This is a genomic window from Methanobacterium sp. (assembly GCA_030017655.1).
Taxonomy (GTDB): Archaea; Methanobacteriota; Methanobacteria; order Methanobacteriales; family Methanobacteriaceae; genus Methanobacterium_D.
In genome coordinates, this window is sequence record JASEIM010000009.1 from 1 (window position 1) to 57,671 (window position 57,671).

The following is a 57,671-nucleotide window of genomic DNA, read 5'->3' on the forward strand; positions in this document are numbered from 1 at the left end:
ATGGATACAAAAGACATGACTAATTTATTAAAGGATGTTACTTCTATAAAATTAATAGAATTACTTTCTTCTGGAAAAGTAGGGATTTATGCACTAATAAGCCAACCACAACTTATGAATAAAGGATATACACCATTTTTAGGTAGATTAGGATTCAGATTAGGCAGTGGGAGTGGCTGTTGTGGCTAAAACTTCTTATTTATTTATAAAAACTAACATTGGGTGGGGTAATCAAATTGACAAAAATAGGAAAAAACACAGTAATGCTAAATAGGAGTAGTACAGGGGCATGTTCAAGTTGTTCTTGTGTAAAACCACAAAAACCAGGTTTTAAAGACGTTATATGCGAAATTTGTGATAGAGTATTCACAACAGATAAAGATGTTTATATCTGTCCGGAGTGCCAGAATAAATATGGGAAATCAGGGTGATTTTATGAAAACATGTGAGATTACGGGTGAAGGAAAACCCTGTAGTAACCAGATAAAATTAAAAGAAACTCTGGATAAAATACCGGGTGATGAAGAATTACAACATAGATCAGAATTATTTAAAGCGATTTCTGATCCAACAAGGCTTAAAATATTATATTTACTTCAAGACGGCGAACTATGTGTTTGTGAAATAATCAATGTACTTGAAAAACCCCAATCTACCATATCTCATCATTTAAATGTTTTGAAAAATGCAGAATTTATAAAAGGAAGGAAAGAAGGAGTCTGGATACATTATAAACTTGTTAACCCAGAAATTGTTGATTTAATTCAAAATTTAGTAATATGATTTATATGGAGGAATTACAATGGCAAAAGAGAAAATAGCTGTTTCACCTTGTACAGGAATGAGTCCTTATGGATTAGTTGCAAGAGCAGCATGTTCAGACACTGTTAATGAAAATGAAGATGTTATATCCATATGTATAACTGCCACATCTGCAGAAAGCGGAGGATATAAAAATTTAATAAAAAAATATCCAATTATTGCAATAAACGGATGCGAAAATGCATGTGTTGGTAAAATACTCTCCCAAAAGGGTGTTAAAACTTCTAAAGACTTAAACATAATGAAATTATTAAATGAAGAGGGTTTGAAACCTACTGATGTTGCAAGACTTGACGAAGAAGGAGAAAAATGCGTTGAAGCAGTTAAAAAGAAAATTAAAGAGCTTTTAGAAGACAGCGAGTGATTTTATTGACAAACCATAATTCCAAAAAGAGCGTTTTATTTATTTGCAGAAATAACTCTGGTAGATCTCAAATGGCAGAAGGGCTATTAAAACACATATGCGGAGATAAATATGATGTATATAGTGCTGGAATTGATCCTAAGGGCGTAAGTCCGATAGCCATCGAAGTCATGGCCGAAATTGGGATTGATATCTCTGATCAATCCTCTACAAATCTCGAGGAATACAATGGGCAAAAATTTGACTATGTGGTAACGCTCTGCGATGATGGAAACTGTCCAGTGTTTTTAAGTGGTAAAAAATACATTCACCATGGATTTAAGGATCCAGCCACTTACTTTGAAAATAATCTGGAAAAAATAGATGTTTTTAGAATTATTAGAGATGAAATTAAAGATTGGATAGAAAATTCGTTAATAAATGATATTAATTAAGTAAAGATATAATTTCAGGAGCTTAAAAAGATGTTAAAAGTCGCAATAGCTACAGATGGCCCTTATGGGGAACGTGCATATGAATATATAAGTAAAGAATTTGATACTGAGTTTATAGAACTTGAACAACCAGCCTCCATGTTTATGGATGAAATTGAAATTCCGGAAGACGCTTTAAAGAAATTTGAAGCTGCAGATATACTCATAACCTACACCATTCATCCTGATCTTACCCTCGACCTCGTAGAAATGCTTCATGACAAGGTAGAATGGGTGATAGTGGCTGCATGGAGGGGTGAAGGATTTAAAAACCAGCTTGAAAGATTAGGAAATGTTACATGCCCTGAAAACATGTGCGATCTTCAGGAAAATGGAAATCCTGTATTCGATGAGTTTGTAGCCAAATTTGGAAGGCCCATTGTTAGAATAAACTGTCAGGGCGATAAAGTTGTTGATATAGAAGTTTTAAGGTCATCTCCCTGTGGATCAACATTTTTTGTGGCTGAAGAAATGATTGGACAGAATTTAGAGGATTTACCAATAAAAGCTGGTTTAAAAATACAGCATTATCCATGCAGGGCTCCAAAAATGAGATTATTCAGCGATGATGAGTGTAAAAAAGAGATGGCAGCGAATTTCCATAAGGAAGCATTTGAGGAAGCTCTCAAACGCGTAGCGTTTGGAGCGTAAAAATCCTAGATTTTTTACAGCACTTCAAAGCGTTAAAGAAGAAAAAGAATAAATTTAAAATAAGTCTTTAATTTTATTTTCTATTTTAGGTGTATTATTTATCATATTGTTCTATCAGTTGAAATTAAAATTTTAATAACCATTTTAAATGAATTTTAATATTCTAAAAAGATATTTTACAGAATTAATTGATTAAATTTTTTTAATATTATTTTTATTATTGTTCATTATTATTCATGAAAATTATTTATTCTAATAAAAAATATATTAAATTATGGAAAGTTCACCACCTAAAAAGACCCTGACCCTGATATTAACAGAAGGCCCATATCGATCTCAATATGCAGATATGGCCTATGAAATCGCTAAAAGCGCTTTAAATAATGAATATAATGTTAATATATTTCTTTACATGGACGCCACCCACATCCCTCGTAAAGGGCAGAATCCACACTCATTTCCCAATATTTTAGAAAAAATAAAGAAACTTGTCAGTAGAGGTGCCGATATAAGGGCATGTGTAAGGTGTGCAACAGCAAGAGGATATGCATGTGACGCTAAATTCCCATATATTAATGGAATAACAATTACAAATGTTTACGACATTCCAGAATGGATTAAAAAGAGTGATAAAGTTTTAAGTTTAGGTTAAACGGTTGATAATATGGATTCAGTTTTAGTGATAATTGATAAAGCCCCTTACGGCTGGGAAGATGTATTCAGCGGATTTTTTGTGGAAATAGCCTGTTTGAACAGACAGCTGGATGCAGATGTTGTGTTAATTGAAGATGGAGTATATGCCGCTATACACGGTCAGAACTCCGATGATATTAAATTTCCATGTGTTGGAGAATTAACATATCTAATATTCCCTGAAGGGAATTTATACGTTTATGAAGATTCTCTTAAAAAAAGAGGCATTAGTGAAGATGATTTGATGGAAACCATTGAAGTGGTTAATTCAAAAGAGCTCTATGAAATTACCAGAGCCAAAGAAGCAGTTATTAAGATCTAGAAAATCCAATTTACGAGGATATAATAATTCAGGTATCAAAATGAAAATGGAAGAAATAGAATACGAACTTTTTAAAAACGGATCGCTGATTAAAAAGGTTGTAATAAAAAATATTAAGCCATGCATAATTGCTGAAGGACAAATCAGTGTTCTATTACAGCTTGATAATGAGCTTCACCACGTCTTACCTCATCTGGCTGTTAAATTTCCCCCAGGAAATGTAAATTATCTTGAAAAAAAGAATATTTTAACCCTTTCCATTTATGAACGACTTATCACGGTTTATCCCTCTGGAAAAGTGAGCATGAATAAAACCAACACTAAGGAAGAATCCATTGAGATAATCAGAGAAATAAGTACTTTAATAAATAAAACCCACCAGGAAGTTCAGGAAGGGAAAACTGCCAGTTCTATGGCTTTAAAAGAGAAATTATCTAAAATCGGACCTTTAACAATATACAAGTGCTTGCCTCAGACAGACTGTGCTGAATGTGGACAAACCACATGTATGGCGTTTGCAATGAAAGTGCTTTCAGGAGAATCTAAACTTTATGAATGCATGCTTTTACACGAAATGGGATATGCAAACAACGTGAAATGCCTTAAATCAAGTTTAGGAAATAAGATAATGGAAATACTCGGATGGAAAATATAATTAAAACAGAAAAAAGTATTCAGGAGAGAATAATGCATATAGGACTTATATTAACAAAAACCCCTGCAGAAGAAGGTTTCCAGACATTTATACAATTTGCAAATTTGTATCAGGGAAAGGACGAAGTCACAATTTACATGATAGGTAATGGAGTTTTCTGTGCAAGGAAAGGGCATCTGAATGAAGACAAAATATTAAATTTACTTGAAAATTCGCTTATATATGCAAATTCAAATGATTTAAATGCCAGAGGAATTAAAGAGAATGATTTAATAGATGGAATAAAAATTATCCGGGGATATGATGACCTTGTGGTTGATATCATGGAAGAATTTGACCAGATTTTAAGTTTTTAAGGGTAAATTATGGCTAAAAGGAAGAAAGATAAAGAATCGAAGGTCATGGTTGGAATCAAGTGCCAGTGCAAGGACAGAGCAGTAAAACGGCCGGAACCACTAATCAGAAAGACAGTCTGTAAAAAATGTGGTAAAGTTTATAAAACTAATCGGGAAGTTGATATTTGTTTTGATTGTGAAAAAAGTAAATAGGGTGTTAGATTAACTAAGAGACAATAATATGCCTCTTCCCACCCCATATATCAGGCTAACTACTAAAAATGCAATTAAAACAAAGGAAACCCCATTTACTATTGGTTTCACAGTTTCTTTAGATAGTTTATAGCTTAATATCTCTTCAAAAATATGTCCTCCGTCTAATGGTTTCATTGGAAGCAAATTGAAGGTTCCAACTACAAAGTTTAAAAGAAATATCCAATTAAACAGATCTTTAAGATAAAATAGTATCCATGGGAGGGTATTTCCATATTTTACAGCAATATCCTGGTTGATTACCTGATGTTCCGTACTTCGTATTCCTATATATGAACGGGTGGAATTATTTGGATTAGATCCTGTTTTAACCTTAAATATTCCCTGATTAGTTTGGAATGTTAATTCATCACCAATTTTTGTTTTATTTAAGGTGTTTGCATATTCAGTAATGTTATTTGTAGATTTTCCATTAATACTGTAGATGATCATTCCTTCTTTTAAAATACCTTCGGCCGGGCTATTTGGAACTACACTGGTAATTTCTATTCCATCTGAATGGAAGGAAGGTGCAATTGCAAAATTTGACACTAAAAATACAATTAGTAGGGCAATAAATGCAAGACTAAGATTGAATATAGACCCTGCTGCGTAGATTCGGAGCTTTGCAAGTCTTGAAGCTTTTTTAACTCCTTCTTCATCAGGTTCAACAAATGCACCTGGAAGGACTCCAAGCAATAATACGCCTATTGATTTTATTTTAATTCCTTCAACCCTTGCCAGAATTCCATGAGCGAATTCATGGACAACAATTACTGTTGCAAGCCCAATTAAACCATAACCTAATGGTAAATATATTGGATTTCCTGGATAATCAACACCGGGCAGAATTGGAGATGCTGGTGGGGCTGTCGTGAATGTTTTAAGTGATAATATTATAAAATAAATCATCAAACCCATAAAAAATACAGATACAGGGATTCCGATATTCATAAATAGTTTCCAGAATCTTGGGCTTTTTCGAGCGATAGAATCAATTAAATCCCTCATACGCAATGTTCTTCTCATTAAAAGAGGGCCATTTACATCAATTTTTAGTTTATCTTTAAATAAAAGGGCTAAAACCCATATGATTACAAATCCAATGGCATAATACCATAAAACGTTCACTAAATCACCTTTATATTAAATATTCTTTAATAAATTTGAATTAAACCTTTAGGGAGTCATAGAGCAAAACATTGCACTCTTCTCCTTCTGCTATTCCTTCATTATTTTCATCTATTAAAATATAGGAGTCAGATTCAACCATAGATCTTATAACTCCAGAACCTCTAATTTTTAAGGGAGATACCATATTTCCATCTGTTTTTGCCCTTATATACTCTGTTCTTCCCAGTGTTGAAGGGATCTTTCGTGATGCAATTTTTTTGATGAGTGGAGGTTTTCTATGGATATTCTGCATTTTCAGAATAAAATTCCGTGCAAAAATGTCAAACTGCACCATGGAAGCCACAGGATAACCAGAAAGCATAAATATTGGAGTACTATCAATTATTCCAAATCCAAATGGTTTACCAGGCTTAATGGCGACCCCATGAATCAAAACTTCACCTAATTTGCCAATGACATCCACCACAACATCCCCCTTGCTGATTGCAGTGCCCCCTGTTGTTATTATGGCATCACAGGACTTTAAAAATTCTTTAATCTGACCGGATACCTTTTCTGCTTCATCTGTGCAGTGTGTAACTTCTGGAACTGCAAGAATGCTTTCTACAAGGGCCTTTAAAGTATAATAGTTAGAATTTATAATCTTTGCTTCTTTTATTTCAGATAGGGACATTACAAGCTCATTTCCGGTAGTTATTACTCCTATTTTAGGTTTTTTAAACACTTTTATTTTTTCATGACCTGAAGAGGATATTATACCAATATCCTGGGGTCTTAGAAGATTTCCAGACTTTAAAATAAGGTCTCCCATTTTAAAATCTTCAGCTTTAGGTGAAACGTTTTCAGAAGGTGTTAATGAATATTCAACTTCTAAATCATCGCCATTTTCTAGTGTATATTCTTCCATGACCACGGCATTCGCCCCTTCAGGTATAGGGGCGCCGGTAGCTATTTTTACAGCTTCACCATTTTTTAATGAAACATATGATGCCTTTCCTGCGCCTATTCTATCTACAATTTTTAAATGTGCAGGATTTGCCTGTGATGCACCGAAAGTATCTTCTGCCTTTACAGCATAGCCGTCCATGGCCGAATTATCAAATGCAGGAGAATTTAAAAGCGAAGTTATATCTTCTGCAAGCACACGATTATATGCATCCCCAATAGAAACTTCCTCAATACTGGTTACAATTTCCTTAGCTTCAATGATATTTAGCGCTTTTTCTAAAGGCATTAAACTTGATAAAAACATTTTGATGTAGTCCACCTAAAATTTAATAATCAGTATTTTGTTGTATTCGTATATATGACTTTTATTTAAATTATATTTTGGGTGATTTGATATCTCAAACTTAATCAGTAATAAATTTTGATTTTTCTATGAAAAAATCCATATTTTATATTATTTCTAATTAAACTATTTTAAAGGATTTTATAATTAAATTATAACTACATACTAACTTTTTTAGATGAAAAATGTCCATTAATTGATATTTATTAAAAAAGGTAAGGCATCTATCATCATATATGATTTGAAGTGATAATATGGAGGTATAAAAGTTTCTATACGTGACGATTTTTTGAAAATAGCTCTTATTTGGGTTAATTTAGTAAAAATTCAATTGGAGAGTGTTCATCTATAATTCAACAGTTAAATAACCTCTAAGGCAGTCTTAAATCAAAAAAAGAGAGTTATGCTGGCGTTTTTTGGAGAAAAAAATCAAAACATTTATATGTGATGTTGAGTTATTTTGTTATGTCCAAAACGTCCTATGTAGGTGTATTAATACGTTAGGACTCGGAGGCGGTACAATTAAGCGACAATCGGCATGTGCATTGTTATTAGTGGTAACAATGGCAATGTGCATTTTTCCCTCAGTAGGGGGGGTAGAAGACCAAAATGCATCGGACAATAGTGCAAAAATTGGTTTAAACAAAGATATACAACCTTTAGAAGTAAATGCAGCTTCTAAATATAAAAAATACAAAAAAACTAAGAAATACAAGAAAGTCAAGAAGTACAAAAAAGCCAAAACTTACAAGAATGCCAAAAAGTACAAATATAAGCGAGTGAAGGTTAGATACAAGTCCAGGGGCAAATGGAAAACTAAGTGGGTTTACAAAAAAGTAAACGCTGCTTCAAGTTATGAAACTAGTTATTATCGCACAAGCAGTGCAGGATGGACAAGCAATCCTCAATTAGACACAATAATGAGATCTGGAGCTAAATATGGTTACAGGCGCGGTATCAGTACTGCTGCTGCTATGCAAAGGGCAGGGGCAGGAGATTGCTGGGCTATGAGCGAATACTTAAACGGTAAACTTAAAAGTGCAGGATACAACTCAAGAATAGTTCAATACGCAACAAGCTATTCAAGTAAGCATAGATCAGTTCAAGTATATCAAAATGGAAAATGGGTCACTGTTCCTTACAGAGCTTATGGTTACAATTCTATGTTCGTATAAAAGATGAATTTCCATGGCAGGAATGGCCCATTATTGGGTGCAGTTGTAAATTTACAACTGTTAACCTTTTATTTTTGATTTTAGAGGATATCTAAATCTATTTTTATTAATCATTATTTCCTTAAGTATTATAAGTAGATTCAAGACTAACTATTAATGAATTATAATTAGGGGATAAAAAAGTGTTTGAACTGGAATCAAAAAAATACAATATATTTATAAGCCACACTGGCAGAAAAGAAGAAGAATATTCCAGATTTGAAGAAAAACTAATATCAGCACATGATTTTGAATTTGATAACTACAGCACGCCCGAAGAAGATAAAACTACTGATGAATCACTTGAAAAACAAATAAACCCTGTAGGCGTAGTTATAATCTTGTCTGGGTTATATAATAAATATAAAAACATTATCCAGAGGCAAATAGACATTGCAGTTAAGACGAATAAACCTATAATCCTTATAAGGCCCTTTGGAATGGAAAACGTACCTTCAGAGCTTGAAGAAATCGCAGAAGATGTTGTGGGCTGGAATGCTCCATGTATAGTTGATGCAATAGAAGAAAATTATCAGGAATAATAAAAAAGAAATTTATTTGAGATTAATTATTCCTTCTAATCCTGGATAGTTTTTACAAAAATTTCAGAGGGTATTTCAGAATCTGCAGCTGCGCATTCCTCTCTTTTTAAGATATTGCTGATGATATTCCTCAGCCCTGTAAAATTTATATTTATCTGCAGGAACAATTTCTGTCACTATATCTCGATTAAATGTCCCTGATTTTTGTAGTTTTCCTTTTGAAGCATTAGCAGACTTTTTCTGTTCTTCATCGTAATAGAAGATGACTGATCTGTACTGTTCGCCTATATCTGGCCCCTGTCTATTTAGTGTTGTTGGATCATGAATTTTCCAGAAGACGTTAAGTAATTCCTCATAAGTTACTTCTGAAGGGTCGTAAGTTACTTCTACTGTTTCTGCATGGCCTGTTTTACCTGAACATACATCTTCATAGGTTGGATTTTCGGTATGGCCCCCCATATACCCAACAGCAGTAGATACAACTCCTTTAGTGTTTCTGAATTCTTCTTCAATCCCCCAGAAGCAGCCTGCAGCAAAAGCAGCTTTTTTAAGTTTATTTTCATCAGTCATTTTTACACCTTTCTAGTTATAATAAAAAGTTTTAATTTTTTATTATTATATTTTGTGAATTTGATGTTTTTATCAGTTAACATTCATAATTTTACATTTAAATTAATACATTTTATCTCTAAAATTACTATAGAGTTCTAATAAGAAAAAAGGGGGATAAATTGATAATAAAAATTTATATGTTTTAAAATCAATCCTAAATAGATGATAAGCATAAGCTCCCTGTCCAAATATTTCGGCAAAATACATGCTTTAGACAATTTAAACCTTGACATCAAAAAAGGAGAGCTTTTGGGGATAATAGGACCTAATGGAGCTGGAAAAACCACTGCAATAAGGATAATATGTGGTATATTAAAACCTGACTCTGGTGATGTTACTGTTGGGGGGTATAGCGTTTTAAGCGACCCGATAAAAGTCAAATCCATGATAGGATACCTTCCAGAAGAGCCTAACCTATATGAGAGATTTAAAGCACGCGATTTATTGAAATACTTTGGAGAACTTTACGGAGTTCCAAAAGATAAACTTAATGAACGGATCAGTGAACTCTTAGAACTTGTTGGAATGGAAAAACGAGCGGATCACCGTATAAACACATTTTCAAAGGGATTACGCCAGAGAATTGGCATTGCAAGGGCGCTGATACATGATCCTCAGATTATTATATTTGATGAACCCACAATGGGGCTTGATCCAGCAACATCTCTTGCAATAAGGGGATTTATTGAGGACCTTAAAGGTGAAAAAACAATTGTTTTGTGCACTCATTACATGGATGAAGCTGATGCTCTCTGCGACCGGGTGGCAATTCTAAATAGTGGTAAGATCAGGGATATGGGAACTCCAGAATATTTAAAAGCTAAAATACATGGCGACATAATACTAAAAATAAAAATTAAACATCCAGACATTGATTTTAATAAAATTCATTCAGTAAGTTCCGTTGAAAATGTGAATTTAAAGGGTGAAACTCTCTCCATATCTCTAAATTCTAAAGATGAAATTTCGGATATAGCAGCATTGATTGGAAATAATCTGATATCTATTAACACCAAAGAACCATCATTAGAGGATGTATTTATCCATTCAATAAAATAATGTTTAAGGGTTTATCTATGAGATTCTCTAAAATAACAAAGTGGGAACTTAAAAACACTTTATCAAGTAAAAAATTCCTCATGATTTTTATTTTACAATTTGGAGTTCTCATATTAATGATGAGTTTTTTCAACGTGTTTATCACAACTTTAGACTCTGAAGAGGGTATTTCATTATCTCCTTCTCTATCCGGGTTTGCATCTGTTCATGTTTTAGATAATGAGGGATTTTTTGTAGATAAACTTAATAAAGAAGTTCTAAATATTGAAAATTTGAATCATAATGAATCATTAGCACGTTTAAAAGAAGGGAAAGTTACTGGAGTTTTAATTCTTCCTGAAGACTCCAGAGAAAGAATAGAAAAAATTCAAACAGTTAATGTAGACCTTTATGTGAATTCAGAAGATCCAAAGCAGGCAGTAGTTCTAAAGGAGGTAAATTCTACACTGGAGGCATTTTCAACTTCTATTTCTGATCAATGGGCCGATTCACTGATATCTCAAGAAAAAGTAGTGGATATCGAAGTTAAAGAAGAAAAAAAGGGCGAATCATTACCTTTACAGATTATAAAAAAAATGATGATAGCAGTGCTGCTGTTTTTGCCTCTTTTTCTTTTTGGAAATATGGTTATTGACAGTATTGTGGGTGAAAAAGAGAGAAAAACTGGGGAAATATTAATTGCAATGCCGTTGAGCCATAGTGATATCATAATAGGTAAAAATCTGGCAATAATTTTAACAATAGCCCTGCAGGTAGGTATCTGGATTTTAATACTGTTAATTGCAGGATTTAGCATTAAAAACCCTCTAATGGTTTATTTAGGAGTAGTATTGACTTCTGTCCCGATAATTGGTGTAACAAGTGTCGTAGCAGCATATTCAAAGAATTATAAAGAAGCAGGAATTGGATTAAGCTTTATTTATATATTTATTGTTGGGTTTCTAATTATTCCGGCACTTGCATATATTTCAAATAGATCCCCGTCATCTAATATATCGCCAATGACCATGGTAATGCGTCTTTTTTCAGGTGAAAATATACCTGCAGTTGATTTTATCATTCCCATTTTTTCTATTGCAATAGTTAGTATCATTTCCTACTGGATATCAATTAAGCTGTTTAGGCGGGATGATATTATATTTGGGCCAAGACCCGGCTTAGTTAAACTTATAATGGATTTATCAGGATTAAAAAAAAGAGGTTTTAAACAGATCAAAAAATGATATTGAAAAACCAATATTCCATCCAAATTAATCAAATAGTGGTCTACTAAATTAAAATAAAATGTAAAAGCGTTAATTATATCAACTGTAAGTTAAAGGAGATAGAATGAAGTTAATGGCTCTTTCAAAAAAGGAAGCTCAAGATATACTCACCAACAAAATTTATCTGCTGGTGGTATTTGTTCAGATATTTATAATTCTCGGCGCATTTGGTTTAGGCATAGCAAGTTCTATTGTAACTGATCCAGGGCTTCTTGACAAATATGGAGTTACATCTTCACTAAAAGTTGGCATTTCAGAAGATTTAAAGGATTCTAGCATTGTTAATAACCTGAAAGCTCAAAACTTAAATGTGGTTTTCTTTAAAGATATAAATGAGGCAGACAAACTGCTTGGAACTCAGTTAGTTGCCGTAATTAGGGTTTCACCCCCTCCGGAAGAGGATATACTGCTACAATCAGATACCACAAATGTGTTCTATCCTGTTGTATTTGAGAAAATAGATAGGGCCACAGATAAATTCAAATTAGAAAAAAAACTTAAATCTGCAGGAATAAGCAATGATTTAATAGAAAAAATTGAAAATCCATTAATTTTAAATGAAATTAAAGTTAACAATGAAAAAACTTCTGATCTAGCTATGAATACCTCATATTTTGTTGAAATAATGTATGGATTTATAGTTCCCTTTGTGCTTTTCCTTCCATTTTTCCTGGCAAGCAATATTGTAACTGACAGTATCGTGGGAGAAAGGGAAAGAAAAACATTTGAAATGCTTCTTATGACTCCTTTTTCAAGTTCAATGGTTATAATTGGAAAAATATTGCCAATATTCTCATTTTCAATGTTTCAAAGTATAGCATGGCTTATTTTACTTGATTTTCTGGGTGCACCAATTTATAATACTTTTATTTTAATAGGAATCATGTTTTTTGTTGGTTTAGCATTTATAGGGATTGGAATATTGATTTCAATGTTTGTAGATAGTACAAAAGAGGCTAACTCGGCGATAACTCTTACTTTGATGTTTACATCATTTATCCTCTTTATACCTCTCTTTATGAAAATTCCATATTTAGAGGGCATATTGAACATTATTCCAACAGTTTTAATGGTTAAAATAGCTTCATCACCATCATTTGAACTTTCCTCACTTATCTTTGTAATTCCAACAATTCTGATTTCAACTTTAATATTTGGATTAACTGTAAAGTATTTTAGACATGAAAGGGCTATACGTTTATAAAATACTGAATAATTAATTTTTAGTCCTTAAGAAGGATTCCAGGAGAATATATTCCATGAAATGAAAAATCCATCGCTTTTACCTTTTAAATCCTCAATTAATTTAAGTAACAGGTCTTTATCATTTATATTTGCCGGTAATTTAACTATCAATCTGTCTGTATTTTCTTCAACGCTCAAAACCTCATAAGAATTAAGATCTATATTTTCGGATGGATTTATAATGGTTATCTCATGAAAATCGGCATTACTTCCAATTAAACCAATTGAAACCCTGATTATAATGAGTATAATTATCACAACACTCGGCTTTATGAGATTTCTTGGCGAAAAAGGCGTTTTTATGGCATAAATCCCTAAAAGACCGCTCAATCCAACAAGAGCAGGTGCAGAGAACAATCCTCCATCGAGCATACCTATTAAGGATGTAGTTATTGCAAAGGCGAGAATTACCTTGTAAAGATCCCTTCTGCCGTTTAGTGATATAATTCCAGCAATGTAAACAAGTGGAAACGCAATAATAGCGATAAATGATACGGGAGAAACATACTGAGCAAGTGAACTTCCAGTATTTATATGGGATGGTACATAAATCCCTGATGAACTGACAAAGTAACCTAAAACTGATTTTAACACATGACTGTGGACTATGCTGGTGCTGCTGGCGCTCTGATTAAAGGATACAAATATTGTAAAGAGAGAAACACCAATTTTTACCCTTATCCAGATTTCCATGAGAATAATAAATATATAGGTGATGAAAACCATTAAGATGGTTAATTTAAGGTATTTCTGGCCATCAAATTTTAATAATGACATTTTTTTAGTAATTGTTCCATTTTCATTGAAAAGGGGATAAAAAAATAATAAACTTCCCATTACCATAAACAAAATAACCGATTTACCCTCGGATGATCCTTCCAGAAAAGGATACGTAAGGGTTAATATGATATTATCTAAAAAATTTGTAAAGAATAATAAAATTGCAAATAACATCATGAATATGCCGATTATATTCAGTTTATTTAAGCGCAACATCTCACCTGATTTATTTTTTCTGATTAATTAGTTTTCAATATGGGCATGTTTACTATTAAATTAACCTATAAGACTTATTATTAAACCCATCACAAGTCCTGAAATAATTGGAATGGGAATATTGTCATCTATTGGGCTGTAAGCTTCAGTTAATGTACCAAATACAGCTCCAAAAAGCGCTGGAATCACTGGAAGCTGGGTTAAAGCCCCTGCAAAACCAACGGCAAGAAATGCAATACTTCCTTCTACAGTTTTATTTTCGTTAAATGGAAGATAATGTCTACCAAATCTTTTTCCAATTAGTGTAGATGCGGAGTCTCCAAAAAGAAGTATTATTATGGCTGCATTGGCAACTGAAATATTAAACCGGAATAGGTACAATGTTATTATAATTCCAATAAAAAAATAGATAAAACCTCTTTCATCGTTTTTCCGTTTTGTCCTTCTTAAAATCTCAGAAAAGAAGAAAACATAGCGCTGCTTATCTATCCTAAAGATTAGCTCCACAAATAACACAATTGCTATGCATATAAGCATAACGATGATTGGATCAAAAAACCATGTCAAAAAAACAATAAAAATGCCTGATGCATGAATTAACTGTCTTAAACTCTCTCCTTTCATAAAATCAGGCCATTTATCTATTTTGAGGTTTCATTTAATATTTTATGCCATAAAGTTTTCTATTACTCCATGATATGATTCTTTAAGTACGTCCAGATCTACATTAATTAAATCTCTGTTAACAATCAACTTTTTACCTTCAACAACACCGATAACTGCTGCAGGTGCATTTATTTTACTTAATAGTTCTTCTACATGCTTATTATTTGTAGTTACGATAAATCTTGCATTTGATTCTGAAAATAATAGTTCAGTATCACTCATTTTCTCATTTTCTTTAGGTATTTTTGAAGTGTCTAAAACCGCTCCAACTCCTCCAGAAATTGCCATTTCAGCTAATGCAACAGCTAGTCCTCCAGATGAACAGTCATGAACTGCAGTAATAGATCCGCTCTTATCATTTCTTATAATGTCTAAAACCGAATTAACAGACTCCAATTCCATATTCATATTTACTTTTGGAGGATTTCCCTGTGCAACCCCATTAATTACCTTATGATATTCAGATCCATCAAGTTCAGGATATGTTTCTCCAATTAAAATGATCTTATCTCCTTCATTTTTGAAATCAAGAGTTCTAATATCTTTAATATCCATTAATCCTGCAACGCCTACAACTGGGGATGGATTAACAGTTACGCCCTCTGTTTCGTTATAAAAACTCACATTACCGCTGATTACAGGGGTTTCGAATGTTCTTGCTACATCAGACATTCCTTTAACACATTCTTCAAACTGCCAGAATACCTCTGGTTTTTCGGGATTTCCAAAATTCAGACAATCAACAATGCATATTGGCTCAGCACCCATAGAAACAACATTTCTTATAGCTTCTGCAACCGCCCCTGCTCCACCATGATATGGGTCAAGTTTTGTGAATGTACTGTTACAATCAGATGTTAGTGCAATGGCTTTTTCATCATCAATCTTTAATACAGCAGCATCATCCCCTGGTTTTACAGCAGTTCTAATCTGTACTTCGTGATCGTATTGTTTGTAAACCCATTTTTTACTTGCAATGTTGGGAGATGAGAGAAGTTTAAGAAGAGCATCTTGGGGATCGATTTCCTCTAACTGGATATATTCTTCCTTTCTTTCTGGTTTTTTTGACTCCCTATAGATTATAGGGGGGTCTGAGAGAGTATCCGTCTTTAATTTAGATATTATTTCTCCATCCTTTTTAATAACCAGGTCTTCACCTTCTGTAACCTTTCCAATAACTGCGGCCGGAAGCTCGTATTTTTCGAAAATATCTAAAAGAGCATCCACGTCTTCTGGTTTAACAACAAAAACCATTCTTTCCTGTGACTCAGAAAGCATTATCTCATATGGAGTCATTCCTCCTTCTCTCAGAGGGATTTTAGTAAGTTCTACTTCAGCTCCGTTTCCTCCTTTACCAGCCATTTCGGAAACACAACAAGTTAGACCGCCTCCTCCAAGATCTTTAAGTCCCACTACGTCTATTTTTTCCAGTGCTTCGAGAGTGGCTTCTAAGACCATTTTCTTGGTGAATGGATCTCCTACTTGGACAGCAGGCCTGTCTTCAAGTTCTGATTCTGTTGTGAGCTCCTCAGAGGCAAATGTAACTCCATGAATGCCGTCTCTTCCGGTTCTTCCACCCATAAGGACAAAAATATCTCCAACGTTTGGGGCAATGCCCCTTACAATGTCTTTTTTGTTTACAAGTCCTGCGCATACAACATTTACAAGTGGATTAAATTTGAAATTTTCGTCAAATTCGACTTCTCCACCAACCGTTGGGATTCCTACCCTGTTTCCATAATCTGAAATACCTTTTACTACATATTCAAAAATATATCGAGATCTTTGATCTTCAAGGGGGCCAAATCTTAATGAATCAAGCAATGCTATTGGCATAGCGCCCATAGATATTATGTCTCTTATTATACCCCCGATTCCAGTACCTGCTCCTCCATATGGCTCAATAGCGGAAGGGTGATTGTGACTTTCCATTCCAATAACAAGTGCAAGTTCATCTGTAAGTTCCACAATACCTGCATCGTCTCCAGGGCCTAAAATAACACGAGGCCCATCTGTAGGGAATAATTTTAGAATTGGACGGCTGCTTTTATAGGAGCAGTGCTCTGAAAACATAATGTCTAGCATACCGTATTCTAACGAATTGGGATCTCTTCCAAGTTCTTTTTTTACAAATTTACATTCTGAATCTGTTAGGGTCATTTTACCACACCATAATACTCCATTTAATCTTTATCCAGTCTTTTTAATTGTTATCCTAAGATTCTCATCCTCTATTTTCCACTCTTTGGTATAATCCCCTTCTTGCGCTTCAAATAACATTTTTTCGGCACGGACTTCATTGGAGATAAAGTCATAGAATGGTTCAATTAACTCTTTGAAACCCTGATCACATTCAATAAATACATGAATATTGGCTTCTACGTCAAGATCTAAGTCTTTTCGCATATCCTGAATTCTTCTTATAAGTTCTCTGGACATTGCTTCGGATAAGATCTCATCAGTAATTTCTGTATTCAAAAATACATTACCTGAATTGAAATCCGCACTTACAAGGTTTTCTGGAAGTTCTGTTTCAAATAAAATATCATCAATTCCAAGTTCTATGCTCTTTTCATCAATTCTTACATTATATACTTCATTTTTATCCAGCTCATCCTTTACCTGTGCACCATCAGCTTCGGCAAGTTTTTGCATGACTTTAGGGGCATCTCCTCTAAGTTTTGGCCCGAGAGTTTTCAGATTGGGTTTAGCAATAATTTTCAAGTTTTCAAATTCATCTGTTGCTATGATCTCTTTTGTATTGGCCTGCTCCATGATAACTGCCTTGAGGGATTCAACTGCCTTTAAAACATTTTCATTCTCTGAAACCACTACAATTTCTTTTACAGGCCATCTAAGTTTATATCTTGCAACGTCTCTTCCTCTTGCGCATGCTTCAATAATATCTCTAACGATATCCATATTTTCTTCTAAATCCTTATCAATAAGATCTTCATTGAACTCCCAGTCTTCCATGTGAACGCTTTCCTGAGCATTATCCTCGACTCCTTTCACCAGATTTTGATAGATTTCTTCGGTTATATGGGGAGTTATAGGGGCCATTACTTTTATTAGAAGCCTTAAAGTGTTATAGAGAGTATAGTAAGCACCTAATTTGTCTGGATCTTCTTTTTCAACCCATGTACGACCTCTAATGAGTCTTATGTACCATCTGCTTAGATCTTCTAATATGAAGTTGTTTATTGATCTTGTAGCTTTATGAAGATGCAGAGAATCAAGAGCTTCTGCAACGTCTTTTGCAAGGGAATTAATTCGTGATGTAATCCATTTATCCTCATCTCTTAATTTGATATCATCTTTAGTGTATAATGTCGGGTTAAAATTGTCTATGGCCATATAAGTTGTTGAGAAGACATAAACATTCCAGAGAATGTTAAACATCTTATTTACATTCTTTATTTCGTCCCATGTAAATTTAAGGTCTTCCCACGGTTTATTTCCCCATAGAAGATAAAATCTTAGTATATCTGCTCCGTACTGCTCAATAACTTCATCTGGTTCAACAACGTTTCCCAGTGATTTACTCATCTTTCTACCTTCTTCATCAAGGGTAAAACCGTGCATTAAAACTTTTTTATAAGGTGTCTGGTTCAGTGAAATCACTCCACATCCTAATTGTGAATAGAACCATCCTCTTGTCTGATCATGTCCCTCTGTTATGAAATCATAGGGGAACCATTCTTCAAACATTTCTTTTTCCTGAGGATAATAGAGAGCAGCCCAGCCAGCAACTCCAGAATCTATCCAGACATCTAAAACGTCAGGCACGCGATTCATATCTCCTCCACATTCGCATTGAATGATAATTTCATCGACATAAGGTCTGTGTATGAAATCTCCTTCCAGTTTTCCTTTCACTGCACTTTCTTTAAGTTCTTCAATTGATCCTATAACGGTAATTTTATCACAGGATTCACATTTCCATATTGGGATAGGGATTCCCCAGTATCTCTGCCGGGATATGGTCCAATCACGCGCATTTTCAACCCAGTTACGAAATCTACTTTCTCCAGCCCATTCTGGGATCCATTCAACTTTGTCCAGCTCACTCAGCATTTTATCTTTGATTTCTGTGACTTTAAGGAACCACTGCTGTGTTGCCAGATATATAATTGGAGTTTTACATCTCCAGCAGAAACCGTATCTGTGATCGATAACACCCTCACGAAGAAGTAGTCCATGGGCATCTAAATCGGCAATGATATATGGGTCTGCATCTTTTACGAATTCTCCAGTATATTTTCCTGCTTCTTCCTTGAATAATCCAGCTTCATCAACCGGACAGAATATAGGTATACCATATTTTTTACCTATTTCAAAGTCGTCTGGACCATGTCCTGGTGCCGTATGGACGCATCCAGTACCTTCAGTTAAAGTTACATGTTCTCCAGTTATTATTTTATGTTCAAATTCTTTCTGGACTGGAATTTCATTAAAAAGAGGGTGAAGATATTCTAAACCTTCAAGATCCTTCCCTTTAACCACTTTAACTATCTCATAATCCTGATCTTCGAATAAAGAATTAACAAGGGCTTCTGCCATTATATAAATTTCATCAAGGATCTTAACATAAGCATAATCAAAATCGGGATGTACTGATACTGCCATATTTGCTGGAAGAGTCCAGGGTGTTGTTGTCCATATTAAAATATATTCATTACCTTTTTCAGATGATTTTAGAGGGAATTTAACATATATTGAAGGATCTTCTTTGTTTTCATAGTCTATTTCTGCAAGTGCAAGTGCAGTTTCGCATCTTGGACACCATGTTATAACACGCAGGTCATTTATTAGTAGATTCTTTTCATGTGCACGTTTTAATGTCCACCAACAGGATTCCATGTATTTGGTGTCAAATGTGACATAAGGGTTATCCCAGTCCATCCAGACCCCGAGCATTTTAAACTGTTCAGTCATAAGGCCTTTATTTTCAATTGCAAATTCTTTACATTTTTCAACAAAGTTATCAATACCAATTCTGGTTTCGATTTCCTTTTTGCTTTTTAATCCAAGTAGTCCTTCTACTTTATGTTCTATAGGGAGTCCATGGGTGTCCCATCCGGCTTGTCTCCTAAGGTTAAAGCCTGACATGCTTTTAAAACGTAAAAAAGTGTCTTTTATTATTTTGTTCCATGCAGTTCCCAGATGTATTCTTCCACTGCAGTATGGAGGGCCGTCTAAAAATGAATATTTAGGTCCGTTTTCCCTTAACTTGTTTGTCTTTTGATATATGTGGTTATCATTCCAGTATTTTTGGATTTTTTTCTCGATAAGCTTTGTATCATAAGATCTCATGGCCTCTTGTATTGGCATTTGTGATTCTCCTTATTAATTACCTTTTATATGGTGATGTAAGTTTACTCGGTTATTTTTAAATTCACTTACAAAATTTTATTTATTATTTATCCTTGAACTATATCTGCTCACTGAATATTTAAAAGTTAATGCATAAAAAATTATTTAAACGTATTATTTAATTTATGCAAATAGAAAAGATTATATGCTCCTATATTATATTTAATAGTGCATCCCCAATTACAACGATACTTTATTTTTTACTGATATCGTATCGCCTCCGATGGGGATGCTACACCTACTATTTCTAATTTAGCTAATTAATATGTAATATTATCTTATTGTATGGCAAATTTTAACTTTATATTTCCAATATATTTTTTAAATAGCTATTTTTTGCATATTATTGGTTAATATTTTTATTTTAATATTATGTTGAAATTTTTAATAGAAAAGCTTATTAATAAGTTCTGAAAAAGGATGAATTGCCACTCTCATTGGGAAGATTGAGATGCTGGCCATTAACTGAGTTATTAACCTATGTCCTCAGGGGCATAGGTAATAAATTGATTCAATTAAACCATTTGTTCTATTTATTGAAATAATAAACCTAATAATTTTATTCTACCCATTTATAGTAAGGTTAAAAACATTTAAAATAATTATGTACTCTAAAATAAAATAAAAAGTTATATGAGGGCTTAAAATGTCCTTAACTTACCTTTAACAAGCATGTCGGTAATACTTGTTATGTTATCAAGCCATGAATCAATGATTTCTTCCACATTCTTATTTACAGCTTCAATTCTGTATCCTTCTTCCAGAATTAATTGAGCACTTGCAGCTTTTGGATTATCTATTGGTTTCCCAATCTGACTTAAAAGCATTATCTGGACTTCTTTAACTCCTTCTACATTTTCAGCTATGTCGTTTGCAATTTTTGTGGATATGAGATTGTATATTTTACCAACATGGTTTATTGGATTCTTCCCAGAAGTTGCCTCCATTGACATGGGTCTATTTGGTGTTATTAAACCATTAGCCCGGTTTCCACGGCCAACAGAACCGTCATCACCCATTTCAGCTGATGTTCCTGTGACTGTCAGATAGTATCCTTCTTCTGATGCGCAAGAATGATTATCTGCAGTGTTAATAAATACTTCAACGTTTCTTTCTGTCTTATCCTGTGCTAAGTTTGTTATTATTTCATTAAGCTCTTCTTTTAGATTTATGTATGTGTCACGACCATCAACGTATTTAGATACCATTGCTGAGGCCACTGTAAGGGTTATTTTATTGTCATCTCTAAGTCCCATGACTTTAATGTCTTCCCCTACTGCTGGATACTTCTTTTTAAAGTCTTTTGAATTAAGAAGATTTTCAGCTGCCAGTACTATGTTTTCAGTTTCTGAAAATGGAGCATAACCTACTCCAAAGGAGGTATCATTAGATGAAGGAGTTCCTTCTCTTCTAAATACGTCTGTTAAATCTCCAGATCCATGCCCTATCTTACATTCCACAACTGTATCAGTTTCAACATCCAGATTTATGATATTTTCCTTTAAATATTCTTTTGCAGCAGTGATTGCAATTCTGTCCAGACCCATTTTCTTTATTTCCAGTCTCCCATTTTTTTCTTCGTGAAGCTCGGAAATACCTCGGCCAGTTAAAAGAATATCAATTGGCTTCATTATTTCTCCGCCGCCAAACAGCGGATTTGATTCTCCAGCTGTTATCTGCACTTCATCAGTATTATGGTGCATTATTTCTCCAAACCTTTCAATGTAGGCATTACATAAAGCTCTACTTACAGATTCAGCTATTCCGTCACTGATACTGTCTGGATGGCCTATACCCTTTCTTTCAACAATTTCTAATTCCTTTTCCTCAATGGGTTTTTGAATGAGCTTTTCAACAAAAATATTTTTTTTCATAAATAGCCTCCAATTTTAAATACTGGATAAGTCATAAAACGTTAGTTAACTTAAACTATGATCCATTTGTTCTTATTTTTTAAGATATTTAAATTTATTCTTACATATTTTGTAGAATAAAATCCCCTAGATTTTCATTTTATCTATTTTGGTGCTAATAACTCTCAAACTTAATTGTCCTCGTTCTTATCTTTTTATCAACGATTGTAGATACATCTTCACATTTTTGAGCTCTAGAATCTACTACATCCAATTTATTCCGCCGGAATATAATTATTAATTGAATTAGTAAAAACAGATTGAGCAAGAGCAGGTGAAAAGTATTATATTATCTTCTAAGAAATGATTATTTAAAATTATTAAAGAGGATAATATTATGAATAAAATAATAATACTGATTTTAGTTTTCATTGTGGCTTTAATTGGGATCTCTGGATGTATAGATTCAAGTACTAAAAAAACAAGTCAATCTGATATACAAACTGTAGGGAATTCTACATTCCAGATGCCTGATGGATGGCATATAAGAAATAATTATTTTTTTAACAATATAGCAAAATTTTCCACTAAAAGCAAAGAAAATAATATAACATTGAATATAAGGCAATATAAAGATGTAGATGAGCAAAATAGGGACTATAATGATAATTTATTATCAGCCAAAGGTTTTAAAGTAATATTAAGCAATGAAACCATCAGTGGAGTCCAAACTAAAGTCGATAAAATAGAATCTGATGATCCTACTGTGACATTATCAGATTATTATTTCCAGAAAAATGGCAAATATTACATCATAACTATTGAAGGTTCAAGAGTAAATGGCACTAATAGTAATAGCGTTATAAATGAAGCAATTGAAACAATTATTTCTACCTTAAATTAATAAATAATCAAGGAGATAATGATTTGAAGAAAACAATACCAATTTTAGTTTTAATTGCAATTTTCTTTGTAGTCATTATCACAATGTGGGGAGTTATCTCAACAATAATGATTCTATAAATTTAGGTCCACAAAAAAGTTATTCTGATGATTCTATAATCTTTAATTATCCGGCTGATTTTAAAAATTCTGGGGTAGAAAATGGTGGAACTGATGAATGGGCTGGTTTACTCGACTTAACTGATACCAATGAAACAATAGGGATTTCTGTTCTAAAAATTATTGATGGCAGAAGTTTTGAGGAAGAACAACAACATTTAATATACGCTTATTCAAGTTCTGCGCATTATTTGGCGAATCCAAAACGACAAAAATAAATCCAAATGGCGTAAAAATATTTAGAATCACATCTACAAATCTAGAACCTGGCTATGAGATAAGGAAGGGAACTACTCTCGCTTTTGAAGATAAAAAAGGCATTGTATATGAAATATATGTCGCAGAAAATGAATTTAATACTCAGAAAGTCGATTCTATAGCAAATATGATTTTTAACTCATTAAAATTCAATTAACAGAATGTCAAAAAAAAATTATATGATTGATTCTATAAAATCTAAACCTTAATATGGGATTTCATATTATAATTACTAAAATGGATAAAAATTGGAAACGGTATCATAATAAAGTATATTATCTTTATATGTGATAGAATTTGAAGTTATTAGATAAGAAAGGGGTAAAATGGAAGATTTTACTATTTAGATAGAATAAAATACAATTAGTTAAAAAATTGAACTGGAGTAAAAATAAACATTATAATTATCTAAGAAATATTATATATCTTAATTTTACTTATTAAGGTTGAAAAAACGTAGGTTTCTGAACTTTCGAGATTTATAATTTCGAAGCTAGAGGAAAATAATTTCTTCGGCCGCAAATCGAAAGACTTGTTCGGGACTACAATAATTTTCAGTTTTTGAGGGGCTAATATGGAACTAATGGTGATAAATACAACTAAGAACACAGAACTTGGAGAAAGTGAAGTTGCAGATACTTTTTTTTCAAGATTAAGAGGAACGATGTTTAAAAAGAAACTCGAAAAGGGACTTATCTTAAAGCTTCCGGGTGCTAGAAGCAGAAGCGGATCTGCAATCCACATGTTTTTTGTGAGATTTCCCCTAGACATTATTTTTGCAGATTCAGACAGAAATGTTGTTGATATAGTTTCAATTGATCCATGGAAGACTTATACTCCTAAAAAACCTGCAAAATACGTTATAGAGATGGAAAAAGGAACCATTAAATCTTCAAAAACAGAGATTGGGGATAAACTTGATTTTATATGTAAGGATGCATAAATTAATCCCTTTTTAAATAATATATGGGAATTTTAACTATATTTTCTTAAAAAATAGAAAAATAATTGATGATTTAATCTGAAAAGATTAAATTTTTGTTATCTCGAATTTACAATGGTCATCTCCCATTGCCCAGCATTTTTTTTCTACAAATTGCCAGCTTTCACCAGTTACTTCGGAAAGACCTCCCGTAATTCGGCCTCCTTCATAATAACAAACAGCATTTCCTAAATTAGGCATACCTGCACTGCTCATACTTTCATCAAGTCGAACCACAATTTTTTCATCTTCAATGCTCTCAGTAGTTAAGATACCGTAACCCCAGTTTTTAAAGTCGAATCTAACTAAATCCAGCCAGCCCTGAATATCTCCTTTTTCAATCTTTCCTGCATCTATCATTTGCTTACCTCTTAAGGTTGAGAATTCTCCACCAGCTATTCTGAGTATTGATCCCATTGTTCCAAGTCCAAATTGTTTACTTCCAGTAATGATAATTGATCTTAAAGCACCCACTGAATTTGCAGAAACAAGTGTTTTTCTTTCTTCACAGAATGGCCCTGGCCTTGTAGCCTCTGCTTCGGGAGATAAACATAGTATGCTTGCCCCATCTTTCAAAATTAAACCCATGTTCTCTAGATATTCATCATAATTTGTGTATTTTGGCATTCTATCACCTTATATTGTGTCTCGTATGCGCTCTGAACTTCTTTTCATTTCTAACCGGATTAATCCAAGATTAATATTTACGTCTGTTATAACAACTAAAATTGCTTCTCCAGAGTCTATCATTAATGTTTTACCTCTGCTACCTTCTATCATGACTTGCTGGAGTTTTTCGTGTTTCATTTCTTCTGAAGATCTTTCTGCTGTACCAAAAACAGCTGAAGACATAGCAGCTACAAGTTCTGAATCTATGTCATTAGAAACTTCCTTTTCTATGATTAAACCATCTTTTCCAACTACTAATGAGCCAGTTACTCCTTCAATTCTACCTAAGTCTTTAAGTATTCTATCTATCATATAACCCTCCCGAATTATCAAATAAGAATCTAATGCCGTTTTAGACAATTTACTCAAGTTCTTTTTTGATAATCATAAAAAATTATTCTTTTTAATGCTCTAAATGTTATGATATCAAATATTTAGTTAATAAACTCAAAATAAATCATTGATATCCATTAACATTCATAAATATCCATTTATGAACAGATTATATATATTTTTATATAAAATATTAATATAAAAAGATTTATATCTAATGCCATCTATTATTAAGGTAATTAAATGAATTTAATAACATGCTTTGTGTTAAAATATTATATGAGCATGCATTTATTGATTCATTACGTTTCTTTATCTTTATGGTTTAAAGCACATATTAAAATAGGATATACCTCTATTATGGTGACATTTTGGAATAAAAAATTAAATAAGAGACTTAATTCAATATTAATTGAGTTTAAACTTGAAAATTAGATATTTAAGTTAACTGGTTATTGTCTTTCTTTTATAGAATTTAATGCCATTTGAGCGACTTTTTTTACCACCGGATTGTTGTCTTCAGATGCTTTTTCCAGAGGTTCGACAGCCCTTTCATCGCCAAATGCAGAAAGACCTATTGCAGCAGCATACTTCACACTTGCTTTTTCATCGTTTAATCTATCTATTAAAGGTTCGATAGCTTTTTTATCACTGAACATTGCAAGTGAAAGAGCAGCAGCTTCTCTAACATGACAATCTTCATCATTAAGTGCTTTAATTAATGGGTCTACAGCTCTTGGATCAGCTAATTCTGCAAGAAGTTCTGCAGCATCTTCCCTTCTTCTCCAATCTCCATTTTCTAATTCTTTTATAAGATTAACTAAATTTCTTCTTTGTGGTTCAGCCATACACTACCTCCTGTTATTATAAATATCGCTGTCCGAACTTAAATAAATTATTCATTTTCCAGTTTTTTTTATTACATGCAGGTCATCAATAGTCCGACCACTTAAAACAGATTCTGGTCTATCAATTAGAATATTACTTTTAGAATTGGCTTTTTCATCTTTCTTTTTGAAAAAAAGCCAGAATTTCCTGTTACCTTTTCCTGTCTGGATAAGAGCATAGCCGCCTTTCAGTTTTTCACCTTCAAGCCAGATGTCCACATGCCCCTCTTCAACAGCCTTATCCATGGGTATTTTTTCCTTTAAATTACGATATGTACCTGTATCCCAGACAATAACAGTACCGGCACCGTAATTTCCTTCAGGAATTATTCCTTCAAAGTTAATATAGTCAAGAGGATGATCTTCAGTGGGAACAGCAAGTCTTTTTTGACCAGGATCTGTTGATGGCCCCTTGGGAATGGCCCATGACTTTAAAACATTTCCAACTTCCAGTCTGAGATCATAATGAAGTTTACTGGCATCATGTTTTTGTATTACAAATTTGGGATTCTTAGAAGAACTTTTTTCTCCTGAAACCGGCTCTGGAGTCCTTTCAAAATCTCTTTTCTCTTTATATTTTTTCAGCGGATCTGTATCTTTCATATATTCACCCATAGAATTTTTATAGATAAATATGAAATTTATTTAGAATTCAAACTTTTCTTGAAGCTTTGATGGATGTTCCACTATTTCAACGCCCTCAAATTTGTATAATTTACTGGTATTTTGGATATCAATATCTCTCATGTGTATGGTGATTATTTTTCCGGCTGAAATCGCTGAAAATGGACACGCTACTGCACATTCACCACAACCTTCACATTTTAAAAGATCAATTTCAACTCCAGGGGTTATGGCATCACCGGGGCACGCTGCAGAAGCTTCGCATACATCACATTTTTGACATAAGTCTAATTCGAGTTTAGATGGCAACACAGTATTTAAATCTCCTGATTCAAGATCTACTGGAATTATTATGGTTTTAACTTTACCTTTCCCTGCTTGAGCTACTGCATTTGTTATAAGAGTATCTGCAATTCCGTTGACGATTTTACCAATAGTATTTGAGGTTGTGGGAGATACAATAAAGAGATCATATTTTCCCAGCGAAAACCGTCCAGTTATTGGAAAACTAAACTTTTGATCCTTTTCTTTAATCAGTTCATTATAATATCCACCGGTTATTTTTTCCACTCTTTCATAAAGCCCGTACATTTTAAGAACTTCTTCTCCGGCAGCTGAAAGTAAAACGGTTACATCATGTTTGGTCATTAATTTTTCAAGTAACTCAACACTATCTAAAAGTAAATGACCTGCCCCTGTAATTCCAAAACCTATTTTCATGTAATCTCCTCAAATAATATTAAAATTTAGATATTAAAGCTAATTAAAAATTCATGTTATTTTAGAATATTTATGGAACTACTTATTTATAAAATCTATAATTTAAAATGATATTTTAAGTTTAATTTTGTCTTACAGAGGATTAAATGATTTTCTGAAGAAATATTGAAGTAATTTAAAATTAATGAGAATACATGTAATAAGGCTTGTAGACTATTAGTGGCTATGGTTTAGTTGATTAGGAAAAAAAGGAAAATAATAAGAAAAATACATCGAATTAAAATTCAATGTATTTATAGGCTTCATCTTCTTCAAATGCGTAATGAACCTTTGTATACTGGGTCATGAACTCAGTAACTTCGTTTTTAACATTTTTATTGTCCATAGCGACCATTTTGATGAATTCTGCAACTTCTTGCATCTGTGCTTCCTTTAATCCACGCCTTGTGATTTCTTGTGTACCTAATCTTATACCTGAAGGATCATCAGTTCTTTTACGATCATCCCATGGGAGAAGATTCTTATTTAATATAATGTTGTTTGCTTCCATGTCTTTGGCCATTTTAGAGGCGCTGCCTATTTTTTTAACGTCCATAGCAACCTGGTGTGATTCTGTAAAGCCCTGATCTTCACACAGGACTTCAAATCCAAGTTCATAAAGGCTCTGAGCAAGTGCTTTAGCGTTTTTAACGATTTGATCAGCATAATCACGACCAAATTCAAGCATTTCTGCAAGGGTTATTCCAAGTGCTGCAACATGGTGGAGGTGATGATTACTTACAACACCAGGGAACACCGCTTCATCAATAGTATCCTTTAATTCTTCGGTACAGAGTATAATTCCTCCCTGAGGGCCAGGAAAAGTCTTATGAGTACTTCCTACAAGAAGATCTGCACCCTCTTTAAGCGGATCCTGGAATTTACCTCCAGCTATGAGTCCAAGAACATGAGCTCCGTCGTACATGACTTTAGCTCCAATCTCATCAGCCGCTTCCCGTGCATCTTCAACTGGATGAGGGAAAAGGAATAAACTTCCACCAAGAAGAACTACTTTTGGTTTATTTTTGATAATTTCCTTTTTCATTGCATCGGCATCGATATTCATCATTTCATTGTCAAAAGGATGCGAAAGAATCCTTAATCCTCTTATCCCTGCTGCACTAACATCCGCATGACTTATGTGTCCACCTACAGGCACGTTTAAAGCCATAAGAAGGTCATTAGGCTTTGTGAGAGCAAAAAATGATGCTAAATTTGCCACAACTCCTGAATTGGGCTGTACATTTGCATGAGGGGCATTAAACAACTTTTTTGACAGATCGATAGCCATTTTTTCAATGGTATCTATGTATTCACAACCCTCATAGAGTCTTTCACATGGTAAACCTTCTGCATATCTGTGGGATAGATCAGTTGCAAGTGCTTCTCTCACTGTAGTGCTGGTGATATTTTCACTTGCAATTAAATTTATGCTATTTTCCATCCATTTATGATGTTCTTTGGTTAATTCTTTGATTTTCTGCGCGTACTTTTCATTTTCAAACATTGATTATCCTCCGAATAAAAAGTAAATTTTATTAGATTGATATGGATATGTATAAAATAAATGAGTATAAATACTTTCAAAATTAGGTTTTACTATCGGATGTCATGTGATATTCAATTCATTTATACTTTAAAATAGTAAATTAAAAGTAAGAGATATATTGATTTATTCTTCCTTAAACAACCTTTTAGTACGCATTTCTTCTAAATTAGAAACTATTCTGGATAATTCGCTGGCAGGAATACTTACCATAACTTCTTCAGGCTTAATATTCATGTTGTTACGTGCTCCCGCATCACCAAATCCATAGGTGACTTTTCCGGTTAAATATGGAACCGCTGCCATTGAACTACAAATAGGCCCAGAATCTGCACCTAATCCATGAGAACCAGAGTCATATGCATTCGCATGTAATATTTCCATCCCCTGTTTTGCATTACAGACAATAAAAATTACATCAGGTTCAAATTCTGCTTTATTCAAAGGAGCAAAGATTACAGCATGGAAAATACCGGGTTCTACATTTAAGTTCTGTTTCCAAGAGCGTTGAACAGCAGGAATATTTTTATAAACACCCATCGGAACTAAGAATGCACCACTCTGCATATTGGCTGGAAACTCTTTTTTATCTTTAAGCCCTGAGTATCTTGCACCGCCCATACATTCCTCTTCTTCAGCAGTTGCATAAAATACTTCGCCATTCATTGCTTTCTCAAGCTTTGTGCAAAATCTTGTACATTCACCTTCTTTTTCGATATCTCTTGGTTCCTTTACAGACCATTTTATGGCTACAGGTTCATTTTCTAATCTTAAAAGCTCTTTAAACTTTTCCACAACTTCCTTATTCATATTAACCACTCTAAATGATCTATGGAATTTTAAGAATATTAAATTTATTAAATAAAATTTAGAGTATATTCTTCTTTTAAAGGTTGAATTGGGTTTTAAAATGAGATATAGACGATATTAAAAGACATATAAAAATTCAAGTAAAAATAGGATATAAAATTCAAAAATAAAAAAAGTTAGGGTTAAAACCCTCAAAATTCAAAAGAATTATGGGTAAACGAAAAACAAAGCATGCAAATCTTTCAGATTTGCAGCGTCAAAATTTTTAATTTTGACAGTTTTTCGCAGTCCTTGTTTATTTTGATGCTGGCTCATTTAATGCAGCTTCAATCTGTGCCATAATCTGTGCAGTTTTGAAGTGCTGCTGGTCCATTGCTCCAGATGGGCATGCTGCAACACATGTTCCACATCCGTGACAGAGTGCTATGTTAACCTTTGCCTGTTCATCTTCTCTTGATAGAGCACCAAATGGACATAGTTCAATACAAACTGCACATCCACCACAGACGTCAGTATCAGTTACTGCAACGATTGGTTCAATTTCCACTTCACCTTTAACCATCGGGATAGCTGCTCTTGCTGCTGCACCAGATGCCTGAGCTACGGAGTCAGGAATATCTTTTGGTCCTTGAGCGACACCTGCAAGGTATACACCTTCAGTTAATGTGTCTACAGGCCTGAGTTTTGGGTGAGCTTCCATTAAGAACCCATCTGCACTCTTAGAGAGACCTATGGTTTGTCTTAATTCTTCTGCACCTGCTGGTGGCACTAAACCGGCTGCAAGTATAACCATGTCGTAGTTGTATTCAGTTACCTTTCCAAGTAAACTGTCTTCAGATCTTACTGTAACGGTTTCGTCAGGGTTACTTAAGATTGCTGCTGGTCGGCCTCTTATGAACTTGATACCGTATTTTTCTTGTGAGCGTTTGTAGAACTCTTCGAATCCTTTACCGAATGCTCTTATATCCATGTAGTAGATTGCAACTTCGGTGTCAGGTGCTTTGTCCTTAATGAGTTGAGCGTTTTTCATGGAGTGCATACAGCAAACCCTTGAACAGTACTCGTTACCCACTTTTTCATCCCTTGAACCGACACATAATATGAATGCAACACGTTTTGGTTTTTCACCGTCAGATGGTTTTAAAACTTTACCTTCTGTTGGTCCGGATGCGTTGATCATTCTTTCAACTTCTAGACCGGTGATAACGTTTGCGTTTTCAGCATATCCGTATTCAAGTTTTTCATTTGCGTCGAACTGGTCATAACCGGTTGCAACGATAATTGTCCCCACGTCAAGTTCAATTTCTTCTGGTTCCTGATCGTGTTGAACTGCTCCTCTTTCACATATCTGGTCGCAGAGGTTACATTCGATACAGTAATCCTTGTCTATTGTAGCAAGGAGAGGTACTGCTTGTGGGAATGGGATGTATGCTGCTTTTACCATTCCAATTCCTTCGTCGAAGTAGTTTGGAATTTCTATTGGACAAACATCTACACAGGATCCACATCCAACACATAATTCTTCGCTTATGTATCTTGGTTTCCTCTCTACGGTTACTTTGAAGTTACCAATGTATCCGTCTACATCTTTAACTTCGGAGTAAGATAATAGCTCAATATTTTCGTGTTTTCCAGCATCCACCATTTTAGGTGCGAGAATACACATGGAACAGTCGAGAGTTGGGAATGTTTTGTCTAACTGAGCCATTCTTCCACCGATGGTTGGGTTTTTCTCTACTAAGTAAGTTTTGAATCCCATGTCGGCTAAATCAAGTGCTGCCTGAATTCCTGCAACTCCTCCACCTATAACCATGGCTGAGTCTTTTACACTTACAGTTTCAGCTTCTAGTGGTTCTAATAATCTTGCTTTTGCAACTGCCATTCTTGTAAGGTCTTTTGCTTTTTCAGTTGCTGCTTCAGGTTCGTTCATGTGTACCCATGAATCGTGTTCCCTTAAGTTTGCAAATTCAAATAAAAATGGGTTTAATCCTGCTTCTCTAACACATCTTCTGAATGTTGGCTCGTGGAGCCTTGGTGAACATGCTGCTACAACAACTCTGTTTATTCCCTTTTCTTTAATGTCCTTCTGGATCATTTCCTGACCAGGGTCAGAACAGAAGTATTTGTATTCTTCCGCGACTTCAACATTAGGAAGTGTTGCTGCATATTCTTTGACTGCGTCTATGTCAACGACACCACCGATGTTAATACCACAGTGACACACGTACACTCCTATTTTTGGTTCTTCAGTAGTTTCTTGAGTTTCTTTTTTTTCTGCCATTAGATCACCTTTTTGTATATGAGATAATCATTTTTATGTATGTGATGTAGGTCTATCCCCACAACATAGATAAAGTTTTCTATTTATTTTTTTATACAAAGTATATATATGAGAACAGGAACTCACTGTAATTTTATTATACTCTGTATTAAAAAAATCCTGTCTCTATAATAGTAATTATTCCTCGAATATCATTTTTTCTATTAAATTTTGCAAATGCTATCCCATCAGATTAAAGTATTAATTGAGACGATTAGCTATAAAAATCCTAATTTTCCTACGTATTTGATTTTAAGTAGTTGAAGGTGATTCTTTTTTTGATAGTATTAAATAAATATAAAATAATTCATGGTAATCAGGATAGAATTGTCCCGTTCCCCAATTCAGGAAATTAAATGTCTGATTTTTTGAAAAGAAGTAAGCTAGTGGTAGTGGAAGGCGGGCCGCATAATATTGCATGGACTCATGCTGAAGAGGTCAACAGTGAGTTCTTCGATTTTCTGAGTTAAAAGTTAAATGCATAGAGGAGAGCAATTAAAAATCTAAGATAAAAGAACCAGTATTAATGGAATTGTGGTCAAACTTAATATTGTAGTTGCAAATATGCATGCTGCAGCAGTTTTAATATCCAGATCATATGTAATTGCCAGAACCAGGCAGAGCATTGCGGAGGGCATGGCGGCTTCGATGATTGTCACCTGCTTTTCAAGACCTCCTATTCCAAGAATTAACACAATAAAAAATGCTAAAAAGGGTGCAATTAGCAGTTTAATAATAGAAACTGAAAACACGGCTTCGATGTTTTCTTTTATTCCTCTAAATTCAAGTGATAACCCTAAAGATATCATGATTAGAGGTATTGCAGCGCCACTTAGGTAATTAAGAGTATTGGATGCCAAAAGTCCGATATTAAAATTTATAAAATTTAAAAAAATTCCCAGGGCTATAGCCCAAAGAGGGGGAAATATCAATGCTCTTTTAAGAATAGAAGAGTATTTTTCGGCAAATATTATGGAAAAAAAGATTCCGAATGCAATGAAAAGAATCATTGAACCCATATCATAGAAAATTGCTCTTACAAGACCTTCCTGACCAAAAACCCCGAGCACAACAGGATATCCAAGAAATCCTGAGTTAAACATGGCTGATGTAATAACAGTACTCCAGCGGGTTTTTTGGTCATAATTTCTTATTTTAGAGAATATATAGGCTAATGTCCCACTTATTATTCCTATAATTAAACATATAAATGTGATAGGTATAATGGATGGTAAAATAGTTATATCAAAGTCATACATTGCAATAAATATTAGTGAAGGTATTGCGATGTAAATTACAATCTTATTTAAGATGTTAGCATCATCAGGCCTTAGAATATTGATCCTTTTCAGAAAATATCCCAGGATGATCATTATTATAATGGGAATGATAGTTTCAATGGAATTCATTATATTCAATTTATTACTATTAAAATAAGTTTTTTTATAATCCACATTATTTAAATTCTATAATAGATTCTATTTCAAAAATAAATTAAATGAAAGAGCATGATGGCTAGTCACGCTCTTAAACATCGCATGTTTCAATCAGTCAGTTATACCTTCGGTTACTATCTTAAATACAGCTTCACCTTCAGGTAAGTGTGGACTGTCTACAAGCCTTGCAATTCTTTTTCCAGCAAGTCCTTTTTTAAGCCAGATTCTGTAGGTTGCAGCGTGACCAAGCACGTGACCACCAATAGCCTTAGTTGGACTTCCAAAGAATGCATCAGGTCTTGCTTGCACCTGATTTGTAACAAATACTGCTACATTGTATGTGTTTGCAATGTTTTGCAATGTGTGAAGATGTTGGTTTAGTTTTTGCTGCCTTACTGCAAGTGATTCCCTTCCAACATATTCTGCTCTAAAGTGAGCGGTCAGAGAATCTACTATGACCAGTCTAATGTTGGTTCCACTTTGAATTAATTCGTTAACCTTATCTGCCATTAAAATCTGGTGACTTGAATTGAAAGCTCTTGCAATGTGTATTTTCTGTAAGACTTCCTCTGGATCAAGTTCAAATCCTGTAGCGATTTGTTCTATTCTTTCTGGTCTGAAAGTGTTTTCTGTATCTATAAATACACATTCTCCTTCAAGACCTCCTTTTTCAACTGGAAGCTGTACTGTAACTGCAATTTCATGGGATATTTGACTTTTACCTGAACCGAATTCACCAAAAACTTCTGTTATAGATTGAGTTTCGATTCCGCCACCAATGAGTTCATCAACAGCACTACTTCCGCAGGTTATTCTCCCTACATCTTTTCGGCGCTCCATCACATCAAATGCAGTTTCAAAGTCAATTGATTCGGCTTTTCTTGCAGCTTCAATAACTTTTTCAGCGACTCCTTCACCGATTTCAGCTTTTACGCTGAGTTCTTTGGCAGTTGCTGTTGCAAGTCTCATCATATCTGCAAAACCTGCATCTCTTAACTTTTGGGCAGTTTTTTCTCCAACATTGGGTAAATCTTCTAATTCGACCATTTTGATTCTCCTAATAGTTTGTAAAATTAAGTATGGAACTTAAGTTCTGGGTTTATAAAATGCACATCACTTTGTCTAATTTCGTTTTGAACTTAATATTCCATTTTCATTATCTTCTTGGCGATGAGCCTTATCTCCTCATTGTATTCATCGAAGCTTGCATCTGCAATCACTGTAATATTGCTGCCAATCAGGTCTTCGACTTTTTCAGCAAGAGATCCTTCATCTGCAGTTTTTGCAATTACTTCATTTGCCTCATCAGTTGTCATTCCGAGCAATTCTTCAGCTTGTTTTCTGAAGAATGTTGTTCTGACAGTTCCAGTGTCATCTTCAATTACACATGGAAGTATCATGAGATAGTTTGGTTTTTCAGTTTCCTCTCCGCAGAAATCGCAAATAAATGCATCATCGACGTATTCAATCCTTTTATTACAGTTTGGACACATTTCATAGAGTATTCTGTCCCCGTAAGCTTCGATTATTTTTCCACTTACTTTGATATTTTTATCTTCTTCTGCTAATTCTTCGATTTTTTTGGTTTGGTATATTGATTCTTCAATTTTCTCAAGTGAAGGAAGGGCTTCAATATCTTCATCTTTTGGTTTTACTACTGTTGTAGCTCTTCCAACGCTAAGTTCTACACTATTATTTCGGAATCGGGGTCTAGCATTCTTTATCCATATTCCATCGCCTTTATTTAGGCCCATTTCTGCTTTTTCATCCCAAAATGATGCTCTAACAATGCCGGTGTCATCAGCAATTTCAACTGATCTTACCATCCCCATTGTTCCATTGGCCCTCTGGAATTCATTTATATCGTAAAGATTAATTATACGGCCTATTACTCCGACTTCGTCTTTTTCACTCTTTATATTCTTTAAATCTTCGATTTTAACTGGTTTATACATTTCTTCTTCAAGTTTATCTAATGAAGGAAGACTTTGACCATCATCATTCATTACAATGATTCTAACGGTTTTACCAATGCTTAATTCTACACTGTCGTCCCTAAATCTTGTTTTAGCATTTTCGATTTTTACCAGATTCCCTCTGTTTAATTTCATTTCTGCTTTTTCATCCCAGAATGAAGCTCTAACAGTACCAGTATCATCAGCAATTTTAACTGATCTTACAAGTCCAACAGTCCCATCGGCTCTCTGGAACTCATTTGCATCATAAATTTCCATTATCCTTCCGATAATGTCCACTTCTTCACCTTCGTCTTCAATTTTGTGAAGATCCTCGATTTTGATGGGTTCAAGCTCTTTTTTATGTTCTTCAAGAACTTCTTTTAAACCTGCGTCATCTTCTGGATTTATCTCAATTTTACTGTTCCATCCAGTGTTTACTCTGTAATCAGTCTCTGAATATTCATCAAATTCAATATTTCCGCCCGTAATTTTTAAAATATCTCCTTTGTTGATATTTAAGTTGGTATCTTCGTTCCAGAGGGTTACTTTTATTGAACCTGTATCATCTGAAATCACAATGGATTTTACCGCTCCAGTACTTCCATCTGCTCGTTCAAAAGTTATTTTATCCTGTATTTTACTTACAACACCCATTAACATGACATTTTTCATTTCGTGAGCATCGCCGATTTTCATAATCTCTTCTTTATGTTCAGGAACGTCAAATTCACCTTTAATTATTCTTCCAATAAATGAATGAGTTAAGTTAACTTCCCCATTCCTAATACGGCTTTGAGCACCTAATATTTTAACAGAATCTCCTTCTTTAAGTTCTAATTCGTTTAATATTTCAACATCCCTGTTCCAGAGAGTTAAAGATATTGAACCCGTGTTATCCTTTAAATCAAGGGTAACGAATTTTCCTTCTCTTCCATTACTGTTATATGGCCTGATTCTTGAAATTCTTACAACTCGGGCAATAACATTAACCTGCATTTCCCCTTTAATATCAGCAATAGGGGTTATTTTTTCATTATATTCTGGAAAATCCTCTGATTCATCAAGTTTTTCTATGGTAGATCTGTTTTGGAGGTGAGCTTCTTCGTTTCTATACCCCTCTTTTATTTCTACATTATTTATTTTGACGATGTCTCCTTCATTGATTTTTTTAAGCATTTTAATATTTTCTGTCCAGAGTACAACGCGCATTTCACCTGTATCATCTGCAATCATGAGATTTGCTACTTTGCCTTCTTTTCCTTTCTTTGTGGTAAATGATTTAACATTTGAGATGTGCATTATTCTTCCAACTATGCTTATGTCATGTAAACCTGTTTCTAAGTCAGCTATTTTACGTAATTCGTCATTTTTTGCTTCCGGGACATTTTCTTCGTCAATGTATTCCCCTACTATCATTCTTGCAATATCCAGCTCATCCATGAAACTTACTTCTTCATAATCTTTTTTCATTTCCTCTATTCGTTTTAAGAAATCTTCATATGAGATTTTATCACTGATTCGCTGATATTCGCTCTTTATATCCTTTTCCATCTTGATGCCCTCACTTATAACCGACACATTTAAATTTTAGAAGAATTAATTTAGTGTCATATATATTAATATGTAGATAGTAGTAGTATTTACACCACAATATATATGCTTAACTGCTAAAAATAGCAACTTTTTTTAGCCAAATTGGGCCTATTTTTGTATATAAACTTTTTTAAATAGGTTAACATGAATTCAAACTAATTATGAAGAGCATAAGGAGGATTACAGATGTCAATGACAATGGCAGAGAAAATACTTGCAAAAGCTTCAGGTAAAAAAGAAGCTGAGGCTGGTGAGATAGTTATGGCAAACATAGATGTGGCTATGACTCATGATTTAACTGGACCTCTGTCTGTAGAGTCTTTTGAGAAAATAGGAGTTCCAGAAGTCTGGGATCCGGAGAAAATTGTGATCGTTTTTGACCATCAGGTACCTGCAGATTCGCTTGATGCGGCCCAAAATCACAAAATAATGAGAAAATTCGTTAAAGACCAAAAAATAACCAATTTTTACGACGTTAGAGAAGGAGTATGCCATCAGGTTCTTCCAGAAAAAGGACATGTAGTTCCTGGAGAAGTTATAGTTGGAACAGACTCTCATACATGTACTCATGGAGCATTAGGTGCATTTTCAACAGGTATAGGTTCAACAGACATGTCTATGGTATTTGCAACAGGAAAATTATGGTTTAAAATACCTGAAACTATTAAATTCAATATTGAAGGCACATTGGGAAATCATGTCTACGCAAAAGACGTTGTACTTAATATAATAGGTCAAATTGGTGCTGACGGTGCAACATACAAAGCATGTGAATTTGGAGGGGAAACCACCAAAAATTTATCTGTATCTGATAGGATGGTGCTTTGTAATATGGCCATAGAAATGGGTGGTAAAACAGGACTTGTTGAACCAGATCAAAAAACCCTTAACTACGTTAATGCAAGATCAAACAAATCTTATGAAGTATTTAAGGGAGATGAAGATGCTGCATCCCTTGAAATTATGGATATTGATGTTAATGATCTCGAACCCCAGATTGCATGTCCTCATAATGTTGATAATGTTCATGGAATTTCGGAAGTTGAAGGAACACCGATTGACCAGGTTTTCCTTGGATCATGTACAAATGGCCGAATTCAAGATCTAAGAGATGCTGCAAAGATTCTTAAAGGAAATAAAGTTTCAGACAGCATAAGAATGCTTGTAATACCCGCTTCACGTGAAGTTTATACTAAAGCACTAAATGAAGGGTTAATGAACATATTTGTAGATTCAGGAGCTCTTGTTTGTAACCCATGTTGTGGGCCGTGCCTTGGAGGACATGTGGGCCTCATAGGGCCGGGAGAAGTCAGTCTTTCCACTTCAAACAGGAATTTTAAAGGAAGGCAGGGAAGTCCGGAAGGAGAAGTTTATTTAAGCTCAGCAGCAGTTGCAGCAGCATCTGCAATTACAGGTAAAATTGAAGATCCTAGAAATCTAAAATAAGTGGTGTTATTATGAAAGGAAAAGTATGGAAATTTGGCAATGACATTGATACTGACCTTATTCTCCCTGGAAGATATCTGGTTTTAAGAGATCCTGAAGACCTTGCAGAGCATGTTATGGAGGGAGCAGACCCTGAATTTTCAAAAAAAGTTAAATCTGGCGATATAATCGTTGGAGGCACTAATTTTGGCTGTGGTTCATCAAGAGAACATGCCCCAATCGCAATTAAGGGTGCGGGTATTTCTGTAGTGGTTGCAGAGTCATTTGCAAGAATATTTTATAGAAATGCAATAAATATAGGCCTTCCACTTATAGAAGTTAAAGATATCTCCAAAGATGTTTCTGAAGGAGATGAAATAGAAATTAATATGGAAGAAGGTATTTTAAAGAATCTTAATACAGGTAAAGAGTTTAAAATAAAAGGATTACCCGAATTCATGCTTGAAATATTGAATGAGGGTGGATTAATTCCGTATCTAAAGGATAAAGTGGATGAAATTAAACAATAAAATTAAAGAAATTAATTAGATTATTAAAATATATAATGAATAAATTTATAGGAATACAGGTGTTTTTATGTATAAGATAGCCGTAATACCTGGCGATGGTATTGGAAAGGAAGTCATGGAAGCAGCATTACATGTTTTAGATGCGCTTGACGTTGAATTTGATTACACATTTGCAGATGCAGGAGATGAATACGAAGCAGCATCTGGAGTTGCATTACCTCAGGAAACAATTGATATAGTTAAAAATTCGCGGGCATGCTTATTTGGGGCTGCAGGAGAATCAGCAGCGGATGTCATCGTTAAATTAAGACAGGAATTGGATCTTTATGTTAATTTAAGGCCAGTAAAATCATATCCGGGCACTAAAAGTATTTATGATGATTTAGATTTTGTAATCGTAAGGGAAAATACTGAAGGTCTCTACATTGGTATTGAAGAAGAGACAGAAGATGGAGCAACAGCTTTAAGGGTCATAACCAGAAAAGCATCTGAGAGAATCTGTAAATTTGCCTTTGATTACGCTAAAAAAACAGGCAGAAACAAAGTTACAGCAGTTCACAAAGCAAACGTCCTTAAAAAGACTGACGGTCTTTTCAGAGACACTTTTTATAAAATAGCTGAAGATTATGGTGATATTGAAACTGATGATCGTTATGTGGATGCTACAGCAATGTTTTTCATTACAAATCCTCACATGTTCGATGTAATAGTAACCACCAATCTATTTGGTGATATTCTTTCAGATGAAGGTGCAGGACTTGTCGGTGGATTAGGTTTAATTCCTTCTGCAAATATTGGAGAAAATCATGGTTTATTTGAACCAGTACATGGATCTGCACCACGTCATGCGGGCAAGGGCACAGCAAACCCTTCTGCAATGATATTATCTGCAGTATTAATGCTTGATTACATTGAAGAGCATGAAGCCGCCCGTTCTGTTGAAAATGCGTTAATAAAAGTATTAAGCGAAGGTAAAGTCGTAACTCAGGACCTGGGTGGAAATGCTTCCACAATGGAAATGGCTCGTGAAGTACGAAACAAAATAGAAGGTAAATAATTAATAATTTAATTTCCAGATAAAATCTATCGTTGATTATGGTTGGTTCTTTATGAAAAACATTAAAAATAGTAAGATAAGAGCAGATATTCCTTTACTCAACGAAATTATTTATCTGGATGCTGCAAGTACCACTCCTACTCCGGAACCTGTGATAAATGCTATGCTTGATTATTATCATAATTTCAATGCAAATACAGGAAGAGGAGCATATAAAGCAGCGGTTAAATCAACAACAAAGTTTGAAGATGCAAGGGATAAAATAGCGAATTTCATAAATTCTGCTAGAAATGAAGTGATATTCACCAAGAACACCACTGAAGCAATTAGCCTTGTAGCTAATGGTTTAGACTTTAAAAAGGGTGATTCAATAATTGTTCCAAATATAGAGCATCATTCAAACTTTATACCATGGCTTGAATTGAAAAAGAGGGGAATTAATTTAAAAATCATAAAAGCCAATAATTTTGGAGTAATAGATGCGGCAGATGTTGAAAAAGCTGTAGATAAGAATACAAAGCTAATCACCACCACACATATTTCTAATTCTATTGGTTCATGCCAGCCAATATATGAAATAGGTGATATTGCAGAAAGGAATGATATTTTATACTTGATTGACGCTGCCCAATCTGCAGGACACATGAGACTAGATGTTAAAGAAACAAAAGCAGATTTTATTGCATTCCCTGGCCATAAAGGATTTTTAGGGCCTGTTGGAACAGGTTTTTTATACTGTAAAAATGAAATTGCCGAACATCTTAAACCATTGAATCTGGGCGGTGGAACAGTATCGGATGTTACAGAAGACGATTACACTCTTGAACCGATCCCTGCAAGATTTGAAGGAGGAACTCAGAATATTGCAGGTATTATTGGTCTTGGAGCGGCTGTGGGTTATGTTAAAAGTATTGGAATTGAAAATATTGAAAAATACAGCATAGAACTCACAAAATATATGTATGAAAGAATAAATGATATAGACAGCACCATATGTTATGGAGATCCAGAAAATATCCATGGTATTGTTGCTTTTAATATTAAAGGCATGAATTCGCATGATGTTGCAAAAATACTTGATGAAATCAAAAATATTTGTGTTAGAAGTGGATACCATTGCGCAATTCCCGCAATAAAGCATTTAGGTGCGGATGCTTTAGGAGGAACTGTTAGAGCATCAGTTCATTGTTATAATAACAAAGAAGAAATAGATATTTTTGCAGAAACTGTTAATGAAATAGCAAAATTTGCTGGAGTTTAAAATGTTTGCATTTTTTAACCTAAAATCAAAGATTTTAGAGGTTGAAGGAGGCAAATATGTTTCCTAAACAGCAAAAATATTGAAACTATTGAAAATCGAAGATTTTCGAGTCCCAAAAATTCTATGAATTTTTGAGGAATATTTCTGGAGGTCAATTATATGGAAAAGGCACAGCTTATAGCCCTTTTTATAATCTTTCTCATGATTGGGAGTGCAGTAGCGGCTGCTATACTATATGTTTTATAGATTTAATTTTTATCAATAATCATATATGTAGGATAAAATAAATTTATTTAAGGTAAATTTTATCTTCTTAGTATTAAAGATGAATTTTAGGTCATTATGGAGGTTAGAAAATGGTAAAAGTCAGATTAGGAGCAGTAGTAGCGGAATTCAATTATGATATTACTCATATGATGCTTGAACTTGCTAAAGAGCATGCAAAATTTCTAGATTCTGAGGTAACAAAAGTTATAGCCGTACCTGGCGTTTTTGATATGCCTCTTGCAATCAAAAAGCTTTTAGAAGATGATGAGATAGACGCTGTTATTACGCTTGGGGCAGTTATTGAAGGTGCCACATCACATGACGAGATTGTTGTACAGCACGCTTCACGTAAAATAGCTGATCTAGCACTTGAATACGATAAACCAGTTGCTTTAGGAATTTCAGGCCCTGGAATGACACGTTTAGAAGCTCATCAACGTGTAGAATATGGAAAACGTGCCGTTGAAGCTGCTGTTAAGATGTGTGAGCGGTTAAAATAGCCTTTTTTCATTTTTTTAATATTTCATTAACTTTATTTTATATAATCAGTATTCATGAATATAAAAATTATTTACAATAAATTTCAATAATTTGATAAATTGGGTATTAAACTCAATCATGTAGATGGTAATTATGGAAATATTAACTCCAAAAGATCTTAAAGATAAATTTAAAGACCCATGGATAGCTCCTTATAAAAAGGTCCTCACAATGGTTGATAAAGACCTTGTGGAAATTGTGGAGTACCACCCCTGTGTTGGCGGATCAGAATGGATGGTTTACCAGTATGAAAGGTCGAGCAACATTGTAAAAAGCGCGAAAAGAGATGGAAACAAGCATACGTACCTTGCAGAAGTCGGAAAAAGTGATTTAAATCTTAAAGCAAGTTTTTCCGCTGCAGGAATTGAGGAAGTTTCAGTTGAGGGTGATGAAGTCAAAGTTATTCATGCCGGACTCGCCGGTGCCGGAGTAGGGGCAGCAATGTGTCGCGGAATGGCTGAAGGAGTTAAAAGGGTTGAACTTTATGATATAGGGGGCGGATCTAAGGTTGGAAGAGCCGCAGTTGTGACTCCAAAACTTGAAAAGATTGTAATAGGTATTGATGATACTGATACCAAAGAAGAAGGAGCAACATGGACATTAGCCAATAATATAGGTATAGAACTCAGTAAAATGGGATTTGAATACATAGATCATGTTATTGTGCAACTTTACCCCCATAATCCTAATAAAACTCAAAACTGCGTATCTATTGCATTGGTATTTGCTATTAAACCAGGGGATCGTGAAAAAATTATAGAAGAAGCGCGTAAGCTGCTTAAAAAGCATACATTGTCTGGTAAAACAGCAATGGCAATTCTCGATGGAATTAATATTCCAGAAAAACTTAGAGAATATGCTGAAGTCGCTAAAAAATCTATGATTACCCTTGAAGAAGCAGAAAAAGTTGCAAAAGAAATGAATATTCAACTTGTAGAAGTTACAGGGGCGGAAGGAAAGATTGGAGCACTTGCAGCACTTGGGCTCTATAATGACATAAGGGAAGCTGTGAAGGTTTATTATTAGAATAAGTAATTAATTATTTTTAAAGATTAGATTTAAAAATCTACCTTCAGTAGAGTCTGCAAATGCAACGTTTGAATTAGCTACATCTCCAATTTCAATTTTAATTGTGTGTTTACCCCAATATGCATAATATGTGTTTTTAGTGCTTTTTGAGTTGTAATAAATCGTTTTTTCCTTAACATTATTAATATAGATTTCATATGATCCGTTTCTTAGTTTTCCTGTAGTTGTTGACACTAGCTGATTATCCATGTATATATTTACAATGTTGCCTTTTATATTGCCTGTTTTTATAAAGATTCCTTCTTTCACCTGGAAATTAGTTATATTTGAATTTATGCTCAGAGATTTTTCTGCATAAACATCTTTAAAGATATTTCTTAAATTACTATCTCTGATTATATCTCCAATATTTAGATCAAAGTTTGCCCTGACTTCAGCAGGCATTCTCAACAGGTTATCTTCTCCGGGCATGGTTTGGGTTAAATTGTATCTTTTATCCTTTATGTAAATTACATCACCATAGCCTAACTCAAGGGAGTTCATAGCCTCTATCGGAACTCTTAAAGTTGAATTTTCATTTTCTAGAGCACCATCTACGGTATAGGGGCCCCTTACATCAATAGTTCTGATTTTTGCAGGATCAATCCATATTACCAGGTTACTTGAGGCGGGTTCTATAGATATTTTACCTTCTTCTACATGTACAGCCCCTAAAAGTGTAGCCAGCATGGCTATTAATATTAATGCAGACACAATGATGGGAAAATGCATATATAAAAACGATTTTATTGATGTGGATTTTTTATCCGGCCTTAAAATTATATTAAATGATCGTTTAATAAGTTTAATGATATAATAAAGAGCTATAATGAGTCCAACAATTAAAAGTGTTGCTCCGGCAACTGTTGGAACCATTTTAATGAAAAATACTGAAAAAACACCAAGTGAAGAAAGTGAGAGGCCAAGAATGCTCATTCTTATATATTTACCGAGGGTATCCATCATGGATACTCTGCCATATTCCATGGCTCTGTCCACAATTGTTCTAACAACCTCATTGGCAGTGGCATTTAATTCTTTAAGTGTTGACATAGAATGTTCAATTTCACCAATGTCAACTTCTTTTATTTTCATCCCCCTGACATCTGCATCAAGCACAATTCCAACGTCAACACCGTAATCTTTTTCAAATTTAATATTATTTAAGAAGCTCCTTTTTGCGGCAAATTGTCCGCTTAAAGGTTGTTCAAACTTTAATTCAGGGAAAAAGAAGTTTAAAAGAGGTTTTGCAGTTAATTCTGTTACTCTTCCGGCTTTTCTTTTAAATTTAGTTTTTGTAACATCGGCTTTTCCATTTAATATAGGCATTATAATATTTTCAACCTGTTTAGAGGTTAAATTTTGTAAATCAGCATCAATAAAGGCAACTATATCTCCGGTTGATTTTTTAAATCCTGTATTTAAAGCTGCACCTTTTCCTTTATTTTTCAGGTGTTTTACGACAGTAGCTCCAGCTCTTTCTGCAGCTTCACTGGTTCCATCAGATGATCCATCATCAACCACAATTATCTCGTCAACATAATTCAGGCTTTTCGCTGCTTTAACTACATTTTCTACTGTTTTTGCTTCATTATATGCAGGAATTACAATTGAAACCGTCATTTTTGGCTCTGATTCTCTGTTTTTTATAGATGCCACTAAAAGGATGAAAAATAGAATAACCCAGGACAAAACGTACACCTCAAATTTTCATATCAAGTTTTATAAATAATGTGAGTTAATATTGAAAATATCTTATGGAACTTATCATCTTTCTACATAATAAATTAATGCTATAAATAGATTGTAGGTGTCAAATGAAACCAAAAGTTATGATATTACTGGGGAGTGCGTCTGATTATGCTATAGCAGAGAAAGCTATAGACATTTTAGAAACACTTAACATCCCATACGATGTTAAAGTAGCTTCAGCGCATAGAACACACGAGAAAGTGAAAAAAATAGTTATGAAGGCCACCGATGAAGGAATAGAAGTATTTATAGGTATTGCAGGGCTTTCAGCCCATTTACCTGGAATGATAGCTGCAAATACTCATAAACCAGTGGTTGGGGTTCCTGTAAGTGTTAAATTAGGAGGACTAGATGCCCTTTATGCTTCAGCTCAGATGCCATTTGGAGCGCCTGTTGCAACAGTGGGAATTGACCGTGGGGAAAATGGAGCTATACTTGCAGCACAGATTATTGGAATCCACGATGAAGATGTAAGAAAAAGGGTTTCTTCAATGAGAGATTCATTCTTTGAAAAGATAGCTGTAGATGAAAGGAACCTTCTTGAAGCTATAACCGGGGACTATTATTCTCCTCTGCTTGATATTCCAGAAGAAGAGCTTAAAAATGAAGACTTATTCAGTGAACCCTCATCTGATGAAATAGAAGATTTAGATATAGCGATAATTGCAGGAAGTTATTCAGATATAAAATTTGCAAAGAAAGCAACTAACTTTCTTGATAAAATGAATGTAAATTATGATTTCAGCGTTATATCTCCTATAAGGTATCCAAAAAGATTTGAGGAATATTTAAAGAAGGTTAAAAACGCCAAAATTTTTATAGCCATCACTGGAATGTCTGCTCATGTTACAGGAGCCATTGTAGCATACACCGAAAAGCCAGTTATAGGAGTCCCATGTTCAATTAGATTAGATGGAACTGATGCTCTCTTATCAATGGTTAATATGCCTCCAGGAGTTCCTGTTGGAACTGTAGGTATAGATAATGGAGGTAACGCAGCCATACTCGCTGGCGAAATGCTTGGAATTATGAATAAGGATATCGAAAGAGATATTAGAAGATTTAAAGGGAATATCGAGTGTAATCAGTAGGTAATGGATAAATGAAAGAAGAAAAAAATATATCTGAGGAAGTCTGCAAAATGGGCTCTTGTGGTTGCCCTGTAAATTATATATGGCTTGGGATTGCATTTATTTTCTTTACAATTGCCCTTGCAATGATTTTTGGTAATTAATTGGCTGGTGAAAGTATGAGAGAATTTTTAAAGATTCTTGAAGAAGAATTTAACATTATAAGGATTGAAGATCAAATATCAGCGGAATATGAAGTTGCAAATATCTTGAGGAATCATCCTAAGGATACAGTAATTTTTGAAAACATAAAAGACAGCAATATTAAGATTATATCTGGAATCTGCAACACCAGAGAAAAAATAGCCCGCGGAATCTCAGTAACAGTGCCAGAAATCACAAAAAGGATAATGGAAGCTACTGAAAATCCAATTCCTGTTGAAAATGTTGAAAACATAAAAAAGAACTATATTACTCAAAAAAAACCTGATTTGGGCGAAATTCCAGTACCAACTTACTACAAAAAAGATGGTGGAGCATATATGACTGCAGGGGTTGTAATAGCAAAGGACCCTGAAACAGGAATAAGAAATGCATCAATTCATAGAATGCTTGTAAACTCAAAAAACAGGCTTGGAATTCGTATAGTTCCTAGAAATCTCTATACTTATTATAAAGTGGCAGAAGAAATGGATAAACCACTTGAAGTGGCGATTGCAATTGGGATGCATCCTGCAACTCTCCTTGCAACAACCACATCAGTCCCAATAACAACAGACGAGCTTGAAGTGGCTAATAATTTCCATGAAGGGAATATGGAGCTTATAAAATGTGAAGATGTTGATATGGAAGTGCCTGATGCAGAAATAATCATGGAAGGTAAGATATTACCCCATGAAAGGGAGCCTGAAGGACCATTTGTAGATTTAACAGATACTTATGATGTTGTAAGGAACGAACCAGTTATAGAACTCAGTAAGATTCATTACAAAGAGAATCCCTATTATCATGCCATAATGCCTGCTGGATTTGAACACAGGCTTTTACAGGGGCTCCCACAGGAGCCAAGGATTTATAATGCAGTCTTGAATACTGTTCCAACAGTTCAAAATGTAGTTTTAACTGAAGGAGGTTGTTGCTGGCTTCATGCAGCAATTTCAATAAAGAAACAAACTCAGGGAGACGGAAAAAACGTTATAATGGCAGCACTTGCTGCACATCCTTCACTAAAACACGCCATTGTTGTTGATGAAGATGTAAACATATTCGATGCTGAAGATATTGAATATGCAATTGCAACAAGAGTTAAAGGCGATGAAGATATCATGATTGTGCCGGGAGCAAGAGGTTCTTCCCTTGATCCGTGCGCAACACTTGATGGTACAACAACTAAGGTTGGAGTGGATGCCACTAAGCCTCTGGATAAAAAAGAGAAGTTTGAAAGGGTTAGCTTTTCTGAGTAAATATTAGAAAATTAAATTTTGTTTTTTCTTTCCACTGCTCCATTTTTTTTGCGAGGTCTTTGAAAAATCAGAAATTTTTCGGGCATTTGAAAATGTAATTTTCGATGTCCCAAATACTGTATGTTTGAAGACCACAAAATCGAAGATTTTCTAGGGCCTTTTTGATCAACCGCTCAAAAATTCTTTCAGAATTTCTGCCGCCTAAAAAATGAAATTTTCTAGAGCTTTTTTCAAAAAGAAGGTTGTTTGTGAGTATTAGTTTTAGTAAATAGTTTAATTAAAAGAAAAAAGTGAATGCTATTTATTCTCATCTTCTGCTGTACATCCAGTAACCTGCACCAACAATAACAAGCACAACAATTATACCTAATATAATTCCTGTGTTATTGCCGGATGATGATGCCGGGGAAGTCTGGGTAGTTACATTATCTGTTTGATTAGAATCGGTGCTATTATTGGAAGCATTATGCGCATTATGGGGTGATCTTAGTTCTGTTCCTGTTATTTTGCCGGTTTCAGAGTCAACATAGATTTTCCCAACGCTTTTTCCGCTGTTATCATTGACATGTACAATCCATGTGCTGTTAATTCCTTCAATCCATTCATACCGACCAGGTCCGCCGAAGTCAGGACTGTCCTCTTTGGCCACATTAAATGGTATCCATTTTGTTTCACCGGTTTTGGTGTCTTTTACTTTAACCTGCCAGTTATCCAATCCTGGAGTAACAGCTTTGTAAGGTAATTTATGTGAATTTAGATAGTTTTGCGCTATCGATTTAGCTTGATTTGCACCTATATTAGGTCCAGAGTCAGCACAGGCGGAATTAAGAATTCCAAAAACAAATATTAATATTAAAAATATGCTGAAGATGTTTTTAGCTAACATTAAATTATCCTCCTTTGTTTGTTAATTAACCATTATTTGTTAATTGATATCTGAATTGATATTATAAAATGCTTATGAAAAATTAGAGATAAATTAGTGATATTGGCTTATAATTTAATGTTAAATAGTGTAATGGGTATAATAACTTAGATAGGGGCTTCATTAACAGGTAAATGTTCTTTAAGAGCATAAAATACTGACATCTGATCTATATTTATAGTAACTATATTGAATACTGTGTTGAGGTGGTTTTGAAGCCCTATTTCGTCCCCATTATTTTTTACAAGATTTTTATAGGTGTCGTTAACTGTTAAATAACCAGGTATCTCACTATTGTCATGGATCATTGATTTAGTATTTGCATTTTCCATGCAAGTTAAAAATGTTGAGGGAATATTAGAATAGGCAAAGGGTAGATAGATATGGCTGATGGATACCTCTCTGCCGCTTATGTTGTAGGCCATGAAGTCAATTTTTTCTGCATTGAAGCCGTTAAATCGGGTATTTGAAACTAAAAAATTAACAAAAAGAGGATCATTTTCCACAAATGAATCCTGATTAACAAAACAGGGGTCTCCAATTCCAACCGCCTCTAAACTTATAACTGCAATGGTATTATTCACAGAATCTGGATTTTGGAGAACATAATGACGTGCTCCAACAAGATAAGGGATGAAAATGATTTTGTTGTATTCATCTGAACTGTTCTTTGAATTTAAATCAACTGGAAATGTATATTCATCTTCTCCGGCCCCAAAACCTATTAATTTAATGGTATAATAAGGTTTTTTTTGTTGATAATGTTTTGCAAGTCCTATAAGTAATGCAAGACCTGTTGCATCGTCGTTAGCGCCTTCAATATAATTGCCGTTTATTTTATCGTAATAAGTATCTAAATCTGCACATATGATGATCTGTTTTGGTGAAGTCCCATTAATAGTTCCTATAACATTTTCAGACCTTTTAATATCCTTTGAATCCATTGAATAGTATTTAAATCCCTGTATTTCGGTTTTGACTCCATAAGCATCAAATTTTGATTTAAGATAATGGGCTGTTTCTCTTTCACTTTCTGATCCGGCTGGTCTGGGGCCTATTTCTTTTGCAATATGTTTAACATGAGATACTAAGGATAAATCTGTGGATTCCTTGTTGTATGCGGGATTTACAAGTAAAAATGAGGATAAAAGGATAATTAGTATTATAATAATAGTTATTTTTTCAAAGTCCATCCTTATCAGCACTTCAGTATTTTCTAATTGCAATGTCTAATTGGTTAATATGGTACTTATATGTTTGAGTTTAGGTTTTGTTGTTTTGTAATTTAAAAAATAGATACGAGGGATGTTTTAGTGACAGAAAAATAATTTAATTGGGTTTTTTACTTATGAATAGCTGCAAAAGCATCTATCTCAATTAAAAAGTCAGAATTGGCCAGTGAAGAAACAAATACAACTGTAATGGCAAGGAAATTTTCATTTTTATCCAATATTTTTTGAGAAACCTCAAAACCAGGTCGTGGATCATTTCCTTCTACAATGTAAAGGTTTCACTTAATTACATTTTTGAATGAGGCCCCTGCAGCACCTAGAGCAATCCTTAAATTCTTAAAAACCTGTTCTTCTGCTTCTTAAGGTCTCCTTTACCAATGATTTCGCCTTTAGCATTTATTGAATCCTTTTTTCCAATATAAACAGTTTTAACACCTTTGGAGGTTATAAATACATTTGAAAAAGTGAGGTTTTTATTTAGGCCATCTGGATTTAGGTATTGGACTTTTGGGGCAATGTTTTCTTCTTTTATTATTATGTTATAATGTTTATGGGTGCTTTACAGGTAGGACATTTTCGAGTTTCTTTAAGCTTATCATCAACAATTTCAAACCCATTTCTCTGTATAAGGACTTTTCCACACTCTGGACATAACGTGTTCTCTTCACCACCTGTAGAAACATTTCCAATATATACATATTTCATTCCAGCTTCTTTAGCAATGTTGTATGCTCTTCTAAGAGATTCTACTGGTGTAGGTGGAAGTTGTCCCAGTTCATAATATGGAAAAAACCTTGTAAAGTGTAATGGAACTTCTAAACCAGTTTCTTCAACCATAAACTTTACTAAAGCTTTTATATCTTCTTCAGAGTCATTATAACCAGGTATAATTAAATTTGTTATTTCTATATGGGTTCCATTATCATAAAATCGCTTAATATTATCCAGAACCGGTTGAAGCCTGGCCTGACATAGATCCCGATAGAATTTATCGGACATGCCTTTTAGATCAATATTCGCAGCATCGAGATATGGTTTGATAAGATCAAATGATTCTTCACTCATATATCCATTTGTTACATAAACCGTTGCTATGTGTTCTTTTTTAGCTAATTTTGCACTGTCATAGGTGTATTCAAACCATATTGTGGGTTCATTGTAGGTCCATGCTATTGATTTACATCCATACTGTTTTGTTAAGCGTATAGCCTCCTCTGGAAGTATTTCTCGTGTTGAAATCTCATCTAAATTTGCTTGGGATATATTCCAGTTCTGACAGTGTTTGCATCTGAAATTACAGCCCACAGATCCAAGGGAAAAAACAGTTGAACCGGGATAAAAATGGAAAAGGGGCTTTTTTTCTATTGGGTCAACAGCAACTGATGAAGCGGCACCGTAATTTAGAGCACAGAGTTTACCTCCAATATTGGCCCTCATACTGCAGAATCCTGTATCTCCCTCTTTAATAATACATTTTCTTTCACAGACCTTGCAATTTAAATTTTCTCCAACTTTATCATAAGTAAGGACTTCTTTTTTCATAAGGAATCCTCCTCCTTAAAATTTAAATAATTACTGGCTTGTAAAATGTCTTTTTAACATTAGAAAGACTAATTAATCCTTCAGCAACTTGAACTGCATTATATAATTATTGTTTTACTTGATATAAAAATAGTTAGATAATTAATAAAACAATTATTTATAGAAAGAAACTAGATTAGTAATGTTGGCATTCGAGTCCATTTCATCTCAAAAATCTTGAATGTCAACTACTTTCATATTATATTATTGTTTATTGATACAAAATAAAAAGAAAAACGAATTTAAAAACGTTTTAATAGTGAATTTTTATTTTTTAGACAGGTGTTCATAGCCACGTGGCTCTAATATCTTTTTTGTCCCATCATTAGAAATCTTCACGATTTTACCAGATGATGTAACACACCCTATCTCATAAAGAGATATTTTATCTTTAATTTGATTAAAAATATTTTTATCAATGGTTAAAAGGAGTTCAAAATCTTCTCCATAATAAAGAACTAAATCTAACGGGTCTTTATCAGTCTTTTCTGCAACTTTTATTACTTCTTCTGGAACTGGCAGAAGATCCTCATAAATGGTTATCCCGATTTTACCGCTATTTGCATCTATTAATTCTCCAATTTCTTTTGCAAGGCCGTCTGTTATGTCTGTTGCAGATGTTGCATATCCTTTTTCTGCAATTAAAACTCCTTCTTTAGATCTAGCTTCTGGGTTCAAAGCGTGTTTTAGTGGAATTTCTTTTAGATCAGAACTAAGTTCTAAATTATTAAATAAAATTTCAAAGCCTGCAGATGCAAGTCCAAGAGGCCCTGTAACGGCCACTATGTCTCCAACTCTAGCCCCACTTTTCATTAAAACATTATCTTTGTTAACAATGCCCAAACATGCCCCACAGATTGTTAGTTCTTGGGATTCGTTTGTATCCCCCCCAATAAGCATCATTTCATATTCTAAACAGCCTTCGATGATCCCGTCCATTAATTCATCGAACTCATCAACAAGCATGTTTTTAGGCAGGCCTAATGAAATAATAATACCTAGGGGTTTAGCACCCATTGCAGCTAAATCGCTCACATTTACAGTTACAGCTTTTTTACCCATTTGTTTGGGATTCATTTCCTTTGGAAAATGGGCAGATTTAAAGAGCATATCGGAAGTTGCAACTAAATATTGATCTCCAAAATTAATAAGTGCTGCATCATCATTCAGGCTTTTAAGTGATAGATTATCAAAAAAAGAAGAGTTAAATACATTTTTAGTACTTTTTTTAAGAATTCTTTTTATCAGTTCTTTTTCCCCAATATCCGATACTTTAAGGGGCATTTTAAAACCACATGTCCAATAAAAATAAAATGATTAAAGGGCGTTTTTCACCCTGTCACCAATAATATCCACGAGCCTTGGATCAGCGCCAAGAGGCTCAGTATAGATAATATCACCATCAAATTCAATTTCTTCGGTTTCTTCATCTTCATGATGGCTGTGGCCGTGATCATGACCGTGTGAATGTTCATGGCCATTGTCTATACCAAGAATGTGAGGAATGTCCTGTTTTGTGTGGACTCCATGAGCTAAAAATACTGGTGTAACGATAATTTTTTGTGCGCCCTGTTTTGCAAGCATATTTATAGCTGCGGGGATTGAAGGTTTGGACATATTCATAAATCCTACTTCTACAAGATAATCTGAATTTTGTCTGTACATTTCACCGAGCTTGCTTACCACGTCTTTTCCGTAGGGCAATCTGCTTCCATGTCCCACGAGCAAAACGCCTATTTTAGCAGTTTTTGAGTCTGAATTTGTATCCATATGATATCACTCCATCGTCACCTTCTTCTTTTATTTTTCTAAAGACCATTTCAACTTCATCGCCTATTTCAACATCTTCTGGTTTGCAATCGACAATTTGGGTTGTTATTTTTGCCCCTTCTTCAAGTTCAACTATTGCCACTACATATGGGGCAATTGTTTTAAATTCTTCAGTAGGGGTGTTTATTACAGAATATGTGTGGATCTTTCCCTCTCCCTTGAGTTGTATATCTTCTAATTTTCCCTTTCTCCTGCATTCAGGACATATCACTCTTTTTGGGAAAAAAATAGCTCCACACTGTGAACATTTTGATCCGATAAGACTGTATCGCTGTGGAATATGGCGCCACGCTCTTACTATATCTTTCATTAAATTCCTCCTCAAATAAAATTTCTCATGAAAATTTTAGGTCAATTTAATTATGAAAATTAAACTTGTAAATTTTAGATGTTTTTTATGATCTATTTATAGATATTGCATGTTTGGACATAATTGTAATTAAATTATTTGGTAAATGATGATATCATTTCTTATGTATTATTAAAATAAATCTTTTAAACTTCTTATTTTGTTATTTTGAGCCCACATACCATAATACAAATACTGATTAATTTATATACTGATTCATATATTATAATTAAAGGAAGTAATTAATTCGTCACCTGTAAAATGACGAAAATGGTTAATTAGGCCAATTTAAGATTTTTAAATCCGTATTTAAATGAAAAAAATAGTTAAGATGAGTTTTATGGATCAAAGGGGCTATGTATTAAGTGGATTTACCTTTCTTCTCATGATTCCTGCAATTTTGATTATAGCCGCATTTGCAGATATGGGCCGAACAGGTGGAGAATCAGTAAGTGCAGTATTACAATCAGATACCACATTCTATGCAGTAAATGATGTAGAAAAGAATGTAGCAATCATTGCAACAGACGTTCTGAGAGAAACTGCAGATAACATTACTTTAACGGGTATTCCATTAACAGACAGCAGATCGACACTTAAATATTCATTACAGACGAAAATAAATGATTTTACTGAAAATTATGCCGAAAATATTGGCGCTGATGAAGTAACATGTACAATTTTAAAAGTAGATTCAGCCCCAGATCCATTTAAAATTGAAATAAAATTTGAAATCCACGTTAAAAAGGGTAAAACTGCGCATAATGAAACTATTAACCAGTTTATTGATATTAATGATAAGCAAGTGCCTGACCCTATGCCTTTTATAAAACTAAAGGCTTTTGGAATCCCTAAACGTGATAATAATAATGGGTTAATCGTTTATGGTTCAAGTCTATCTGATTTCTTAAGTTTCAGAGGACTGGAAAATGCTGAGATTTATAATGGCTCTACTTCCCCACTCTTCATAAAAAAATGTCCCTATGATCCTTATGTAAGTCATGGGAATGGTAATTCCTTTACTGTACTTAAAAACTGCATATTCAATAAATATTTTCATGAAAGCAGTGATGGGTCATGTTTCATGTGCAAATTGGAAGGTAAAGCAACATGCTCTCATTATGGAATTGAAACTTTCATAATACCTCCAATATCTCCCAATTCAAGCCAAATTAAAGCTCCTTGTTCCAGTGACCATGTAATCTTTAATGAGAGCACATATCTTGGAACTGAATTAGAGTATTACTGTGAAGCTAATAATCACTATATGCTATTTTTAGATGATGGACACAGGCAGAAATACGGGTTACCAAAATATGGGTGATTTAATGAAAGATAAAGGCTTTAATTACGAATATGATGGACAAGCATTGTCTCTGGACTTAATGCTTGGATTTGTGATAATAACAGTTATTATAGGGATCTCTGCAGATGCCATGGATATTGCAAGCTATAAAATGCAGGATTATTCATCAGGGACTTTTCTTGAAAAAATAACTACAGATGCCGCTGATATTCTTGTAAAATCTTCTGGATCTCCTGAAAATTGGGAAACACATAATTTTGACCAGGATACAGTACCCGGACTTGCAAAAAGAGATCCTGAAACAGGTAAACCCGTTCCAAACACAATTTCAATAAATAAAATTAATAAATTAAAAGAAAATTACGGCAACATGATTTACGGCCAAATTCTGCCAAGGGGAGTTAATTCAAGCATGATGCTATATCCTTCAAATGATTCTTTTGTCCCCATATCTATAATGAACAGCACGCCTCCTGCAGATGTTTATGAAGTTGCAGCGGTAAATAGAACAGTTCTTTTAGATTTTATGCATTTAAAGGTCGTAATTTATAGTATTACTCATAAAATTGCTTCAGGGGAAGAATGTGCTAATCCTAATCACAAATGGAATAATTCTTCTGGCAAACCCGAATGGGCATGTAAGCATTTCAATATAACCAGAGAAGAACTTCTTTCATCCGATTTTTATATTATTACACATGGCAATGTCGTTAATTCTGCAAGATGGATAATAGATAAAGCAAACGGACATAACAGCACTGAAAATTCATTTGCCCCTGCCCCTATACTTGTAAATGATAAATTAACAGAAATATTAGGCAACGATTCAAAAGCGAATTTATGGCTGCATATAAGAACTGCTGGAACTCCTGGTAACAGTTATGACTGTTACGTTGTTAGTGTTCCTAAGGGAACAGCTGCTGATATGGTTGATATTAAGTATTTGGATTCTGGCCCGTGGTTTTTTGTTTTGAGTGTTTGGTATTAATATTTTTAGGATCCGGATAAAATCCTAGATTACTTCATTCATTTTTTTTACTTGTTATGTCTATTGCTTGTACTATTAATTTTTTGAAATCTACGAATATTAAAACAGATGAATTTTACTTGCTTTCTTCTATCCGTAGCGGAAAAATTTTTTTTGAGAGAGGCCAACAAAAAAAATCGAAGATTTTTTAGGCCGCAAAACAAAGTTTTGCAGGACTTTTTTGATCCATCCTTTTTTCAAGGAAAAAAGGTGGAAAAGTATAAAAAGAACATAATGTAACTATAATTAATATCTAATTTTGATTGATTTATCAATAGTTAATATGGAGGATTAGAATGGCATTTAAAGATCTCTTTAAATTTAACAAAGGAAAAACAACATTTGTATTCATTGGAGGGAAAGGAGGAGTTGGAAAAACAACTGTATCTGCTGCCACAGCGTTATGGTTTGCAAGACAGGGTAAAAAGACCCTTGTAATTTCTACAGACCCTGCTCACTCACTTTCAGACTCTTTTGAAAAAAACATAGGACACAACCCAACACCAATAGCAGAAAACCTTGAGGCAGTTGAAATTGACCCTGAAGTTGCCATGCAAGACTATCAAGCCAAAATGAAGGAACAACAGGCTTTAAATCCCGGTATGGATATGGGAATGCTTCAGGATCAGATGGATATGGCCACAATGGCTCCAGGTATCGATGAAACCGCCGCATTTGATAAGTTTCTTCAGTACATGACTACTGACGAGTACGATATTGTTGTTTTCGACACAGCTCCAACTGGACACACTTTAAGATTACTTTCATTCCCTGAAATGATGGATTCATGGGTGGGAAAGATGATAAAAGTAAGGCGCCAGATTGGAAGCATGGCCAAAGCATTTAAAAACATTATGCCATTTATGGGCGATGAAGAAGAAGATCGTGCTTTACAGGATATGGAAGCCACTAAAAAGCAAATTAAAGCAGCGAGAGGGGTTTTAGCAGATCCAGAAAGAACTTCCTTTAAAATGGTCGTAATTCCAGAAGAAATGTCAATTTATGAGTCTGAAAGAGCGATGGAAGCCCTTGCAAAATTCAATATGACTGCGGATGGGGTTATTGTTAACCAGATTCAGCCTGAAGAAGCTGATTGTGAATTCTGCGCTGCAAGGCGTAAAATACAGGAGCAACGCCTTAAAACAATCCATGAAAAGTTTGGAAATCAACTTATAGCTCAGATACCTCTTCAAGCAGAAGAAGTAAAGGGTATGGATAAACTTAAGGGCATTGCTGAAATCCTCTACGGAGAATCAGAAGCAGCAGCTTCTAAATAATTTTATTTTTAATTTTTTTAAATCTTTTTATTATTATATACAGCTTGTTTTATACTACAGTTCCTAATATTAAAATTACCATAATTACAAGGAATGTATTTGCTACAGGGTCGGTCATGCTTGTAGATAAGGGTATAACTATATTATCTGGATCAAGACCTCTTCTGTAGGAAAAGATGTTTAAATAGAATGCAATTAACAGCATAAATGGTGTAAGCAATAATCCAGCTAATGTACTTATTAAAACCATGTTATTAAGCCCAACTGAGGGTATTCCTAGAGAAACTGCTCCAAAATGAGCTAAAAATCCTATTAATGGATAAATAATTATTGCAAGAATTATAATTATTCCAAAGTTTCTTAATGCACCTTCAGTAGGTCTTAATGTAGATTCTATTGAACCAATATGTAATCCTGAAGATAATCTTGCTCCAAGAATACTTACAAGGTCTCCGCTTTCACCTGAAAACAAAGGTACCAGTGCTAGAATACTTGGATTATTCAAAATAACTGAAAAACTAGTGTTCAATATAGTACCTGCAGTTGTACCAAAGATTGAAGATAAGAAAAGTGTGGGTGTGCTGTGTTTTATAATTTTTTTAAGGTGAGTTCCACCCCTTATTCCTACAATAAATCCAATAATTCCAATTGAAA

The 57,671-nt window shown here is 34.1% G+C and carries 58 protein-coding genes (1 of these 58 running past the window's edge); 31 read left to right on the forward strand and 27 right to left on the reverse strand.

Going from position 1 to position 57,671, the window contains the following annotated elements; genetic code table 11:
* The 11 genes from QMD61_05405 to QMD61_05455 all read left to right on the forward strand — a co-directional run.
* Positions 1-189: hypothetical protein (locus QMD61_05405; protein ID MDI6724064.1), on the forward strand; the 189-nt coding region annotated here is incomplete at its 5' end.
* Between the two features lie 47 nt (positions 190-236).
* A complete protein-coding gene (locus tag QMD61_05410) occupies positions 237-431 on the forward strand; it encodes a hypothetical protein (protein ID MDI6724065.1) in 195 nt (64 codons plus the stop codon).
* Positions 432-435: 4 nt separating this feature from the next.
* A complete protein-coding gene (locus QMD61_05415) occupies positions 436-783 on the forward strand; it encodes a metalloregulator ArsR/SmtB family transcription factor (GenBank protein MDI6724066.1) in 348 nt (115 codons plus the stop codon).
* 19 nt (positions 784-802) lie between these two features.
* Positions 803-1,186, forward strand: coding sequence for a putative zinc-binding protein (locus QMD61_05420; protein ID MDI6724067.1), 384 nt, complete (start codon positions 803-805; stop codon positions 1,184-1,186).
* Positions 1,183-1,620, forward strand: a complete 438-nt coding sequence (locus QMD61_05425) for an arsenate reductase ArsC (protein MDI6724068.1) — start codon at positions 1,183-1,185, stop codon at positions 1,618-1,620. Before QMD61_05420 ends, QMD61_05425 begins: the two co-directional genes overlap by 4 nt.
* A gap of 30 nt (positions 1,621-1,650) precedes the next feature.
* On the forward strand, positions 1,651-2,310 hold the full coding sequence (locus tag QMD61_05430; GenBank protein ID MDI6724069.1) for a DUF166 domain-containing protein: 660 nt from the start codon (positions 1,651-1,653) through the stop codon (positions 2,308-2,310).
* A gap of 274 nt (positions 2,311-2,584) precedes the next feature.
* On the forward strand, positions 2,585-2,962 hold the full coding sequence (locus QMD61_05435) for a DsrE family protein (protein MDI6724070.1): 378 nt from the start codon (positions 2,585-2,587) through the stop codon (positions 2,960-2,962).
* 12 nt (positions 2,963-2,974) lie between these two features.
* A complete protein-coding gene (locus tag QMD61_05440; GenBank protein ID MDI6724071.1) occupies positions 2,975-3,325 on the forward strand; it encodes a DsrH/TusB family sulfur metabolism protein in 351 nt (116 codons plus the stop codon).
* Between the two features lie 40 nt (positions 3,326-3,365).
* Positions 3,366-3,980, forward strand: a complete 615-nt coding sequence (locus QMD61_05445; protein MDI6724072.1) for a (Fe-S)-binding protein — start codon at positions 3,366-3,368, stop codon at positions 3,978-3,980.
* Between the two features lie 32 nt (positions 3,981-4,012).
* Positions 4,013-4,336 (forward strand): DsrH/TusB family sulfur metabolism protein, encoded by a 324-nt coding sequence (locus QMD61_05450; GenBank protein ID MDI6724073.1) that lies wholly within the window; start codon positions 4,013-4,015, stop codon positions 4,334-4,336.
* 9 nt (positions 4,337-4,345) lie between these two features.
* Positions 4,346-4,528, forward strand: coding sequence for a hypothetical protein (locus QMD61_05455; protein ID MDI6724074.1), 183 nt, complete (start codon positions 4,346-4,348; stop codon positions 4,526-4,528).
* Between the two features lie 9 nt (positions 4,529-4,537).
* Here QMD61_05455 and QMD61_05460 read toward each other — a convergent pair whose 3' ends face one another.
* Positions 4,538-5,698 carry a site-2 protease family protein gene (locus QMD61_05460; GenBank protein ID MDI6724075.1) on the reverse strand — a complete coding sequence of 387 codons (1,161 nt, stop codon included), beginning with the start codon at positions 5,696-5,698 and terminating at the stop codon, positions 4,538-4,540.
* A gap of 40 nt (positions 5,699-5,738) precedes the next feature.
* On the reverse strand, positions 5,739-6,953 hold the full coding sequence (locus QMD61_05465; GenBank protein MDI6724076.1) for a molybdopterin molybdotransferase MoeA: 1,215 nt from the start codon (positions 6,951-6,953) through the stop codon (positions 5,739-5,741).
* Between the two features lie 455 nt (positions 6,954-7,408).
* On the opposite strand from QMD61_05465, the gene QMD61_05470 reads away from it, so the two are divergent.
* Positions 7,409-8,167, forward strand: coding sequence for a hypothetical protein (locus QMD61_05470; GenBank protein MDI6724077.1), 759 nt, complete (start codon positions 7,409-7,411; stop codon positions 8,165-8,167).
* 182 nt (positions 8,168-8,349) lie between these two features.
* A complete protein-coding gene (locus QMD61_05475) occupies positions 8,350-8,748 on the forward strand; it encodes a TIR domain-containing protein (protein ID MDI6724078.1) in 399 nt (132 codons plus the stop codon).
* 75 nt (positions 8,749-8,823) lie between these two features.
* Here QMD61_05475 and msrA read toward each other — a convergent pair whose 3' ends face one another.
* Positions 8,824-9,318: a peptide-methionine (S)-S-oxide reductase MsrA gene (gene msrA, locus QMD61_05480; protein MDI6724079.1), complete on the reverse strand. Its 495-nt coding sequence runs from the start codon at positions 9,316-9,318 to the stop codon at positions 8,824-8,826.
* A 204-nt stretch (positions 9,319-9,522) separates the two neighbouring features.
* Here msrA and QMD61_05485 point away from each other — a divergent pair, with 204 nt between their 5' ends.
* The 3 genes from QMD61_05485 (at position 9,523) to QMD61_05495 (ending at position 12,888) form a co-directional block, all read left to right on the forward strand.
* On the forward strand, positions 9,523-10,419 hold the full coding sequence (locus QMD61_05485; protein MDI6724080.1) for an ABC transporter ATP-binding protein: 897 nt from the start codon (positions 9,523-9,525) through the stop codon (positions 10,417-10,419).
* A gap of 17 nt (positions 10,420-10,436) precedes the next feature.
* Positions 10,437-11,642 (forward strand): ABC transporter permease, encoded by a 1,206-nt coding sequence (locus tag QMD61_05490; protein ID MDI6724081.1) that lies wholly within the window; start codon positions 10,437-10,439, stop codon positions 11,640-11,642.
* Between the two features lie 106 nt (positions 11,643-11,748).
* A complete protein-coding gene (locus tag QMD61_05495) occupies positions 11,749-12,888 on the forward strand; it encodes an ABC transporter permease (GenBank protein ID MDI6724082.1) in 1,140 nt (379 codons plus the stop codon).
* A gap of 26 nt (positions 12,889-12,914) precedes the next feature.
* On the opposite strand, the gene QMD61_05500 is transcribed toward QMD61_05495, so the two are convergent.
* The 5 genes from QMD61_05500 to QMD61_05520 form a co-directional block, all read right to left on the reverse strand.
* The gene (locus QMD61_05500) at positions 12,915-13,922 is read right to left on the reverse strand and encodes a hypothetical protein (protein ID MDI6724083.1); all 1,008 of its coding nucleotides are present in this window, start codon (positions 13,920-13,922) and stop codon (positions 12,915-12,917) included.
* 63 nt (positions 13,923-13,985) lie between these two features.
* Entirely contained in the window at positions 13,986-14,549 is a 564-nt protein-coding gene (locus tag QMD61_05505) for a phosphatidate cytidylyltransferase (GenBank protein MDI6724084.1), read from the reverse strand.
* Between the two features lie 42 nt (positions 14,550-14,591).
* Complete coding sequence (purL, locus tag QMD61_05510; protein MDI6724085.1) at positions 14,592-16,751, reverse strand: phosphoribosylformylglycinamidine synthase subunit PurL; 2,160 nt, start codon at positions 16,749-16,751, stop codon at positions 14,592-14,594.
* A gap of 30 nt (positions 16,752-16,781) precedes the next feature.
* Positions 16,782-19,925 (reverse strand): isoleucine--tRNA ligase, encoded by a 3,144-nt coding sequence (gene ileS, locus QMD61_05515; protein MDI6724086.1) that lies wholly within the window; start codon positions 19,923-19,925, stop codon positions 16,782-16,784.
* Positions 19,926-20,608: 683 nt separating this feature from the next.
* A complete protein-coding gene (locus QMD61_05520; GenBank protein ID MDI6724087.1) occupies positions 20,609-21,841 on the reverse strand; it encodes a methionine adenosyltransferase in 1,233 nt (410 codons plus the stop codon).
* A 376-nt stretch (positions 21,842-22,217) separates the two neighbouring features.
* Here QMD61_05520 and QMD61_05525 point away from each other — a divergent pair, with 376 nt between their 5' ends.
* From QMD61_05525 to QMD61_05535, 3 genes are all read left to right on the forward strand, one after another.
* The gene (locus tag QMD61_05525) at positions 22,218-22,724 is read left to right on the forward strand and encodes a hypothetical protein (protein MDI6724088.1); all 507 of its coding nucleotides are present in this window, start codon (positions 22,218-22,220) and stop codon (positions 22,722-22,724) included.
* Between the two features lie 85 nt (positions 22,725-22,809).
* Entirely contained in the window at positions 22,810-23,100 is a 291-nt protein-coding gene (locus QMD61_05530; protein MDI6724089.1) for a hypothetical protein, read from the forward strand.
* A 614-nt stretch (positions 23,101-23,714) separates the two neighbouring features.
* Positions 23,715-24,083 carry a DUF192 domain-containing protein gene (locus QMD61_05535; protein ID MDI6724090.1) on the forward strand — a complete coding sequence of 123 codons (369 nt, stop codon included), beginning with the start codon at positions 23,715-23,717 and terminating at the stop codon, positions 24,081-24,083.
* Positions 24,084-24,170: 87 nt separating this feature from the next.
* Here the strand turns inward: QMD61_05535 and QMD61_05540 are convergent, their stop codons facing one another.
* The 11 genes from QMD61_05540 to QMD61_05590 form a co-directional block, all read right to left on the reverse strand.
* Positions 24,171-24,749: a 4-vinyl reductase gene (locus QMD61_05540; GenBank protein MDI6724091.1), complete on the reverse strand. Its 579-nt coding sequence runs from the start codon at positions 24,747-24,749 to the stop codon at positions 24,171-24,173.
* Between the two features lie 9 nt (positions 24,750-24,758).
* A complete protein-coding gene (locus QMD61_05545; protein MDI6724092.1) occupies positions 24,759-25,103 on the reverse strand; it encodes a roadblock/LC7 domain-containing protein in 345 nt (114 codons plus the stop codon).
* A gap of 473 nt (positions 25,104-25,576) precedes the next feature.
* Positions 25,577-25,972 (reverse strand): HEAT repeat domain-containing protein, encoded by a 396-nt coding sequence (locus tag QMD61_05550; protein ID MDI6724093.1) that lies wholly within the window; start codon positions 25,970-25,972, stop codon positions 25,577-25,579.
* Positions 25,973-26,023: 51 nt separating this feature from the next.
* Positions 26,024-26,614 (reverse strand): DNA polymerase ligase N-terminal domain-containing protein, encoded by a 591-nt coding sequence (locus QMD61_05555; GenBank protein ID MDI6724094.1) that lies wholly within the window; start codon positions 26,612-26,614, stop codon positions 26,024-26,026.
* 42 nt (positions 26,615-26,656) lie between these two features.
* Positions 26,657-27,355: a dihydromethanopterin reductase (acceptor) gene (locus QMD61_05560; GenBank protein ID MDI6724095.1), complete on the reverse strand. Its 699-nt coding sequence runs from the start codon at positions 27,353-27,355 to the stop codon at positions 26,657-26,659.
* A 277-nt stretch (positions 27,356-27,632) separates the two neighbouring features.
* Positions 27,633-28,901 (reverse strand): serine hydroxymethyltransferase, encoded by a 1,269-nt coding sequence (glyA, locus tag QMD61_05565; GenBank protein ID MDI6724096.1) that lies wholly within the window; start codon positions 28,899-28,901, stop codon positions 27,633-27,635.
* Between the two features lie 165 nt (positions 28,902-29,066).
* Entirely contained in the window at positions 29,067-29,750 is a 684-nt protein-coding gene (locus QMD61_05570) for a DUF169 domain-containing protein (protein MDI6724097.1), read from the reverse strand.
* A 295-nt stretch (positions 29,751-30,045) separates the two neighbouring features.
* The gene (locus tag QMD61_05575; protein ID MDI6724098.1) at positions 30,046-32,031 is read right to left on the reverse strand and encodes a CoB--CoM heterodisulfide reductase iron-sulfur subunit A family protein; all 1,986 of its coding nucleotides are present in this window, start codon (positions 32,029-32,031) and stop codon (positions 30,046-30,048) included.
* 542 nt (positions 32,032-32,573) lie between these two features.
* Positions 32,574-33,479: an AEC family transporter gene (locus QMD61_05580; protein ID MDI6724099.1), complete on the reverse strand. Its 906-nt coding sequence runs from the start codon at positions 33,477-33,479 to the stop codon at positions 32,574-32,576.
* A gap of 138 nt (positions 33,480-33,617) precedes the next feature.
* On the reverse strand, positions 33,618-34,553 hold the full coding sequence (radA, locus tag QMD61_05585; protein ID MDI6724100.1) for a DNA repair and recombination protein RadA: 936 nt from the start codon (positions 34,551-34,553) through the stop codon (positions 33,618-33,620).
* Between the two features lie 92 nt (positions 34,554-34,645).
* A complete protein-coding gene (locus tag QMD61_05590; protein ID MDI6724101.1) occupies positions 34,646-37,015 on the reverse strand; it encodes an OB-fold nucleic acid binding domain-containing protein in 2,370 nt (789 codons plus the stop codon).
* A 228-nt stretch (positions 37,016-37,243) separates the two neighbouring features.
* Here QMD61_05590 and hacA point away from each other — a divergent pair, with 228 nt between their 5' ends.
* The 6 genes from hacA (at position 37,244) to QMD61_05620 (ending at position 43,163) form a co-directional block, all read left to right on the forward strand.
* The gene (gene hacA, locus QMD61_05595) at positions 37,244-38,503 is read left to right on the forward strand and encodes a homoaconitase large subunit (protein ID MDI6724102.1); all 1,260 of its coding nucleotides are present in this window, start codon (positions 37,244-37,246) and stop codon (positions 38,501-38,503) included.
* Positions 38,504-38,514: 11 nt separating this feature from the next.
* Entirely contained in the window at positions 38,515-39,012 is a 498-nt protein-coding gene (gene hacB, locus QMD61_05600) for a homoaconitase small subunit (protein ID MDI6724103.1), read from the forward strand.
* 67 nt (positions 39,013-39,079) lie between these two features.
* Positions 39,080-40,069, forward strand: coding sequence for an isocitrate/isopropylmalate family dehydrogenase (locus tag QMD61_05605; protein ID MDI6724104.1), 990 nt, complete (start codon positions 39,080-39,082; stop codon positions 40,067-40,069).
* 52 nt (positions 40,070-40,121) lie between these two features.
* Positions 40,122-41,330, forward strand: coding sequence for a cysteine desulfurase (locus tag QMD61_05610; protein MDI6724105.1), 1,209 nt, complete (start codon positions 40,122-40,124; stop codon positions 41,328-41,330).
* A gap of 356 nt (positions 41,331-41,686) precedes the next feature.
* Positions 41,687-42,097: a 6,7-dimethyl-8-ribityllumazine synthase gene (gene ribH / locus QMD61_05615; protein MDI6724106.1), complete on the forward strand. Its 411-nt coding sequence runs from the start codon at positions 41,687-41,689 to the stop codon at positions 42,095-42,097.
* Positions 42,098-42,230: 133 nt separating this feature from the next.
* On the forward strand, positions 42,231-43,163 hold the full coding sequence (locus QMD61_05620) for a DUF1743 domain-containing protein (protein ID MDI6724107.1): 933 nt from the start codon (positions 42,231-42,233) through the stop codon (positions 43,161-43,163).
* Between the two features lie 9 nt (positions 43,164-43,172).
* On the opposite strand, the gene QMD61_05625 is transcribed toward QMD61_05620, so the two are convergent.
* Positions 43,173-44,897, reverse strand: coding sequence for a glycosyltransferase (locus QMD61_05625; protein ID MDI6724108.1), 1,725 nt, complete (start codon positions 44,895-44,897; stop codon positions 43,173-43,175).
* A 125-nt stretch (positions 44,898-45,022) separates the two neighbouring features.
* Between QMD61_05625 and purE the strand changes: the two genes are divergently transcribed.
* Genes purE through QMD61_05640 form a run of 3 tightly spaced genes read left to right on the forward strand, consistent with a single transcriptional unit; the run spans position 45,023 to position 47,490 of the window.
* The gene (gene purE, locus QMD61_05630) at positions 45,023-46,048 is read left to right on the forward strand and encodes a 5-(carboxyamino)imidazole ribonucleotide mutase (protein ID MDI6724109.1); all 1,026 of its coding nucleotides are present in this window, start codon (positions 45,023-45,025) and stop codon (positions 46,046-46,048) included.
* A gap of 11 nt (positions 46,049-46,059) precedes the next feature.
* The gene (locus tag QMD61_05635; GenBank protein MDI6724110.1) at positions 46,060-46,191 is read left to right on the forward strand and encodes a hypothetical protein; all 132 of its coding nucleotides are present in this window, start codon (positions 46,060-46,062) and stop codon (positions 46,189-46,191) included.
* Positions 46,192-46,206: 15 nt separating this feature from the next.
* Positions 46,207-47,490 (forward strand): UbiD family decarboxylase, encoded by a 1,284-nt coding sequence (locus QMD61_05640; GenBank protein ID MDI6724111.1) that lies wholly within the window; start codon positions 46,207-46,209, stop codon positions 47,488-47,490.
* Positions 47,491-47,797: 307 nt separating this feature from the next.
* On the opposite strand, the gene QMD61_05645 is transcribed toward QMD61_05640, so the two are convergent.
* The 6 genes from QMD61_05645 to QMD61_05670 all read right to left on the reverse strand — a co-directional run bounded on the left by QMD61_05645 (position 47,798) and on the right by QMD61_05670 (position 53,368).
* Positions 47,798-48,376 (reverse strand): hypothetical protein, encoded by a 579-nt coding sequence (locus QMD61_05645; GenBank protein ID MDI6724112.1) that lies wholly within the window; start codon positions 48,374-48,376, stop codon positions 47,798-47,800.
* 146 nt (positions 48,377-48,522) lie between these two features.
* The gene (locus QMD61_05650) at positions 48,523-49,608 is read right to left on the reverse strand and encodes a M28 family peptidase (protein ID MDI6724113.1); all 1,086 of its coding nucleotides are present in this window, start codon (positions 49,606-49,608) and stop codon (positions 48,523-48,525) included.
* A 573-nt stretch (positions 49,609-50,181) separates the two neighbouring features.
* Positions 50,182-51,189, reverse strand: a complete 1,008-nt coding sequence (amrS, locus tag QMD61_05655) for an AmmeMemoRadiSam system radical SAM enzyme (GenBank protein MDI6724114.1) — start codon at positions 51,187-51,189, stop codon at positions 50,182-50,184.
* Positions 51,190-51,495: 306 nt separating this feature from the next.
* Positions 51,496-52,512 (reverse strand): thiamine-phosphate kinase, encoded by a 1,017-nt coding sequence (gene thiL / locus QMD61_05660; GenBank protein MDI6724115.1) that lies wholly within the window; start codon positions 52,510-52,512, stop codon positions 51,496-51,498.
* Between the two features lie 33 nt (positions 52,513-52,545).
* Entirely contained in the window at positions 52,546-52,998 is a 453-nt protein-coding gene (gene cfbA, locus QMD61_05665) for a sirohydrochlorin nickelochelatase (protein MDI6724116.1), read from the reverse strand.
* Entirely contained in the window at positions 52,967-53,368 is a 402-nt protein-coding gene (locus tag QMD61_05670) for a Zn-ribbon domain-containing OB-fold protein (protein ID MDI6724117.1), read from the reverse strand. The genes cfbA and QMD61_05670 overlap by 32 nt, the downstream gene beginning before the upstream one ends.
* A 379-nt stretch (positions 53,369-53,747) precedes the next feature.
* On the opposite strand from QMD61_05670, the gene QMD61_05675 reads away from it, so the two are divergent.
* The 3 genes from QMD61_05675 (at position 53,748) to QMD61_05685 (ending at position 57,017) form a co-directional block, all read left to right on the forward strand.
* Entirely contained in the window at positions 53,748-54,731 is a 984-nt protein-coding gene (locus QMD61_05675; GenBank protein ID MDI6724118.1) for a hypothetical protein, read from the forward strand.
* A 4-nt stretch (positions 54,732-54,735) separates the two neighbouring features.
* Entirely contained in the window at positions 54,736-55,701 is a 966-nt protein-coding gene (locus QMD61_05680; GenBank protein ID MDI6724119.1) for a hypothetical protein, read from the forward strand.
* Between the two features lie 335 nt (positions 55,702-56,036).
* Positions 56,037-57,017 (forward strand): TRC40/GET3/ArsA family transport-energizing ATPase, encoded by a 981-nt coding sequence (locus QMD61_05685; protein ID MDI6724120.1) that lies wholly within the window; start codon positions 56,037-56,039, stop codon positions 57,015-57,017.
* Between the two features lie 49 nt (positions 57,018-57,066).
* Here QMD61_05685 and QMD61_05690 read toward each other — a convergent pair whose 3' ends face one another.
* On the reverse strand, positions 57,067-57,671 hold the 3' end of the coding sequence (locus tag QMD61_05690) for a magnesium transporter (GenBank protein MDI6724121.1). 736 nt of this gene lie beyond the right edge of the window; only the last 605 of its 1,341 coding nucleotides appear in the window; the start codon falls outside the window, past its right edge; it ends in the stop codon at positions 57,067-57,069.

Coding starts and splice junctions, on each gene's coding strand:
- ileS (MDI6724086.1), bottom strand. CDS start 19,925: ATGCCAATACAAGAGGCCATGAGATCTTATGATACAAAGCTTATCGAG.
- QMD61_05645 (MDI6724112.1), bottom strand. CDS start 48,376: ATGTTAGCTAAAAACATCTTCAGCATATTTTTAATATTAATATTTGTT.
- QMD61_05555 (MDI6724094.1), bottom strand. CDS start 26,614: ATGAAAGATACAGATCCGCTGAAAAAATATAAAGAGAAAAGAGATTTT.
- QMD61_05440 (MDI6724071.1), top strand. CDS start 2,975: ATGGATTCAGTTTTAGTGATAATTGATAAAGCCCCTTACGGCTGGGAA.
- QMD61_05570 (MDI6724097.1), bottom strand. CDS start 29,750: ATGAATAAGGAAGTTGTGGAAAAGTTTAAAGAGCTTTTAAGATTAGAA.
- QMD61_05505 (MDI6724084.1), bottom strand. CDS start 14,549: ATGAAAGGAGAGAGTTTAAGACAGTTAATTCATGCATCAGGCATTTTT.
- QMD61_05545 (MDI6724092.1), bottom strand. CDS start 25,103: ATGATAGATAGAATACTTAAAGACTTAGGTAGAATTGAAGGAGTAACT.
- thiL (MDI6724115.1), bottom strand. CDS start 52,512: ATGCCCCTTAAAGTATCGGATATTGGGGAAAAAGAACTGATAAAAAGA.
- QMD61_05455 (MDI6724074.1), top strand. CDS start 4,346: ATGGCTAAAAGGAAGAAAGATAAAGAATCGAAGGTCATGGTTGGAATC.
- QMD61_05485 (MDI6724080.1), top strand. CDS start 9,523: ATGATAAGCATAAGCTCCCTGTCCAAATATTTCGGCAAAATACATGCT.
- QMD61_05675 (MDI6724118.1), top strand. CDS start 53,748: ATGGATCAAAGGGGCTATGTATTAAGTGGATTTACCTTTCTTCTCATG.
- QMD61_05465 (MDI6724076.1), bottom strand. CDS start 6,953: ATGTTTTTATCAAGTTTAATGCCTTTAGAAAAAGCGCTAAATATCATT.
- QMD61_05435 (MDI6724070.1), top strand. CDS start 2,585: ATGGAAAGTTCACCACCTAAAAAGACCCTGACCCTGATATTAACAGAA.
- QMD61_05540 (MDI6724091.1), bottom strand. CDS start 24,749: ATGCCAAAATACACAAATTATGATGAATATCTAGAGAACATGGGTTTA.
- cfbA (MDI6724116.1), bottom strand. CDS start 52,998: ATGGATACAAATTCAGACTCAAAAACTGCTAAAATAGGCGTTTTGCTC.
- QMD61_05610 (MDI6724105.1), top strand. CDS start 40,122: ATGAAAAACATTAAAAATAGTAAGATAAGAGCAGATATTCCTTTACTC.
- QMD61_05525 (MDI6724088.1), top strand. CDS start 22,218: ATGAATAAAATAATAATACTGATTTTAGTTTTCATTGTGGCTTTAATT.
- QMD61_05685 (MDI6724120.1), top strand. CDS start 56,037: ATGGCATTTAAAGATCTCTTTAAATTTAACAAAGGAAAAACAACATTT.
- QMD61_05580 (MDI6724099.1), bottom strand. CDS start 33,479: ATGAATTCCATTGAAACTATCATTCCCATTATAATAATGATCATCCTG.
- QMD61_05650 (MDI6724113.1), bottom strand. CDS start 49,608: ATGGACTTTGAAAAAATAACTATTATTATAATACTAATTATCCTTTTA.
- msrA (MDI6724079.1), bottom strand. CDS start 9,318: ATGACTGATGAAAATAAACTTAAAAAAGCTGCTTTTGCTGCAGGCTGC.
- QMD61_05430 (MDI6724069.1), top strand. CDS start 1,651: ATGTTAAAAGTCGCAATAGCTACAGATGGCCCTTATGGGGAACGTGCA.
- QMD61_05445 (MDI6724072.1), top strand. CDS start 3,366: ATGAAAATGGAAGAAATAGAATACGAACTTTTTAAAAACGGATCGCTG.
- QMD61_05575 (MDI6724098.1), bottom strand. CDS start 32,031: ATGGCAGAAAAAAAAGAAACTCAAGAAACTACTGAAGAACCAAAAATA.
- QMD61_05415 (MDI6724066.1), top strand. CDS start 436: ATGAAAACATGTGAGATTACGGGTGAAGGAAAACCCTGTAGTAACCAG.
- amrS (MDI6724114.1), bottom strand. CDS start 51,189: ATGAAAAAAGAAGTCCTTACTTATGATAAAGTTGGAGAAAATTTAAAT.
- QMD61_05605 (MDI6724104.1), top strand. CDS start 39,080: ATGTATAAGATAGCCGTAATACCTGGCGATGGTATTGGAAAGGAAGTC.
- purE (MDI6724109.1), top strand. CDS start 45,023: ATGAAACCAAAAGTTATGATATTACTGGGGAGTGCGTCTGATTATGCT.
- QMD61_05640 (MDI6724111.1), top strand. CDS start 46,207: ATGAGAGAATTTTTAAAGATTCTTGAAGAAGAATTTAACATTATAAGG.
- QMD61_05450 (MDI6724073.1), top strand. CDS start 4,013: ATGCATATAGGACTTATATTAACAAAAACCCCTGCAGAAGAAGGTTTC.
- QMD61_05520 (MDI6724087.1), bottom strand. CDS start 21,841: ATGAAAAAAAATATTTTTGTTGAAAAGCTCATTCAAAAACCCATTGAG.
- ribH (MDI6724106.1), top strand. CDS start 41,687: ATGGTAAAAGTCAGATTAGGAGCAGTAGTAGCGGAATTCAATTATGAT.
- QMD61_05550 (MDI6724093.1), bottom strand. CDS start 25,972: ATGGCTGAACCACAAAGAAGAAATTTAGTTAATCTTATAAAAGAATTA.
- QMD61_05535 (MDI6724090.1), top strand. CDS start 23,715: ATGGAACTAATGGTGATAAATACAACTAAGAACACAGAACTTGGAGAA.
- glyA (MDI6724096.1), bottom strand. CDS start 28,901: ATGTTTGAAAATGAAAAGTACGCGCAGAAAATCAAAGAATTAACCAAA.
- QMD61_05680 (MDI6724119.1), top strand. CDS start 54,736: ATGAAAGATAAAGGCTTTAATTACGAATATGATGGACAAGCATTGTCT.
- purL (MDI6724085.1), bottom strand. CDS start 16,751: ATGACCCTAACAGATTCAGAATGTAAATTTGTAAAAAAAGAACTTGGA.
- QMD61_05420 (MDI6724067.1), top strand. CDS start 803: ATGGCAAAAGAGAAAATAGCTGTTTCACCTTGTACAGGAATGAGTCCT.
- QMD61_05490 (MDI6724081.1), top strand. CDS start 10,437: ATGAGATTCTCTAAAATAACAAAGTGGGAACTTAAAAACACTTTATCA.
- QMD61_05670 (MDI6724117.1), bottom strand. CDS start 53,368: ATGAAAGATATAGTAAGAGCGTGGCGCCATATTCCACAGCGATACAGT.
- QMD61_05495 (MDI6724082.1), top strand. CDS start 11,749: ATGAAGTTAATGGCTCTTTCAAAAAAGGAAGCTCAAGATATACTCACC.
- QMD61_05560 (MDI6724095.1), bottom strand. CDS start 27,355: ATGAAAATAGGTTTTGGAATTACAGGGGCAGGTCATTTACTTTTAGAT.
- QMD61_05590 (MDI6724101.1), bottom strand. CDS start 37,015: ATGGAAAAGGATATAAAGAGCGAATATCAGCGAATCAGTGATAAAATC.
- hacB (MDI6724103.1), top strand. CDS start 38,515: ATGAAAGGAAAAGTATGGAAATTTGGCAATGACATTGATACTGACCTT.
- radA (MDI6724100.1), bottom strand. CDS start 34,553: ATGGTCGAATTAGAAGATTTACCCAATGTTGGAGAAAAAACTGCCCAA.
- QMD61_05635 (MDI6724110.1), top strand. CDS start 46,060: ATGAAAGAAGAAAAAAATATATCTGAGGAAGTCTGCAAAATGGGCTCT.
- QMD61_05620 (MDI6724107.1), top strand. CDS start 42,231: ATGGAAATATTAACTCCAAAAGATCTTAAAGATAAATTTAAAGACCCA.
- hacA (MDI6724102.1), top strand. CDS start 37,244: ATGTCAATGACAATGGCAGAGAAAATACTTGCAAAAGCTTCAGGTAAA.